37 protein-coding genes and 1 pseudogene are annotated in these 42,191 nt (G+C 42.6%); 20 read left to right on the top strand and 18 right to left on the bottom strand.

Annotation, left to right across the window (positions count from 1 at the left end):
* Window positions 1-128: 128 nt before the first annotated feature.
* From LHL20_RS17530 to LHL20_RS17540, 3 genes are all read right to left on the bottom strand, one after another.
* A complete protein-coding gene (locus LHL20_RS17530; RefSeq protein WP_226434229.1) occupies window positions 129-899 on the bottom strand; it encodes a cupin domain-containing protein in 771 nt (256 codons plus the stop codon).
* Window positions 892-1,503, bottom strand: a complete 612-nt coding sequence (locus tag LHL20_RS17535) for a sigma-70 family RNA polymerase sigma factor (protein WP_159626950.1) — start codon at window positions 1,501-1,503, stop codon at window positions 892-894. Before LHL20_RS17535 ends, LHL20_RS17530 begins: the two co-directional genes overlap by 8 nt.
* A gap of 119 nt (window positions 1,504-1,622) precedes the next feature.
* Window positions 1,623-2,198: an LON peptidase substrate-binding domain-containing protein gene (locus LHL20_RS17540; protein ID WP_226434230.1), complete on the bottom strand. Its 576-nt coding sequence runs from the start codon at window positions 2,196-2,198 to the stop codon at window positions 1,623-1,625.
* Between the two features lie 276 nt (window positions 2,199-2,474).
* Between LHL20_RS17540 and LHL20_RS17545 the strand changes: the two genes are divergently transcribed.
* The 5 genes from LHL20_RS17545 to LHL20_RS17565 are packed head-to-tail and all read left to right on the top strand — an operon-like array spanning window position 2,475 to window position 6,895.
* Window positions 2,475-2,906, top strand: coding sequence for a nuclear transport factor 2 family protein (locus LHL20_RS17545; RefSeq protein WP_202261968.1), 432 nt, complete (start codon window positions 2,475-2,477; stop codon window positions 2,904-2,906).
* Window positions 2,903-3,619, top strand: coding sequence for an SDR family NAD(P)-dependent oxidoreductase (locus LHL20_RS17550; RefSeq protein ID WP_226434231.1), 717 nt, complete (start codon window positions 2,903-2,905; stop codon window positions 3,617-3,619). Before LHL20_RS17545 ends, LHL20_RS17550 begins: the two co-directional genes overlap by 4 nt.
* Window positions 3,620-3,633: 14 nt before the next feature.
* Window positions 3,634-4,899: an NAD(P)/FAD-dependent oxidoreductase gene (locus LHL20_RS17555; RefSeq protein WP_226434232.1), complete on the top strand. Its 1,266-nt coding sequence runs from the start codon at window positions 3,634-3,636 to the stop codon at window positions 4,897-4,899.
* Window positions 4,896-5,639 carry a DUF1365 domain-containing protein gene (locus LHL20_RS17560; protein WP_226434233.1) on the top strand — a complete coding sequence of 248 codons (744 nt, stop codon included), beginning with the start codon at window positions 4,896-4,898 and terminating at the stop codon, window positions 5,637-5,639. The genes LHL20_RS17555 and LHL20_RS17560 overlap by 4 nt, the downstream gene beginning before the upstream one ends.
* 2 nt (window positions 5,640-5,641) lie before the next feature.
* Window positions 5,642-6,895, top strand: a complete 1,254-nt coding sequence (locus LHL20_RS17565) for an SAM-dependent methyltransferase (protein ID WP_226434234.1) — start codon at window positions 5,642-5,644, stop codon at window positions 6,893-6,895.
* A 76-nt stretch (window positions 6,896-6,971) separates the two neighbouring features.
* Here LHL20_RS17565 and LHL20_RS17570 read toward each other — a convergent pair whose 3' ends face one another.
* Both LHL20_RS17570 and pomA read right to left on the bottom strand, forming a co-directional pair.
* The gene (locus LHL20_RS17570; RefSeq protein ID WP_159626957.1) at window positions 6,972-7,901 is read right to left on the bottom strand and encodes a flagellar motor protein MotB; all 930 of its coding nucleotides are present in this window, start codon (window positions 7,899-7,901) and stop codon (window positions 6,972-6,974) included.
* Window positions 7,901-8,662: a flagellar motor protein PomA gene (gene pomA / locus LHL20_RS17575; RefSeq protein ID WP_159626958.1), complete on the bottom strand. Its 762-nt coding sequence runs from the start codon at window positions 8,660-8,662 to the stop codon at window positions 7,901-7,903. Before pomA ends, LHL20_RS17570 begins: the two co-directional genes overlap by 1 nt.
* Window positions 8,663-9,021: 359 nt before the next feature.
* Between pomA and LHL20_RS17580 the strand changes: the two genes are divergently transcribed.
* The 3 genes from LHL20_RS17580 to dxs are packed head-to-tail and all read left to right on the top strand — an operon-like array spanning window position 9,022 to window position 12,094.
* Complete coding sequence (locus tag LHL20_RS17580; protein ID WP_159626959.1) at window positions 9,022-9,264, top strand: exodeoxyribonuclease VII small subunit; 243 nt, start codon at window positions 9,022-9,024, stop codon at window positions 9,262-9,264.
* A gap of 29 nt (window positions 9,265-9,293) precedes the next feature.
* Window positions 9,294-10,184, top strand: a complete 891-nt coding sequence (locus LHL20_RS17585; RefSeq protein WP_226434235.1) for a farnesyl diphosphate synthase — start codon at window positions 9,294-9,296, stop codon at window positions 10,182-10,184.
* Window positions 10,185-10,216: 32 nt separating this feature from the next.
* The gene (dxs, locus tag LHL20_RS17590) at window positions 10,217-12,094 is read left to right on the top strand and encodes a 1-deoxy-D-xylulose-5-phosphate synthase (RefSeq protein ID WP_226434236.1); all 1,878 of its coding nucleotides are present in this window, start codon (window positions 10,217-10,219) and stop codon (window positions 12,092-12,094) included.
* Between the two features lie 104 nt (window positions 12,095-12,198).
* On the opposite strand, the gene LHL20_RS17595 is transcribed toward dxs, so the two are convergent.
* From LHL20_RS17595 to lpxD, 10 genes are all read right to left on the bottom strand, one after another.
* Window positions 12,199-12,699, bottom strand: coding sequence for a phosphatidylglycerophosphatase A family protein (locus LHL20_RS17595; RefSeq protein WP_159626962.1), 501 nt, complete (start codon window positions 12,697-12,699; stop codon window positions 12,199-12,201).
* 48 nt (window positions 12,700-12,747) lie between these two features.
* Entirely contained in the window at window positions 12,748-13,713 is a 966-nt protein-coding gene (gene thiL / locus LHL20_RS17600) for a thiamine-phosphate kinase (protein WP_226434237.1), read from the bottom strand.
* Between the two features lie 48 nt (window positions 13,714-13,761).
* The gene (gene nusB / locus LHL20_RS17605) at window positions 13,762-14,184 is read right to left on the bottom strand and encodes a transcription antitermination factor NusB (protein WP_014979773.1); all 423 of its coding nucleotides are present in this window, start codon (window positions 14,182-14,184) and stop codon (window positions 13,762-13,764) included.
* Window positions 14,185-14,196: 12 nt separating this feature from the next.
* Window positions 14,197-14,670 (bottom strand): 6,7-dimethyl-8-ribityllumazine synthase, encoded by a 474-nt coding sequence (gene ribH / locus LHL20_RS17610; protein ID WP_014950088.1) that lies wholly within the window; start codon window positions 14,668-14,670, stop codon window positions 14,197-14,199.
* 244 nt (window positions 14,671-14,914) lie between these two features.
* Window positions 14,915-16,015 carry a bifunctional 3,4-dihydroxy-2-butanone-4-phosphate synthase/GTP cyclohydrolase II gene (gene ribBA, locus LHL20_RS17615; protein WP_159626964.1) on the bottom strand — a complete coding sequence of 367 codons (1,101 nt, stop codon included), beginning with the start codon at window positions 16,013-16,015 and terminating at the stop codon, window positions 14,915-14,917.
* Between the two features lie 20 nt (window positions 16,016-16,035).
* Window positions 16,036-16,698: a riboflavin synthase gene (locus LHL20_RS17620; RefSeq protein ID WP_159626965.1), complete on the bottom strand. Its 663-nt coding sequence runs from the start codon at window positions 16,696-16,698 to the stop codon at window positions 16,036-16,038.
* A gap of 20 nt (window positions 16,699-16,718) precedes the next feature.
* Window positions 16,719-17,822 (bottom strand): bifunctional diaminohydroxyphosphoribosylaminopyrimidine deaminase/5-amino-6-(5-phosphoribosylamino)uracil reductase RibD, encoded by a 1,104-nt coding sequence (ribD, locus tag LHL20_RS17625; RefSeq protein ID WP_264180992.1) that lies wholly within the window; start codon window positions 17,820-17,822, stop codon window positions 16,719-16,721.
* Window positions 17,823-17,887: 65 nt separating this feature from the next.
* Window positions 17,888-18,337 (bottom strand): transcriptional regulator NrdR, encoded by a 450-nt coding sequence (gene nrdR, locus LHL20_RS17630; RefSeq protein ID WP_159626967.1) that lies wholly within the window; start codon window positions 18,335-18,337, stop codon window positions 17,888-17,890.
* Window positions 18,338-18,424: 87 nt separating this feature from the next.
* Window positions 18,425-19,681 carry a serine hydroxymethyltransferase gene (glyA, locus tag LHL20_RS17635; protein WP_159626968.1) on the bottom strand — a complete coding sequence of 419 codons (1,257 nt, stop codon included), beginning with the start codon at window positions 19,679-19,681 and terminating at the stop codon, window positions 18,425-18,427.
* Between the two features lie 214 nt (window positions 19,682-19,895).
* On the bottom strand, window positions 19,896-20,924 hold the full coding sequence (gene lpxD, locus LHL20_RS17640; RefSeq protein ID WP_226434239.1) for a UDP-3-O-(3-hydroxymyristoyl)glucosamine N-acyltransferase: 1,029 nt from the start codon (window positions 20,922-20,924) through the stop codon (window positions 19,896-19,898).
* A gap of 338 nt (window positions 20,925-21,262) precedes the next feature.
* Between lpxD and ettA the strand changes: the two genes are divergently transcribed.
* Window positions 21,263-22,930 carry an energy-dependent translational throttle protein EttA gene (gene ettA / locus LHL20_RS17645; protein ID WP_202261977.1) on the top strand — a complete coding sequence of 556 codons (1,668 nt, stop codon included), beginning with the start codon at window positions 21,263-21,265 and terminating at the stop codon, window positions 22,928-22,930.
* A 122-nt stretch (window positions 22,931-23,052) separates the two neighbouring features.
* The gene (locus LHL20_RS17650; RefSeq protein ID WP_202261978.1) at window positions 23,053-23,460 is read left to right on the top strand and encodes a PilZ domain-containing protein; all 408 of its coding nucleotides are present in this window, start codon (window positions 23,053-23,055) and stop codon (window positions 23,458-23,460) included.
* A 29-nt stretch (window positions 23,461-23,489) separates the two neighbouring features.
* On the opposite strand, the pseudogene LHL20_RS17655 reads toward LHL20_RS17650, so the two are convergent.
* Window positions 23,490-24,230, bottom strand: a pseudogene (locus tag LHL20_RS17655) (magnesium chelatase domain-containing protein); the annotation flags it as partial.
* A 568-nt stretch (window positions 24,231-24,798) separates the two neighbouring features.
* Here LHL20_RS17655 and LHL20_RS17660 point away from each other — a divergent pair.
* From LHL20_RS17660 to radA, 5 genes are all read left to right on the top strand, one after another.
* The gene (locus LHL20_RS17660; RefSeq protein WP_226434240.1) at window positions 24,799-26,850 is read left to right on the top strand and encodes a hypothetical protein; all 2,052 of its coding nucleotides are present in this window, start codon (window positions 24,799-24,801) and stop codon (window positions 26,848-26,850) included.
* A 12-nt stretch (window positions 26,851-26,862) separates the two neighbouring features.
* On the top strand, window positions 26,863-28,953 hold the full coding sequence (locus LHL20_RS17665; RefSeq protein WP_226434241.1) for a site-specific integrase: 2,091 nt from the start codon (window positions 26,863-26,865) through the stop codon (window positions 28,951-28,953).
* Complete coding sequence (locus LHL20_RS17670) at window positions 28,943-29,941, top strand: AAA family ATPase (protein ID WP_226434242.1); 999 nt, start codon at window positions 28,943-28,945, stop codon at window positions 29,939-29,941. The genes LHL20_RS17665 and LHL20_RS17670 overlap by 11 nt, the downstream gene beginning before the upstream one ends.
* A gap of 189 nt (window positions 29,942-30,130) precedes the next feature.
* Complete coding sequence (locus LHL20_RS17675; RefSeq protein WP_226434243.1) at window positions 30,131-31,591, top strand: site-specific integrase; 1,461 nt, start codon at window positions 30,131-30,133, stop codon at window positions 31,589-31,591.
* Between the two features lie 65 nt (window positions 31,592-31,656).
* A complete protein-coding gene (gene radA / locus LHL20_RS17680) occupies window positions 31,657-33,033 on the top strand; it encodes a DNA repair protein RadA (protein WP_226434244.1) in 1,377 nt (458 codons plus the stop codon).
* 194 nt (window positions 33,034-33,227) lie between these two features.
* On the opposite strand, the gene LHL20_RS17685 is transcribed toward radA, so the two are convergent.
* Window positions 33,228-33,560, bottom strand: coding sequence for a hypothetical protein (locus tag LHL20_RS17685; protein WP_226434245.1), 333 nt, complete (start codon window positions 33,558-33,560; stop codon window positions 33,228-33,230).
* Between the two features lie 125 nt (window positions 33,561-33,685).
* Window positions 33,686-34,978 (bottom strand): exonuclease domain-containing protein, encoded by a 1,293-nt coding sequence (locus LHL20_RS17690; RefSeq protein ID WP_226434246.1) that lies wholly within the window; start codon window positions 34,976-34,978, stop codon window positions 33,686-33,688.
* Between the two features lie 89 nt (window positions 34,979-35,067).
* On the opposite strand from LHL20_RS17690, the gene LHL20_RS17695 reads away from it, so the two are divergent.
* The 5 genes from LHL20_RS17695 to LHL20_RS17715 form a co-directional block, all read left to right on the top strand.
* Entirely contained in the window at window positions 35,068-35,940 is an 873-nt protein-coding gene (locus LHL20_RS17695) for a WYL domain-containing protein (RefSeq protein WP_226434247.1), read from the top strand.
* Window positions 35,941-35,954: 14 nt separating this feature from the next.
* Window positions 35,955-37,520, top strand: coding sequence for a type I restriction-modification system subunit M (locus tag LHL20_RS17700; protein WP_226434248.1), 1,566 nt, complete (start codon window positions 35,955-35,957; stop codon window positions 37,518-37,520).
* Window positions 37,521-38,741, top strand: a complete 1,221-nt coding sequence (locus LHL20_RS17705; protein ID WP_226434249.1) for a restriction endonuclease subunit S — start codon at window positions 37,521-37,523, stop codon at window positions 38,739-38,741. It begins immediately after the preceding gene.
* A gap of 24 nt (window positions 38,742-38,765) precedes the next feature.
* The gene (locus LHL20_RS17710; protein WP_226434250.1) at window positions 38,766-41,666 is read left to right on the top strand and encodes a type I restriction endonuclease subunit R; all 2,901 of its coding nucleotides are present in this window, start codon (window positions 38,766-38,768) and stop codon (window positions 41,664-41,666) included.
* A 56-nt stretch (window positions 41,667-41,722) separates the two neighbouring features.
* The coding region (locus LHL20_RS17715) for a hypothetical protein (protein WP_226434251.1) at window positions 41,723-42,191 on the top strand (469 nt) is incomplete at its 3' end.

The raw sequence follows: 42,191 nt of genomic DNA on the forward strand, positions 1-42,191 counted from the left end.
CCATAAAAAAATCCGATATCAGTTACCTGATACCGGATTTTGAAGCCTTGAAAAGATCGGTCAACCGATCATTAAATTCTTAACTGATCGGCATTACACTTAATAGTGCGTTTTTTTGTTTACCGAGGCTATCTAAAAAAGAGGTGGCTGAAAGGATTCAACAAACGCGCTAGACCCGATGTAAAATGAAGTGGCTGGTCTACAATGCTAAACACTAAACACCCTTCTTTTGCATCAGCTCTTGGTGTGTGCGTTTTATCACCGTCCATATAGATAAAATCCCCTGTGTCATAAGAATTAAGTCCATCACTGAATTCACCGTCAATAACAAGCGTGTACTCTGTACCTCTATGGGTGTGCTCAGGAACACTTCCCCCCTGCCCCATAAATATAAAGTTCGCAACGCCCTGATTACCTAAATCAACTGGAGCCTGCCACAATTTACCAACTAGGCTTGACCAATTTCCCGTTTTTGTCACGTAGCGTTGCAACGTACGCGGAAGTTTAAATGAGCGACCATCAAGCTCGATGGTGCTGGACTTTGATGTATTTTGAGTTTTAACTCGAGCGGGAATGCTCTCTCGGTAGGGACGAGTGCTGACAACAACATCTGTGTCGTCAAAGTCGCCGTCATAGAGCACATCATCTTGGCTGATTTGAGCGTCGTCAGACTCAGAAGTAATGGATGACAACATGTCACCAAACGCGGCACCAGCATCACCGAATGCATCTACATCTGACATCAACTGTGCGGCCAGTGCCTCTGTTTCCAACTCGACTTGAGATCTACATCTACTGCACATATCACAGTGGGCTGCGACCATGAGAGATATCGCTGGAGATAGACCGCCTTCGACAAATTCGCTAAGTTGTCGAGGTGTTGGGTGAAACTTAATCATTGTCGTGTAGCATTACCTTTAAACGCTGAAGCGCTAGACGAGTTCTTGATTTCACCGTACCTAGTGGTATCGATAACTCGTCTGCCACCTCTTGCTGTGACTTTCCATCGATATAAATCGCTTCCACCACCGCTTTTTGTTTAACAGGCAGTGATTCAAATAAGTAACCAATTTGCTCTAGTGTAACCTGCTCGTCAAGCGGAGCTTCATTTGCGTCGGCAGTCTGCTCGCACAGCACAGGCCATAAGTCATCAGAGCACACATCCTCTTTTCTGTTTTGTAACTTTCTGAGCATGTCAAATCGAATATTGCGCGCAATGGTGAAAATCCACGTAGAAGGCGAGCCCTTCTCTGCATTGAATAAGTGCGCCTTTTGCCACACATTCGACATAGTATCTTGAACCAACTCCATCGCCAAAGCTTCGTTACCCATCTGCTTTAATGCGTATGAACGTAAACGAGGTGCGAAGTAATTAAACACTCTTGCAAATGAACGCTTACATCTGTCGTCCGCAACCGCTACAAGGTAATCAGACATTTCTGTAGCACACTCTTTAGGTTTGATTGTGCTATTGCTTTGTTCCAATGGAATTCCAACTAACATATGATTCGTCCGCCTTTCCGTTTTGGTTCTGATATTCTACGGCGAATTGGCATAAAGTGATTGCACAATTTGAATTACGTTTTTGTAATGTACATTACCCGCAACATTTACATTCAACATTACGCGATGAGTGCAGACAGGTAATGTAAAAGCCCTGTACATTCTTTCTGCGCCAAAAAGTGCTGCTTCTGCGCTCCATCAACCGGAAGTAGCTCCAACCACCTATTAAGAACCCAGTTAGGGCAATCAAATTTTGGCGCATCGTATAATGATGCAAGTTCTTCGTAATCGCTAAAAATCTCTTTAAGCCGCTCGTCCATAGGCGCTATTTGTTGAGGTGCTAATGTACAGTCCCACTGCGACATTGGCTTGCATGTACCTGTGCGCAAACCATCTTTTTCGGTTTGAATATCCGACACCTCGACTAACTTAGAACCAGCAACCTTTATGCCAAGCAACCCATCATCCAACATATCGAAGTCAACAACGTGTGCCATTGTTCCTATTTTATGAATATGTTCATTGAGGTCTTTATCGCCGCTGGCATTGAGCATACACATTACAAAGCCTTTGTTTTCAGCGCATGCCTCTTTGACCATCCTCAAATATCGCGGCTCGAAAATACGCAGCGCCATACGTCCCTCAGGTAAGAGATGCGCAGACAATGGAAATAATGAAAATCGATCTTCACTCATAAATTACACTTCCGAAAACACGAAATTACCTACGCAAGTGGGTACGAATTGGATCGAATGTGAAAAATTTTCACACTTTCGCTTTAAAACGTGATCTCTTAGTAACTAGACTCTGTATTGTGAACAAAGAATAAAAAAATGAAATATCTAAATCAAAGACTTGCACCGCGTACAAAAAAACACCAACCTTAAAATTGCAAATACTTACATTTGTAATGCGGGTTAGACTTTAGGTTAAATTTTTAATGTAACACGCTCGTTAAGAGGGAAATCTGGATGGATGTCATAAGTCGTTTTTGTAAAATTTACACAGATATTTGTCAAATATCTCCCGATGACTTGGCGTCTATCTACTCAGACAACATTCTTTTCATCGACCCCATAACAACACATCAGGGTCTGACAGAAGTTAAGCAGTACTTTGCCAATTTACTTACCCAAGCAGAGAGCTGCAAATTCGACATCGCCCATATTTTAGAGTGCGCAGTCAACGACTCCTCGGTAACCCATATTGCCAATTGGACAATGACACTAACGCTTACAAAAGGTAAAAAAATAATCACTCTTGATGGCACTACTCAACTCGGCATTAAAGATGACATTATTGTATACCACAAAGATTATTACGATGTGGGCGAAATGGTGTATGAGCACGTACCTGTATTAGGTTTTGTTATCAAAAAGATAAAAGGCAGACTCGCATCGTGAAGACACTCCTTATTACAGGCGCGACATCAGGCATCGGCAAAGCGTTGGCAGAACACGCAGCGAATAGTGGCTACAACGTAATTGCTTGCGGACGCAATAAGAGCGTATTGGACAGTTTAAGTGAACATCCAAATATTCAAGCCTGCCAATTCGATGTCACATCACTAGAAGACACACGTGAAGCACTTCGTACTCAGACATTTGACGTTGCCATATTAAACGCAGGCACATGCGAATACGTCGATGTTGACGACTTTGAGCCTGACATGTTTAGGCGTGTATTTGAACCAAACTTCTTTGGTGTTGTTCACTGCGTCGATGCCATTTTGCCTATTCTTAAAAAAGGCAACAAGGTAGTTATCGTAGACAGCATGGCGCGACTGCTTCCCTTTACCCGCTCTCAAGCATACGGCGCAAGTAAAGCGGCTCTACATTATTTTACGAAGTCGCTTGAAGTTGATTTACACGACAAGGGTATTGACGTTCAAGCTGTATCCCCTGGATTTGTTGAAACGCCGTTGACTGACAAAAACGATTTTGAAATGCCAATGAAGATAACCGCCAGCGAAGCAGCTAAAGCGATGCTTAAGGGAATAGAAAGTAACAAGCAAACGATTTTCTTTCCTCGCTTGTTTGGGCTCATTTTACGATTTATGCACATTTTACCAACGCCAATTCAAAAAAGATTGTCTTTGGCAATGAGAGAAAAATAATAAGAGAATTACTGATGACTAAAGAAATAGCCATTATTGGTACTGGCATTTCGGGCTTAACCTGCGCCCACTTACTAAACAAACAGAACAACATAACGGTTTATGAAGCGAATGATTACATTGGTGGGCACACTGCCACCAAACAAATCACAGACGATGGCGAGGTTCACAACATAGACACTGGCTTCATCGTTTTCAATGATTGGACTTACCCCAATTTTATCAAGCTTATAACGTCATTGGGTGTAGACTACCAACCTACTGAAATGAGCTTCTCTGTCACTAGCGAAAAAGCTAACATTGAGTACAACGGTAACAATATAAATAGTTTGTTTGCACAACGGCGCAATATATTGCGCCCTCGTTTTTGGCGAATTGTGCGTGACATATTAAAGTTCAATAAAGCGTGTAAGCAAATGGTTGCTGATAAGCGAGATACGTCTTTATTAACACTTCAAGATATTATCGAAGAGCTTCAACTGAGTGATGATTTCGCACGTTACTATATCCTGCCAATGTGCGCGGCAATATGGTCGAGTAGTCTAGAGCAAACTCGACGTTTCCCTCTGACCTTCTTCCTGCAGTTTTTTAATAATCACGGGCTATTAAACATCACAGATCGCCCTCAGTGGTACACAATAAAGGGTGGTTCGAGTGAATATATCCCCCCCCTTGTCGCCGCTTTTAAAGATAAAATTAAGCTATCGACAGCCGTGGTATCAGTGTCAAAACACGAAGGCAAGTGGCGAGTGATTGATGCACAAAACAACAGCGCGTTGTTCGACGATGTAATCTTTGCGTGTCATAGCGACCAAGCATTGCGCATGATTGCTGAACCAAGTGATTGGCATAAACAAGTACTGGGCAATATTCCATACGCGAACAATGATGTAGTGATGCATAAAGACACTCGTCAACTCCCTAAACGAAAGCTTGCTTGGGCCAGCTGGAATTATCGTTTAAAGGAAGACAGTAGCGAAGAAATGCGTCCAGCTTCAGTGACCTATAATATGAACATTTTACAACGTCTCTCTGTGCCTTCGACTTACTGCGTGACACTCAACAACACATCAAGCATCGATAACGATACTATATTGGGCCAATATGACTATGCGCACCCTCAATACAGTAGCGAAATGGTCGACGCGCAGAAACAAAGAGGAAAGATTTGCGGCGTTGATAATCTTCATTTTTGCGGCGCTTATTGGTACAACGGATTCCATGAAGATGGTGTAAGAAGTGCACTAGATGTGTGTGAACGCTTTGGTGAAACACTGTGATAGAGAGCGCTATATATCGAGGAACAGTTTTCCATCAACGGTTTAAACCTACACAGCATAAATTCGACTACGACATTTATCTATTTTGGTTAAAACTTAGCGGCAATGAGCTTGAAACATTGGATAGTACCCTCTCACATTTTTCTACCTCCAAGAGAGCCCGAGCGCGTTTTAAGCGTTCAGATTACCTAGGAGATCAAGATGTGCCCCTTGCTCAAGCCGTACTGCAAAAAATGCAGTCTCTTAATAATAATGTTGCGCTAGAAGGTGATGTGTTCATGTTAGGACAAATTCGCATGTGGGGTTTGTACTTCAGTCCGGTCAATTTCTATTATCTTCGCGATGACCAAGGCACATTCACGCATCTTCTAGCCGAAGTTAGTAACACACCTTGGAATGAGCGCCATCACTATCTCGTAGATTTAAAGACACAAGCGCATACTGAAAAAGCTTTTCATGTCTCTCCTTTTAATCCGATGGATATGACCTATCACTGGCGAATTTCCCAACCTAGCCATACACTTTCTTTAGCGATGGACTGCGTGCGTGACGATAAAGAATTCAGTGCAGGTATAAACTTACAGAAATTTAAGCTTGATGAAGCGAATCTTTCTAATGCGATGAAACGTATTCCAAGTATGACCATTAAAACGATGGCGGGAATATACTGGCAAGCGCTTAAATTATTTTTAAAAAGAACGCCCTTGTATTCACACCCAGAAAAGAGTCAGGAACAATAATAATGTCTTTTGGTGAATCCGTACTACTCACAACTTCAGAGGTATCACTTGCTGATAAAGTGTGCCGAAATCTGTTTCTTCAATGCCTCAAGCAACTGCCTTTTGGTTGTCTTATTATTCAAGAATGCGGTGATGAGATCGCACGATTTGGCGACGACAATGATGAATTGCGCGCCACAGTGAATATTAAAGATATGAGTGCGTATAGGCGCTTGCTACTTGGTGGTAGTGTTGGTGCAGGCGAAGCGTTCATGGACGACCTTTGGGATAGTAACGATGTTACCGCGGTTGTGCGTATTTTCGCTCGAAACCTGCCCACATTAGATAAGTGGGAAAGTAAATTTAAATGGCTTTCTATGCCAATAAATAAACTACAGCATTTCGCTCGACGCAATACCCGCGACCAAGCTAAGAAGAACATCGAAGCGCATTACGACCTTGGCAACAAATTGTATACGCGTTTTTTGGACGACACCATGATGTATTCGTCGGCCATTTACCCCGACGCGAATACGTCACTCAATGCGGCACAAAATTATAAGCTGAAAACCATTTGTGACAAATTGCAGCTTAAAGAGAGCGACCACCTAATTGAGATTGGTACGGGCTGGGGCGGTCTTGCCGTCTATGCTGCTAAACACTATGGCTGCAAAGTAACCACAACCACTATTTCAGAAGAACAACATGCGTGGGCACAAGAATGGATCGCCCGTGAAGGCCTATCTGACCGCGTTACCTTGCTGAAAAAAGACTACCGATTATTAGAAGGCAAATACGACAAGCTTGTCTCTATTGAAATGATTGAAGCGGTAGGCAAACAATTCTTAGGTAACTTTTTCGAAAAATGCTCATCGCTTTTAAAAGATAATGGCCTGATGCTACTACAGTCTATTACCATTGATGATAGACGTTATGATAGCTATTCAAACAGCGTGGATTTTATTCAAAAGTACATTTTTCCAGGCGGCTTTTTACCATCGCAATATCAATTAAATGCCCATTTGAAAAAGCATACCGATATGATGATAAGAGATTTACATGATATTGGTATTGATTACGCAATGACATTGAATCATTGGTATGAAGCGTTTATATCAGCTAAAGACGAACTGCTAAAAGACGGTTATGACGAGCGCTTTATGCGTATGTGGACTTACTACTTGAAATATTGCGAAGGTGGGTTCCTTGAGCGCACGATAAGTACTGTACAACTTGTGGTGTCAAAACCACAGTTTAGAGCAACGCTCGCTCGCTAGTAAAAATCTATATTCTACACAAAAAACGGCGCTGAAAATGCGCCGTTTTTGATTGTGCTCAATGAATTACTACTGCTTATTCATCTACGACTGAGATGGGCTTTGAGAGCATGGGCTTGCCTTGATTGATATTGATTTCTACCCGCCTATTTTTGGCCCTATCTTGAGCTGTAGTTGCATTTTCGACAACGGGAGCAGTATCGGCTTTGCCCACTACAGACATTCGACTTTCATCAAAACCAGGCGCAGTGCGCATGGCCTCGGCCACTGCAACAGCACGCTGTGCTGACAAGTCCCAATTTGAACGATAAAGCTCATTGGCAATATGCTGCCCATCGCTATGTCCGGAAATTTCTATTTCGCCGGGTACATCGGCCAACAGTACACCAATCTTTCTTAAAACAGGTTGGAATTGTGGCTGTAAGAATGCAGAGCCTGCTGAGAAGGAACCATTTTCCTGAATACGTATGGTGATCTGCTGTCCCAACGACTCCATTTCTATAGAGCCATCCAAAATCTGCTTTTGAAGCTGCTGTGCAATTTTCTTCATCAATTCTGCAGTTTGTGTTTGTTCAGAGCTTTGTTCTGCCGACGATGCTGACTCATTGGCAGTTTGCTGAGATTGACCGCCACGTTGTTCACCGCGTTGCTTCTGACGACCACCTGCCGAGTCTTCATCGCCTGCTTGAAACTCTAACATCTGCTGTGTCATTTCAATGGTCTGCTGCTGAATAGATTCAATTGGCGTTGGGTCAGGTTTACCCGGTCTAAACTCCATGGCGATAACACTTGTTCCTTTCGGAATGTCTTTAACCTCAATTTTATTTTGCACACCAAAGGCGAACTTCATCGAGCCCGCAATCTGCTTAAACTTGAGGACATCCATTTCGGAGAATGACAGAAGTAACACGAAGAAGCACATCAACAGAGACATTAGGTCTGCAAATGTTCCCATCCAAGCGGGCAGCCCCTCGGGGGGACATTTGGGGCATTCTTCTTCGGCCATTATTCTTCCTCGGCGGCACCGCGTTTGCTAGCTGCAAGATAGTTCTTCAACACACCTTCAATTACGCGTGGATTTTGGCCATCAGCAATACCGACAATACCGTCTAATACAAGACTCTGGTTAAGCTTTTCCTCACCTGCGCGTACAGCAAGTTTAAATGCAATAGGTAAACACACTACGTTGGCAAAGAAGGCACCATATAGCGTAGTCAAAAGTGCAACCGCCATTGCAGGGCCGATAGCCTTGGGGTCATCCATGTTAGACAGCATGGCTACAAGACCAATTAGGGTACCTATCATCCCCATTGCTGGCGCTACGTCTCCCATACCTTTGAAGATAGACGCGCCAAAGTCATGCCGTTCGCTTGTCATTGCGATGTCTTTGGATAAGGTTGCACGAACCACTTCAATATCGTGTCCGTCAACTAGCATGTCTACGCCTTTTTGCATAAATTCATTCGATATCTCAGCTTCTTCGAGTGCAAGAAACCCACCTTTACGCGCCGCATCTGCCATTTCTACGATTTTTTCGATAAGCTCTTCTGGCGACTCAATTTTGAACATAAAGGCCTTACCCGCCACCTTACCTGCGCCAAAGAATTGGCCAAGGGTGAACTGAGATAAGACTACGAATAAGGTTCCACCGAAAACGATAAGTATAGATTGCACGTCTATGAACATGCTCATGCTGCCGCCTAATATCATAGCCATTACTATGAAACCGATGGCGCCCAACATACCTATGACGGTTGCTAAATCCACTCACTCTTCCTCATTTATGTGCAGACAGTGCTATTGATGTACATGTATTCTATCGGCAAAGTATTAAAATACTAAAACGACATTATTGAAAAATATCACATTTATTTCAGTGTGGTAGCAATTTGCAAAAGGAATGCAACGCTGATTGCGTAAAACAATGTTTCGCATTGCCACCTATTTTGAGGACTATAGCACATTTAATTTGGTACGCCCTTTTACCTTTCACTACCCACTGAGTTTACCGATTGTTCGATTTTTGCATCGTTATAGGCAATATACGGACAAACCATTTGACCCATGTGCACCCCTCAGTTAATGTGCGCGTACATGTAATTTGGCCACAAAATTGAGTGAATTTTATGACGACTGAAAAAGACGCAACTTCTTTTGAAGAAACCCTTGCGGAATTAGAAGCCATCGTGAACGATATGGAAAACGGTGACTTGCCACTCAATGTAGCATTGGAAAAGTTCGAACGCGGAATCGCATTATCTCGCCAAGGCCAAAAGTCGCTTGAAAATGCTGAGCAAAAAGTAAAAATACTGCTTAGCGAGCAAGGTAACGACACATTAGAAACGCTTCCTGAAAGTGAACAGCCTTAAATCGTTCATTTTTAACTAACAGGTAATCTATGAATTTTTCCGCTTTGCATCAGCAAGTGAAACAACAGACTGATGCATCTCTTCTTACACTAATTGACGAGTTACCCGATTACGCTCCGCGACTAAAAGACGCAATGCGTCACGCGTTGCTCGCCGGCGGTAAGCGCATGCGTCCGCTTCTTGTTCAGGTAGTGGGCAACACGCTAGACGTGCCAAAGAAAGACCAAATGGCGATTAGTATGGCCATCGAGTGTATTCATGCGTATTCCTTAGTGCACGATGATCTGCCAGCCATGGACGACGATGACCTGCGCCGCGGCATGCCTACCTGTCATATTGCCTTTGACGAAGCCACGGCAATTCTTGCTGGTGATGCGCTCCAGTCACTTGCTTTTAGTGTGCTAGCAGATGCGCCACTGAGCAATTATGCACAAACTAAGCGCAGTAACTTGCTTTCTATTCTTGCAAAAAGTGCTGGCTATTTGGGCATGTGTGGTGGCCAGGCGATAGACCTGGCAAGTACTGGCAAAACCATTTCACTCGAAGAATTAAAACAGCTGCACAAATTAAAAACAGGTGCGCTGTTGAAAGCGTGTATAGAAATGATAGCTATAGTGAGCGAAGACCTTACTGTTGAAGCTCAGGCCGATTTAATGGCTTACGCGGCTGATATAGGTCTAGCATTTCAAGTTCAAGACGATATTCTTGACGTTGAAGGCAGTAGTGAGCAGTTAGGAAAACCTGCTGGCTCAGATCAGGCACTAGGCAAGAACACGTTTCCCGCCAAGTTGGGCCTAGATGGCGCCAAGCAAGAGTTAGAAGTTCTTCATAATAATGCACTTCAAGCCTTGTCGCGTTTACCCTACAATACAGACAGTTTAATTGCGTTTAGCGAGCTTTTGGTAAAACGCGACCACTAGCCACGCGCCATGTTGAAAAAGATAATAAGTACATGAGTTTAGATCTCCAACATTACCCAACGCTTGCGCTTGCGCAAACACCAGAAAAGCTGAGACAGCTGCCTCAAGACAAGCTGCGCGAGTTAGCTGATGAGTTGCGTGAGTATTTACTTAATTGCGTAAGCCAAACAAGTGGCCATTTTGCCTCAGGCTTAGGTACAGTCGAATTAACGGTGGCGCTGCACTACGTGTATAACACACCATTCGACCGATTATTGTGGGATGTTGGGCACCAAGCCTACCCACATAAAATTCTCACCGGTCGTGCCGAGCGCATGAGCACAATCCGTCAAAAAGATGGATTGCATCCCTTCCCATGGCCTCCAGAGAGCGATTATGACACCTTTGCAGTGGGTCATTCGTCTACCTCAATTAGTGCAGCCCTGGGAATGGCGGTTGCCGCGGAAAAAGAAGGCAAAGACCGCAAAGTAGTTGCCGTTATTGGCGATGGCGCTATGACAGCAGGTATGGCATTTGAAGCACTGAACCACGCTGGCGATATCAAAAAAGACATGGTTGTGGTGCTTAATGACAACGAAATGTCGATTTCTGAGAATGTAGGTGCATTAAATAGTCATTTGGCTAGATTACTCACCGGTAATTTCTTTAACTCTATTCGTGATGGTGGCAAAAAGCTGCTAAGTAATGTGCCGCCTATTAAAGAGTTCGCCAGCCGTGCTGAAGAGCACTTAAAAGGCATGGTAGTACCTGGTACCATTTTTGAAGAATTAGGTTTTAACTATATCGGCCCAATTGACGGCCATGATGTTAACGCTGTTGTCGATACCTTGCGCAATATGCGTAAATTTGAAGGCCCTCAGTTGCTGCATGTAGTAACTAAAAAAGGAAAAGGCTATGCCGTAGCCGAACAGGATCCTATCAAGTTTCATGCTGTGCCTAAATTCAACCCTGCTGATAATGCGCTTCCTAAATCAAAACCTTCAGCCCCTACCTATTCGGCTATTTTTGGTAAGTGGTTATGCGATATGGCAGCCCAAGATCCTAAGTTGATGGCTGTTACTCCCGCGATGCGCGAAGGCTCAGGAATGGTTGAGTTCTCGCAGCAATTCCCAGACCAATACTTTGATGTTGCCATCGCAGAGCAGCACGCCGTCACGTTCGGTGCAGGATTAGCAAAAGATGGCATGAACGCGGTTGTAGCAATTTACTCTTCATTTTTACAACGCGCTTATGATCAGCTCATTCACGATGTCGCCATTCAAGATTTACCTGTGTTATTCGCGATTGATAGAGCGGGCATTGTTGGCGCTGACGGCCCAACCCACCAGGGCGCATTTGATATCGCCTTTTTGCGCTGTATCCCTAACATGGTGATTATGGCCCCTGCGGACGAAAATGAATGCAGACAAATGCTCTATACAGGCCACAAGCTTCAAAAACCAGCAGCGGTGCGTTATCCGCGTGGCGCTGGTATGGGCATTACACCAGATGAGGAAATGTCGGCACTTGAGATTGGTAAATCTCGTCTGATACGTTCATCAAGTGTGGATGATGGCAAGCGCGTCGCTATTTTAAATTTTGGTTGTTTATTACCTTATGCAATAGAAGCTGCTGAAGAATGCAATGCCACGGTTATTGATATGCGCTTTGTGAAGCCGTTAGACGGCGAAGCCGTAATGAATGCGGCCAGTGAACACGATGCACTCATAACGCTAGAAGACGGCTGCATCATGGGTGGAGCGGGCAGCGCAGTACTGGAACATTTGCAACAAAACGGCGTATTGAAGCCAGTGAAGATGTTAGGGCTGCCTGATAGCTTTATTTTGCAAGGTACACAGCAAGAAATGTATAACGTTCATGGTTTGGATACCAAGGGTATCGTTAGCGCAATACAGGAACTCACGAAATAAAGTGAGTTCACTAAGTTCCTATTCAAGCATATACAAATTTAAGCACATACAAAAAGCCCGCAAACGCGGGCTTTTTTATATTAGGTAAGTGTGGGGTCACACGCTTATATAAACTGCAGTGACGCAGGCCAAAACCACATTAATAGATGTAAACATCCGCAAGCCATAGCACCAGCGATTAAATCGTCTAACATGATACCTGTACCGCCGTGTAAGCGTTTATCAATGATACCTATTGGCCAAGGCTTTAAAATATCAAACAAACGAAATAAGACGAATCCAATCACTAAAGTAGACAGCGAGATTGGGACAAGCAGAAATGTCACAAACATGCCCGCTATTTCATCCCACACGATAGAACCATGATCGTGCACTTGCATATCATCTGCAGTTTTGCCGCAAAGATATATACCAACAATAGAAAATATAAGTGTGAGCGCGACGAACGAAATAATCGATACATTGGCACATAAAACAAGCAAAGGGATTGCTGCTAATGAGCCAAACGTACCTGGCATAAAAGGCACTAGACCACTACCAAAGCCAAGAGCCAGAAAATGTACCGGATTCTTCATACTGACTCTGGCGCGATACTCTGCTTGCATAATGGTTTCTCTTATTTAGCGTAGTACTTAAAGTTTACATCGTGCAGCCTAAAAGCTGTGCTCGTAACCTGAAGGATTGGTAGGCGTATATTTTACGTTGTCTTTAAGCAAACTAAGCGAACCAGACTGCCCCGTTAACTGTCCAATACAAGTAGCCTTTACATTGGTACTCGCCAAAGATGTTTCAAGACTGCCACGCTGCTCTTCACCAACAGTAAAAATCAGCTCATAGTCATCGCCAGCCGATAATGCGTACTCAATGGCTTGCTCTGGTGAAACTGCACTAGTAAGTGCTCTGGATAACGGTAACCTGTCGACATGCACATTTGCACCGCAATTTGACGCATTAAGAATATGGCCTAAATCAGAGATCAGCCCATCTGAGACATCAATGCACGATGTTGCAATACGACGGATAGCTGTACCTACAGCCACTCGTGGTGTGGGAAAGTAATGACGATTTATTAACACGTCTTTCGCTTCACCAGCCACCTCAATATTGTTCTGCAGAATGTCCAGACCTGCACCCGCATCACCCAAAGTCCCCGTTACGTAAACCCAGTCACCAGGCTTAGCACCACTTCGCGTTAACTCAGAGCCAGGCGGGATGAAGCCTTGGGCAGTAATGGTCATTGCCATAGGCCCTTTAACGGTGTCACCACCAATTAACTGAACTGAGTAGTATTGAGTAAGCTCATGTAACCCATTGACAAAGTCGTCAAGCCAAGGCTCATTCACTTCAGGTAATGACAACGACAGACTAATCCAAGCTGGTTCGGCGCCCATGGCAGCCAAATCACTTAAGTTTACGGCAACCGTTTTGTAAGCTACCGATTTGGCAGGTGCATCTTTTAAGAAGTGTACGCCAGCAACCAGCGTATCTGTGGTAACAGCGAGTTGTTGATTTTCTGGAACCGTTGTTACAGCACAATCATCACCAATACCAATAACAACATCTTTGCGTTTGTGGCCACTGTTTGAGAAATAGCGGCCGATAAGATCGAATTCTTTCACGGTAATTTTTAAACCCTTTTAGCGGCAATCCTTGCCGCCACGGTAAGGTTAGTCGCGCTCATCTTTGCGCAATGTGCGCACAGCTTTATCCAATGCGCCATTAATGAACTTATGGCTTTCTTCGGCACCAAAAGCCTTAGCAAGTTCAATCGCTTCATTAATAATTACGCGATAAGGCACATCGATGCGCTCTGTCAGCTCTAGTGTCGCAATGCGAAGAATGGCTTTTTCAATAGCGTCCAGTTCTTCAGGCAAACGGCCTAAGTAAGGCTTGATTGTCGCATCAAGATTGCTTGCATTGTGTGCTACACCACGCAACAAAGCTTGAAAATACGCCATATCCACCTTTTGCATGTCATTACTGGTTGCTAATGCCAGTTCAACTTGCTGGATATCGTTGTGACTCATTTGCCATGAATAGACGCCTTGTAGGGCTAATTCACGGGCTTTACGACGAGCTGAAACTTTCACTTAATGTTTACCTTAAAGCTTTTCAACAGCATCGATTACGTTAACCATTTCAAGCGCGCCTAGTGCAGCTTCTGCACCTTTGTTACCCGCTTTGGTCCCTGAACGTTCGATTGCTTGTTCAATTGAATCTGTTGTGATCACGCCAAATGATACTGGCACACCGTACTCTAGTGATACTTGCGCAAGACCTTTATTACATTCGCCAGCAACAAAATCGAAATGCGGCGTGCCGCCTCGAATAACTGCACCTAGCGCGATGATGGCATCAAATGACTTTTTCTCGGCGAGCTTCTTAGCCACTACAGGTAACTCGTAAGCACCAGGTACACGTACTAGCGTGATATCATCATCACTTACTTCACCGTGACGCTCTAGCGTGTCTAATGCACCTTCTAGTAAGCTTTCTACAACAAAGCTATTAAAGCGTGATACTACGATAGCAAACTTCTTACCGGTTGCTCTGATATTACCTTCAATTACCTGCATGGTTTCATTCCTCGAGAAAAAACGGCGCGAAGTATACCACAACTACGCCCAAACTAAATCGATTGTTTATTTAACTTTAACTATTCATCAAGTACTAGCTGCGCACACTTTGGTGTGGAGGGGGCATGTCCATCGCAAACCCTCCACCGCATGGATGCGGTGGCGGAGCGTACATGGATGTATTCACCGCGTGTTTGCGATGGATATGCCCCCTCCACGCTCTTAAATAGCGCGATCTGCGGTACTAGTCGTGAACGTACTCCACGACTTCAAGGCCGTAACCTGACAAGGCGTGATATTTAATGGGTTTGCTCAACAAGCGCATTTTGTGCACGCCCATCGATGCTAGAATTTGGCTACCAACGCCGATAGTGCGTGATGAGCCTTGCCAGTCTGCACCAGTAGGACGCTCACCTCTATCTTCAGCTGCAAAGCGACGTACTTGATGTTCAATATGTTCTTCCTTACCTAACAGTACCAACACACCGCCTTCTTCTGATATTTTGCGCATGCCATCAGCAAGCGTCATCGAGCGATGAATACCGCGGGTCGAGCCGAGAAGATCACTGAAGGTATTGTGAAGGTGAACACGTACTAACGTTGGCTCATCTTCTTTGATGTCACCTTTTTTCAATGCAAAATGCAGTTGGTTATCAATACTGTCTTTAAACGTGTGAAGTTCAAAGTCGCCGTATTCGGTTGGCATATTACATTGTGCCACTTTCTCGATAGTGGTTTCGTTTAAGTTTCTATATTCGATAAGATCGGCAATAGTACCAATTTTAAGATTGTGCTTTTCGGCGAACTTCTCCAGCTCAGGGCGGCGCGCCATGGTGCCATCTTCATTAAGAATTTCTACAATCACGCCTGCAGGCTCAAGCCCTGCTAATCGCGGTAAATCGACCCCTGCTTCAGTGTGGCCAGCGCGATTTAACACGCCACCATCTTTGGCAATAAGTGGGAAAATATGCCCAGGCTGAACAATGTCAGTAGCTTTAGCGTCTTTAGCAACCGCTGCAAGTATTGTCGTAGCGCGATCTGCCGCAGAAATACCAGTCGTTACCCCCGTAGCAGCTTCAATAGAAACCGTGAAATTAGTAGAGAACTGCGCTTCGTTTTTATCTACCATTAGCGGTAAATTCAGTGTTCGGCAGCGTTCTTGCGTCATTGGCAAACACACTAGGCCGCGTGCATGGGTAACCATAAAATTTATAGCTTCAGGGGTGACATGCTCAGCCGCCATAATCAGATCGCCTTCATTTTCACGATCTTCATCATCCATCAGAATAACCATCTTACCCTGACGAATGTCTTCGATAATTTCTTGTGTAGTGTTAAATGCCATAATTTGTGCTTCTTGTAGGGTTATCTTTTTAAAAATCCGTTCTCGGCTAGAAATGCCATATCAATGCCTTTGCTTTTCGGTTCAGCCGCTTTGTCACCTAGCATTAACCGCTCTAAGTATCGTGCGATAACATCTACTTCAAGGTTAACTGCTGTACCGACTTTATACGTGCCCATAATCGTTTCTTTTAATGTATGTGGAATGATCCACAACATAAATTCAGCGCCATTAACTTCATTAACCGTAAGGCTAATCCCATCAACGGTTATACTGCCCTTGTGCGCAATATACTTGGCAAGATCTTCGGGTGCTTTCACCCAAAATTCTATGTAGTCGGCGTGTTTAATGATTTGAGTTACTGTACCAACACCATCGACGTGACCAGAAACAATATGTCCACCAAATCTGTCAGTTGGACGCATTGCCTTTTCCAAATTAACAGTAGAACCCGATGAATAATGCGCAAACCCCGTCAATTTGATGGTTTCTGCTGAAACGTCTGCACAGTAGAAGTCTTTGCCCATATCTGTAACAGTTAGACACACACCGTTAGTGGCAATGCTGTCACCAAGCGCCACATCAGACATGTCTAAGGTAGGTGACGATACAGTAAGGCGAATGTCATTTCCGCGGTTATCCAACTTCTGGATAGTGCCTAGCGCCTGAATAATTCCGGTAAACATAGATTTCCTCTTAAGCGAAGTTAGCGTGCTGTGTTGCTAACATCTGGACGGAAGATAAGCTTAATATCGTTCCCCACCTGCCGATTTTCAATGAGCGTCAGTGAAATAGATTGATCAAGCGATGTAAAATCGGGCAAATTCACCATACTGATGCCTTTATCGCCTAATAATTTAGGCGCTTGATAACAAATAAGTTCATCAACTAAGCCTTCACTAAGTAATGCTCCAGCAAGTCCGGGCCCGGCTTCAACCCATACTTCATTGTATTGCTTGTCACCAAGCTCTTGCAAAAGCGCGCTAAGATCAACTTTTCCCTCTTGCTCATCTACGCAAATAAAGTGTTCACTGGCAGTATCTGGCTGGGCCTGCGTGGTAGCAATAAGTGTGGTGTGACCATCTTTCATCAGCTGGTAGTCTTGACCTAGCGCGTTCTTGCTATCCACGACTACTCTGGTAGGTTGCCTCACTTCCTCTAAAGGATAATCTGTAAAGCCCGCTTCATTTACTCTTACCAATAGACTTGGATCGTCGGCTTTGACGGTACCAGAGCCTGTCAGTACTGCGCAGCTTTTTGCGCGATAATGTTGCACATCGCGTCTCGCCTCAGCCCCTGTGATCCATTGGCTAACGCCATTGCCCAGCGCAATTTTACCATCCAAACTAATGCCGAGTTTTACTCGAACATAGGGTATACCCGTCAACATACGTTTGATAAAGCCAGGGTTCAGCGCTGCAGCTTCAGCAGCCATTACATCGCTAACCACTTCAATACCAGCATCTTGTAGAATGCGAATACCGTTTCCACTTACATTAGGATTGGGGTCAGTCATCGCTATTACTACGCGTGCAACCTGCGCTTTCACTAGCGCTTCAGCACAAGGCGGTGTTCTACCAAAATGGCTGCAAGGCTCTAACGTGACATAAGCCGTAGCCCCTTTCGCGCCCTGCTTTCTTGAAAGCGCGGCTTCTCTTAATGCGTGAACTTCCGCATGAGGAGTACCGGTTTGAATATGGAAGCCTTCGCCAATCAATTGATTACTTTCATCGACAATAACACAACCAACGCGAGGGTTAGGTGACGTGGTGTAAAGGCCTTTTTTGGCAAGTTGGATAGCTTTTGCCATCCAATGATAGTCTCTATTTATAATAGCGTGGTCCACAATTTATCCTGTGATAAGCGGGTTTCGCCTCAGTCGCCCAATCGAGCTATTTCTTCTCCAAACTCTCTAATATCTTCGAAGGAACGGTAGACCGATGCAAAGCGTACATAAGCAACTTTATCTAGCTCTTTAAGTGCTTTCATTATTAAGTTACCCAGCAGCTCACTTTCTACTTCTCGCTCACCTGTCGCGCGAAGCTCAGACTTAAGCGATAAAATACATTGCTCTACTTTTTCGGTACTGACGGGACGTTTTTCTAGCGCACGTTGTAGCCCTGCACGCAATTTATCTTCATTAAACGGCTCTCTAGAGCCATCGCGCTTGATTACGCGAGGCATAACCAATTCTGCGCTTTCAAATGTGGTAAAGCGTTCGTGGCAAACGATGCATTCGCGACGTCTGCGCACTTGATGCCCTTCCGCTACAAGGCGAGAATCAATCACTTTGGTTTCTTGCGCGGAGCAGAAAGGGCAAAACATAAAATATCCTTAACAATTGCGTACTTAGGTTCTCATCAGAGTTATCTCTGCATTACTACCAAAGTACGCAATAAAAGACAAACCTATTTACTTGTAAACAGGGAATTGCGCGCAAAGCGCTACAACTTCGCCTTGCACACGCTTGATAACAGACTCATCGCCCATGTTGTCAAGGATGTCACAGATCCAGCTTGCAACTTGCTTTGCTTCTTCTTCTTTAAAGCCACGACGAGTAATTGCTGGACTACCGATACGCAGACCACTGGTTACAAACGGTGAACGCGGATCATTTGGCACCGAGTTTTTATTAACCGTGATGTTCGCTGCACCTAATGCTGCATCAGCATCTTTACCTGTGATGTCTTTGTCAATGAGGTCGAGAAGGAACAAGTGGTTATCAGTACCACCAGAAACAATCTTGTAACCACGCTCAATCATTACTGCAACCATGGCTTTCGCATTTGCAACAACCTGCTGCTGATACGCTTTGAACTCTGGCTGAAGTGCTTCTTTGAACGCCACCGCTTTAGCCGCAATAACGTGGCAAAGTGGACCGCCTTGGTTGCCTGGAAATACCGAGCTATTTAGCTTTTTGTAGATAGTCTCATCACCACAAGCAGAAAGGATCAAACCACTGCGAGGGCCTGCAAGGGTTTTATGAGTCGTCGTTGTCACTACATGCGCGTGAGGAAGCGGGTTAGGGTAAACACCAGCTGCAACTAGTCCAGCAACGTGGGCCATGTCAACTAATAGAAACGCGCCAACGCTGTCAGCAATTTCACGGAACTTAGCCCAATCTACAACGCCAGAATACGCAGAGAAACCACCAATAATCATTTTCGGTTTGTGCTCTTTCGCAAGCGCTTCTACTTGAGCGTAGTCAATTTCACCCGTTTCTTTGTTTAGACCGTACTGAACCGCATTGTAGGTTTTACCAGAGAAGTTTACGTGAGAGCCGTGAGTAAGGTGGCCACCTTCAGATAAGCTCATACCTAATACAGTATCGCCAGCATCTAGCAATGCCATAAATACCGCAGAGTTAGCTTGAGAACCTGCGTGTGGCTGTACATTTGCGTATTCCGCACCGAAAAGTTCTTTCGCACGATCGATTGCTAACTGCTCAACAACGTCAACGTGCTCACAACCACCGTAGTAGCGCTTGCCCGGGTAACCTTCTGCATACTTATTAGTAAGTTGTGAACCCTGCGCTTCCATCACGCGTGGGCTACAGTAGTTTTCAGAGGCTATTAGCTCAATATGATGTTCTTGACGCTCAACCTCTTTTGCCATTGCATCGGCTAATTCTGGGTCAAAGTCAGCTATGTTCATTTCGCGAGAAAACATGGGGGCTCCTTAACTGCGGTTTTAATGTGGCGTAAAATAATACCAATCTGCATAAGTGACTGCGGTATTGCCAATAGCCTATGCAGGTTAGTATCTGCGCCGATAGCTCAATTTGAGGCCATATTCTAGTCATTTTCAGCCTCGTGTATACCGCTTTATTACGAAATTAATACAAATGGCGTAGGTTTAACGATATACCTACGCCGATATTCAATTAGCGCTGTTTTTCGAGCATTTTAACGCGGTCAAAAAGGCTTCCAATTTTCTGCAGGCGAACTGTATTTTTTCGCCATTCACGATTAGTTTGCGCAGGTTGTCCTGAAGAATAAACACCCGGTTCAGTGATATCTTGAACAATCATGGTATAGCCAGTGACCTGTACGTTGTCACAAATACTAATGTGTCCATTAATACCCACACCACCGCCAATGATGACGTGTTTACCAATATGGCAACTACCTGCAATTCCAGTAGCACCGCATATGCAAGAGTGATCCCCTATTATGCAATTGTGACCAATCTGGACTTGATTATCGATTATGACGTTGGTGCCAAGAATTGTGTCTTCCATAGCACCTCTATCAATACTGCTACTTGCACCAATTTGGCTGTCATCACCAATGCGGACTGACCCTGTTTGAGGGATAGGTAGCCACACTCCTTTATCATTTGCGTAACCAAAACCAGCGGCGCCAATCACCGTTTGGCTATGGACAGTAACCCGCTTGCCTATCACCACATCGTGATAAATAGTCACATTTGGATGAATAACTGACGCTTCCCCGATGTGCGTGCCTTTACGAATAACCGAGTTGGCACCAATGGTTACGCGATCACCCAGTACAACATTATCTTCAATGATCACATTGTGTCCCAGTGACACATCACTACCTATACGCGCTGACGGCGCAATGACTGCTGATTCTGAAATTCCGTTTGCTACAACAGGTGTGGTATCAAAAAGCTGAGCTATGCGAGCAAAAGCCGCGTGAGGATTAGCAACAACTAACGCTGGTACCGGACTATCATCTTTTAAACTTTCATGAAGAATAACAGCCCCTGCTTTTGTATCTTTTAATTGCGGCTTATATTTAGGGTTAGTAAGAAAAGAAATCTGATGTTCAGCAGACCCAGCAAGGGTGCCAACCGCAGAGATGACAACACTGCCCTCTCCCTGAACTGCACCGCCAACGTGATTAGCGAGTTCTTCCAAACTATATGTGCGTTTATTCATAGCAGTCATGCGATGTACCTGTTCGGATGTTTAATGACTATATGGCGCATATCCTATTGCCTTACAATGCAATAGTGGCAAACATGCACCAACTTTATTGTTGACTAAGTTTACATTAAATCGCCACACGCTTTGATATTTTAATCGCACATTTCTCGGTAAGTGCTCAAAATTACAGCAAGAATAGGAGTAAATGACGATAGCCTCTGGCACAATCTATCCTGTTACGAGTAGAATACGACACCATCTATTTCAGTTTGTATACGCTCTAATCAAGTCGTTTTGTAAAGGGTGTTATCAAATTTGACTAATTCTTTTGTTTTACCGCTTTCTAGCGAGGATCGAGCATGGCTCAATACGTATACAGTATGCATCGCGTGGGCAAAATTGTTCCACCGAATAGACACATTTTAAAAAATATCTCTCTTAGTTTTTTCCCCGGCGCAAAAATTGGTGTGCTTGGTTTGAACGGTGCTGGTAAGTCGACACTACTGCGCATAATGGCGGGTATTGACACAGACATCGAAGGCGAAGCCCGTCCTCAGCCAGGTCTTAAAGTCGGTTATCTACCCCAGGAACCCCAATTAGACGAATCTAAAGACGTTCGAGGCAACATTGAAGAAGCCGTTGCTGATGTTAAACATGCGCTGACTCGTCTTGACGAAGTGTATGCTGCATATGCTGACCCAGATGCCGATTTTGACGCGCTGGCAAAAGAGCAAGGCGAGCTAGAAGCAATTATCCAGTCGAAAGATGGTCACAACCTAGACAACGCATTAGAGCGCGCAGCAGATGCACTTCGTCTACCGCCTTGGGACGCTGATGTAAGCAAATTATCAGGGGGTGAACGCCGTCGTGTTGCGCTGTGTAGACTATTACTTGAAAAGCCTGAAATGCTGCTGCTAGACGAACCCACTAACCACTTAGATGCTGAATCAGTGGCATGGTTAGAACGTTTCTTACACGACTATGAGGGTACCGTAGTCGCGATTACCCACGATAGATACTTCTTAGATAACGTTGCTGGCTGGATATTAGAACTTGACCGTGGTGAAGGTATTCCATGGGAAGGCAATTATTCATCATGGCTAGAGCAAAAAGAAAACCGCTTGCAACAGGAAGAGCGTGCAGAAACAGCCCGTATGAAGAGCATGAAACAAGAGCTTGAATGGGTACGTTCAAACCCGAAAGGCCGTCATGCAAAAAGCAAAGCCCGTATGGCGCGCTTTGAAGAGCTATCGACTAGCGATTATCAAAAGCGTAATGAAACAAATGAGCTTTTCATTCCACCAGGCGAGCGCCTAGGTGACAAAGTTATCGAAGTCACTAACCTTAAGAAGTCTTATGGCGATCGCGTACTTATTGACGACCTTTCATTCAAAGTACCTAAAGGTGCGATTGTCGGTATTGTCGGTCCTAACGGCGCAGGTAAGTCAACACTGTTTAGAATGCTAACCGGTGCTGAGCAACCAGACTCAGGTAACATCGATTTAGGTGAAACGGTGCACATTGCTGCGGTAGAACAGTTCCGCGACCACATGAACGAAAACAACACCGTTTGGAAAGAGATTTCTGACGACCAAGACATTATCCGAATCGGTAACTTTGAAATAAACAGCCGTGCATATTGTAGCCGTTTTAACTTTAAAGGTACTGACCAACAGAAGTTCATTAAAGACCTATCCGGTGGTGAGCGAAACCGTGTTCACCTTGCCAAGCTATTGAAAGCGGGCGGCAACGTATTGCTTCTGGATGAGCCAACTAACGACTTGGACGTTGAAACACTACGAGCACTTGAAAATGCGCTATTGGAATTCCCAGGCTGCGCAATGGTTATCTCGCACGACCGCTGGTTCCTTGACCGTGTGGCAACACACATTATGGATTACCGTGACGAAGGTAATATTAATTTCTTTGAAGGCAACTACTCAGATTATGAGAGCTGGTTGAAGCAAGAGTTTGGACAAGATGTGGTTGAGCCACATCGTCTTAAATACAAGCGAATGGCCAAATAACGCGATAGTCGAACGCTGTCCACATGTGTTGCCAAAAGCCCTCATTATCGAGGGCTTTTTTATTGCCATGCGCCCTGAATTGTCCAATACTGAGCATAAGAAAAGGCAGAAGGTAGTGTGGCATGACAGATAAGCGCCAGTTTCAGCGAGTATCATTAGACGTAAATGGGATACTGTCTCATAGTAATACCGATATAGAGGTAATGGTCAGTGACGTATCACTACAAGGAATAAAGCTTCAAGCTATGGAATCAGCGCTTGCTCATCTGCCTTTTGACAGTCATGAACCTTACATTGCGAAGTTTCAAGCTAACGATGACAGCCCACTTATTACCTTGTATATCTCCCAGCTCTATCGACATTCAGATAGCCGCAAAGATATGGTTTCACTGGGTTGCAAGGTTGAACGAATGGACGTAGACAGTGTAAGTGCGCTTCGCAGATTAATAGCACTAAATAGCGCAGATATGGATATTGAGGAAAAAGACTTAAATGCACTGGTTAATGCGGTTTACCAAACACCTCGATAAACCACATCATAGTGTTACAAGTTAACGCTCTACTCGAGAGCGTCAAGTGCTTCTGATAGACGCGAAACAGGTACAATTTTCATTCCATTGATAGGCTGTTTTGGCGCATTGGCTTTGGGTACGATTGCTCGCTTAAAACCGTGTTTAGCAGCTTCAATTATACGCTCGGTTCCATTTGGTACAGGCCGTATTTCACCTGCCAAACCAACCTCTCCAAATACAATCAAATCACGGGGCAACGCGCGATTTCGAAAACTTGAAATCATGGCTAGCAACAACGCTAAGTCTGCACTTGTCTCGGAAACTCTTACGCCCCCTACTACATTCACAAATACATCTTGGTCGTTCATTTGCACATTGCCATGACGATGCAAGACTGCCAAAAGCATCGATAAACGATTTTGATCTAGCCCCACTGCAATTCGTCTAGGATTCGACATTTGGGAATAATCAACCAGCGCTTGAATTTCAACAAGTAGCGGTCGCGTCCCCTCCCAGATAACCATCACACTTGACCCTGGCGTTTCATTCTCACCGCGACTGAGAAAAATAGCCGAAGGATTGCTCACTTCCTTTAATCCTTTCTCTGTCATCGCAAAAACGCCCAATTCATTTACCGCGCCAAAACGGTTTTTGTGACTGCGCAATGTGCGATAACGCCCGTCACTTTCTCCCTCTAGCATCATTGAACTATCAATACAGTGCTCAAGCACTTTAGGGCCCGCGAGATTGCCATCTTTTGTGACATGACCCACAATAAACATAAATATGAATTTCTTTAGTTCAGATTACATTTTCATATTATTTTTCTGCGAGAATTAGCCTCCATATAATTGCGAATTATTAAAAATGGGTTACATATGGCTCATCTATATAGAAGTGAATCAATTCCACTACAAAAACTATCATTTCAGGAGAGCACAGACGGTAATTTTATGAATGCAAAAATTAATTATTAGCCCTTGCCCCCCCCCCACAACATAAATGTTGCTATTTCGATTTTGAAATAAAGTTTTTTAGCCGCCTAACTTACTGAGAAATTAACAAAAACACTACTATTCCTATTTATTTCAAATAGTTAACGACCTTCTAAGAGTCCATTCTCATCCTTGTTTTGCTATAATTTGATAATGCTAAAAAGGCTAAGTATTCGATATGAATATTTCGAATGCCGTAGAGCTTCAGTGATAGAGTAATAATTTATAACACTTAAAAGGTGACCCGAATAACTCACTTAGACCTGTAAAGAACGTTTGGGTATCGAAATGACACCTAATAAGAGAAATTGAAAATAATTCACTTTCAACTCAGTTTGAGTTTTTAACAAATGATTTAGATATGGCAAAGAAAAAGAGTAAGCGAGTTGTTTCAACACAAGGGAAAACCCAAAGCTCGACAGTAGTTAACATAACAGTCGGTGATGGCAAAGGTTTATCCGTTTACACGCCATATATATCTACGCCAAACTTCACATTCTTTTTCGAGCGTCCTTCTACCGAATTTGATAGGTCTTCACTTCAATTACCCCATATGTTCGCACTAAAGAACGGATTTTCTTTGGTTACCGATGGCAGTAAGTTGGTTGGTATTGAGTTCGCTAAGCAAATTTCACAACTGTTTATAAATTACCTTAATGCCGAGAGCATTAGTAAACACACCTGTCGTAAAATTGCTATAGGTGCTCAACATTTTATTAAGTTCATCGCAGAAAAACATCCACCATGTCAACGTGTTGAAAACTTGCAATTTCATATGCTGCATGAGGCAGTGATGGCTCAAACTCACGAAATTAGCACGCAAATAAAATCATTTCTTGTCAAAGTGCTCTCAAGGCATCCCTTCACAAAAACGCTCGGTGGTAAAGCATCGGATATACCACTACCACTGAAACAAAAATTGAGTGTTGAAAACGAGGACTTTGATTCCCTAACAAATGAAAAAAGCTACAGCGACAGAGAGATGTGTCAAATTTTGACCTACTGCGTTTACGAAATTGAAAGAATGAGATCGCATTTAAATGCGATCAACTCTGTCACAAAGGAAAGTCTTGGCGACGATTTTGTTGGATTCGAAAAAACGGTAAGGGGCATTAAGGGTGTAACAGCCAAGGTTAACCAGTTTTTTGAAAATGAAAACTACGAAGCTATATATCAAAATATGCTGTATTCAGCACAATGTGAACGTGCAGGTATGACAGTAGAAAACCCACCGATACCATTCAGAATCGCTGCGTTTGTCGGAAACAAAGTTCGAAATGAAGGGATAGATTTAAGCGAGCAATATGAAGCATTTAAATCGCATGTCTGTCGTCATTACGAACCTCCGGGGCACTTCCCGAATTGGATCTCTCACTTCAAACTCATGGACAAACAGCCGACCGCTTTAGTTGCACTCTACACAATGACTGTCACTGGTAAAAATGGAGAAACTATTTTCTCTATCCAACGAAATTACGACGGCGTACCATGGTATGAGCATTATGACAAATATCTAGGTGTTTCTAACGAGACACATCTCACACAAAAAGTGGTGAGATTGATTGGTAAAAAGCAAAAAGGAAAAGTAGTAAAAAACATCAGCATCCGCGTGCCAATGAATTCCTCATTGTTTGTTTATCTAAAACTACTTGACGATATTATTAATGATCCTTCTAGAGATCTATTCTTTAATGGTGCGACAACAAGTAAAATTTTTTTCTATCTAAAAGAATTTTTTTTAAAATCGTACCCTGTACTTTCCGATGACGGTAAAGTCATTGAGAGTATAAATACCCGAAAAATTCGTAAAACATTCGTGGGTAATCTGTTGCTTAAAGCAATTGATGAGGTTAGTGATGGCGAATCGTTAGTGACTAAAATGCAACAGGCACTAAATCACAACAGTTTTGATACCACGTTCCACAGCTATATCATGAAAACTGGCACAGCCAGTCACATTATCGACGCGTCCCTGGTTGCTCTCACAACTGACATGCTCAACAAAGCACTACATTTCCAAGGCCGTATTTGCGAAGACGCTGAGCAAAAAACATCGAGTAAATCGGTTTATCTTTGTGATTGCACCGATGACACGAAACCAACGCATGGCATCCCCATTGCTGAACGTTGCAAAAAATACGACATGTGTTTGGGTTGCGAACGAGCAGAAGTCTATTCTCACCACATTAAAAATATTTGGTATCGAACCATGCAATACGATGCTATTGCTGCTGAAAATCCGCTTATCTCCTCAGGGTTATTAGCCGACAGACGCCAGATTGCACACGATACTATCGCCCGCTTTCGGTGCGAACACCCAGATGGAGAATGGCTTGCAGACACAGCATTTGAAGAAGCTGTTCAAGCATACACCAAGGGCGACATGCTTGTGCCCCCTGTGATGCAATTTTAAATAGAGGTGGCAATGATAACTAGTATTCAAGTCACCAATTCACAGCATTCAGCTTTTGAATTGGGCCGCAAGCAATGGGCGATTTTAAAGGATATTGAACAGCGCTATAAAACCATGGATGTGTCGTCTTTTCTTCATAATTCGAGTATTTTCGATAACGAGTGGGATATTAAAGGTCGGTATAAAATCAAGTTTGAGGATTACCTGCCGGCACCAGAGCACAAACCACTTCGGTTGCTGTTACAGGTAGCAACTTATGAAATGATCCATACACTACATTTGTCAGTTTCGACCGTCTACACATATCTTATTAACTTCTTAGTTGAGTTTGTACCTATTTTAATTGTTCGAGGGGTATTAATAGCGCCCCCCAACGAGCCATTTTCATCGTTTTCTTTACTTGAAAACCACGAAATAACCAATCACGTTCAATTAGCATTGGTAAAGCGCAAGACAATTCCCGTGGCAGCTCTGAGTTTTATGAGTAAACTGTCAGCACTACCCCAACAAGAATTAAAATCGCTTATCGGCTTGCCGCCCGCCCCGTGGCTTGCTGAAGGTGTTAGTGTCCAGAAATGGTCTGAACAACAAAGAGAGATTGCTGGTATCGAGGTAGAAAATAAGTTTTACCCACCACTGCCTTTTGAAACTGTCTCCAAGATTGTGAATCACAGTCTCCCAATTCTTGGTTCACATGAAGCTCTAGGGGGCTTTACGGCAGCTATTCGCAAAGCGCGTAATGCTAACAGCGTTAATGACGCCTCAAAAGCTCTTTCGGTCGCAAAGGAATGTGCACCAGTAAGAGACTACGCTCTGAAGCATAGTGACGTATTCGATAAAATGATTCCTATAGAAATTAAATCTAGAGATACACACAAAAATGGAAAGGTGCACCCGTTTAAATATCTCACCGTTTCATGGACAAATGACACTCTTCGTCTTGCACAATCAGCCTGCGCGTGGATTATTTTATTGACGACCGGGTTACGCAACGTAGACATGCGTAATCTGCGTGTGGGTTGCTGCCAACCGTCTAAAAAGCATAAAGACATCTACTGGCTTGTATCGGATGTGAAGAAAACAAAAAATCGTATTGTGCTGCCCGTTGGTAAAACAACCTATCAAGCTGTTAAGCTGCTAGAGCAGCTGCGCTACGACGATAACACCTTTCTATTGACTGAACTTAAGAAGCCAAACACATACAACGCCCCTGTATCTAGGCGCAAGTTTGACAGAGACGAACTCGGAAAAATGAAAGACAGCAATACCTTAAATAAACTTCTTAAGTGTCTTTCTAAACACTATGGTTTTGAGTTGAATACAACTCTAGATGAGGAAGCTACAGCACACTGTGTCCGCGCCACACTGGCTGGCTATATTGCAGAACATTCGCACGTAGCCATATTACTGCTTAAACGCCTATTTGGACACACAAATGCCTTGATGCCCGATGAGTATATTCGCAGAAACCCGTTGGTTATAAAGAAGCGTGATGAAATGCTGAAAGAAACACATGGCGCTATGGCAAAAGACTTAGCGAAAGCAATTGTTAACCAGGAAGTGAGCGGGCGTTACAGCGTCTCCTTAGAAAAAGGCGCAGAAGTGCTGAAAAACGAAATAAACGAAGAATTTAAGCTTGCAAACAAAAGTTTGACAGAAATGGATATGCTGCAAACGATGGAGGAGCGATTAACCCAATTGTTGCTTGATGATATCGAGGATAGTGAAACATACGCCCTAATCACTCCGCTTGGCGTTGTGTGCATGCGCCCAACAGCTGATGGAACTGATAGCCCATGCTCTGCTCACCTTAATCATTCGAAACGCCAAGACTCGAAATTATCAAGAGCCATCACTGACGCACTGATGACACTGCCCAATCCTTCCCAATGTGTAGGGATTAGTTGTCCGACAGCGCTATTGGGTAAAAAATGGTCTCGCAAACTATTGGAAACATTTGACTTCTATATCAAGTACAGAGCGGGAATTAACCCTAACTTCGATGTTGATGAAGAAGCATCTGCTTTCGTGAAAATGTACGCTGAACCACTTAAAAAGATCTACTCAGGCGAACGCAATCACGGTTATTTCGATGTCCGCTAAAACTAAGAAGGTATACGACAAACGTAGTCACGACGAGCGTATAAATGATCTATGCATTGCGTTTGAAACACTCAAAACTGAGGCTATGGCAGCAAATAAGAAAACGTTAGCCTCAGCAGCAAACGTATTGGCCAAAGCCAACGTCAACAAAACGTATTTTTATGCCAGTGGCGGTAAAATAAAAGATCCCCTTATTCAGGCACAGTACCATAAGGTTAAGGACAAAATTAAAGCATTTCTCAATGATTTTGACGCTCTCATGCAATCGAACAGCGCGCTGTCAAAGGCACAAACAATAGCAAACAAAGAAAAGGAACGTGCGCTCAACGCTGAAAGTTCACTGCTACAAAGCCGAGAAAAAATTGCGGAACTAGAAAACCGAATACAGAGCATAAAAGACAAGCACAATGATATGGAAGTAAACCTTATAGATTCCACTTATAACACAGCCATACTCAAGCAAGCTGCACGAGGCAGCGTTGTCAGTATTACTTCAGCTAACGTGATCTCACCTGATTTGCATCTAACTATCAATGGCAAATATTCATTTGATGATGACGCGTTGCGCGAACGCGCTTGGGAGCTTTGTGAGAGAGAGCTTGAGGCGCTTCTCAAGCGTCCACTTCCTATGCGTATTTATCTGCTTGTCGGCCCTCCTAACGCTGGTAAAAGCTACTGGTGTCGAGAGCAGCAATTTCTAAACAGTGACAGGCATCCCGTAATTATTGATGCCACAAATCTAACACAAAGCGACAGATTGAAGTGGATGTTAATCATTCAGCAATACGTGCGTACCGCAAATATAAAAACTCGTGCTGTTGTATTTCAAACGCCGGAAGAAGTATTGATTGCGCGCAACAACCTGCGTGAACTATCAAAAAAAATAGACAATCGAACCATCTTAAATAAAGCAAGTAAAATGACTTGGCCGGATATGAAAAAGGAAAAGTTTGATGAAATGGAGGTAATTAGGTATGTCGACAATTAATGCAATGCAAACGCTCTTGGAAAAGTTGTACACGGCTATTAGATTCGTTGATGCCAGTATGTGTAGCCCGGTCTATAAGGGGGTCATGAAAACCCAAAAACAAGTTGTGTTTTGGACGAAAGGCGGAGCAATTGAAAATACATTAAACCGAATATTTGGATTTGAAAGAGTATATATTGGGTTTTGATTATGGCGATCGAGTTAGAATACAGAGGAGGATTAAGAGACTTTCCGTTTCCCTATGATGTTGGAACCAATGAACCAAATCTTCACATCATTGACTATGCAATTTGCCGACAAAAATATCCTAAGAGGATACATCCGCAGTATCGAAAAGCTAGTGCTAAAACCATAAGAGATAGCATTTCACGAATAGTATTCTTTATCAACCGGTTAGCAGAACAGAAAATTGAAGATCCAGAAACCGGTGAAAGTACCATTGGTGTGCATTATCTCCGCGCCACGTTTAATGACAATATGGAGCCAATTATTAATGCACTTCGAAATGGCAATGGCGATCCTGATGCTGCATGGAAAGAAGCATCAATAGAGCAGTATGTTAAAGCCTGGCGTTCATTCTATCGTTTTCTCACGCTGACGCATGTTGAACACATGATGCATATGCCAGACACGATCTCATTTGAAGGGAAAAATGATATAGATAATAACTTCTTATCTCATACCGCTGTATCACATACCTATAGAGGCGAAATTGAAACGGCGATTGATTCAAATAATAAAGAATTTTCAGATGACTATTGTGACAGCGTGTTATCAATGGATGATTTTTGGTCACTCTACGCCTTTTTGTATGAAGACGATCCTGTATATTCGGCGATGTTATTCGCGCAAACCACAACCCTCTTAAGAGCTTCAGCTCTGATTAACGATTTCACACTTACACCAACAGCACTGAACAAAAATTTCTTAACCTATCCGCAAGTGGAAAGAAATGAAGAGCTTTATAAACAACCTATTTTCTATGTGAAAAAAGGTGGAAAAAAAGGGAAAACCTTTCTTTCACGCGAGGTACATGCATTATTACACCATGAATACATCGCTCCAAAAATCGACAAGGGAATTGGTATTACACCAATGAGCTATGCCGAGCGATTAAAGAGATATAAGGAAAAGTGTCAAAAACACAAAAAGTGGGGGGCAGACAAAGATCCTACCGCGAAGCCTACATGGATAAAGCAAACAGGCACACCTGTTAGCTACCGTGAATACCAATACGCACTTGAAAGAGCATCTGATGCTCTAGGAATTAAAATTCATTCGCACATGTGTCGGCACACTGGTGCAACACAGATACTTTGGCGTTACCTTAAAATGCATAACAAAACCGCATGTCATACAAATGATTTAATGGTTAATGATGCTCACAAGATACTACAGGAAATTCTAGGACACAAGAACGTTGAAACCACGAAGCGCTATGTATTAACTATCGAGCGGATGATACTCGAAAATCAAATGGACGACATGTTGAACTATACCTTTGCTAAATCGAAAGAGCACTACAGTGAACTTACTAAGAAAAACCCTAATTTTGCACATTGTGTCAACGCATTAGAAAGTGCTTCTCAACGTTTAGACGGTTTCATGCTTGGTAGAGAATTGACACAAAAAACACGATATAATCAGTAAGCAACAGCGGATGCGATAGAGTAATGGTAGTTATCCGTCGGATTGACCAAGAGGAAAAGCAATAGGTGGCAAAAAACAAGATAAAATTTGTTTGTACTGAGTGCGGTGCGGAATCGTTTAGATGGGCAGGCCAATGCTCACAATGTAAAGAATGGAACACCATTACCGAATTTAAAGAGCCAAAGTTGGGAACTGGTAAAAATGTTACGAGTATTTCAGGCTACGCTGGTGCTAAGGAGTCAGTTCGAAAACTCTCTCAAGTTAAACTGGAAGACGTGCCTCGAATCAATACTGGTAACGCCGAATTTAATCGAGTTTTGGGCGGAGGAATTGTGCCAGGGAGTGTTGTTCTTCTCGCTGGAACACCTGGCGCCGGTAAATCTACACTTACGCTTCAAACTTTGTGTGAAGTCAGTGAACAGATCGATTCGCTTGTGGTATCAGCAGAAGAGTCAATTTCTCAAATTGGATTGCGTGCTTCTCGGCTTCAATTACCTACAGAGCATCTAAATATTGCATCTGAAAATGATGTTTTAGCCATCTTAACCATGATCACAGAATTACAGGTCAAACTGGTTGTGATCGATTCCTTACAAGCAATGTACCATCCTGACGTTCAAGGTTCACCTGGTGGTGTGAGTCAACTTCGTGAATGCATGCAGACATTAACTCAATATGCAAAGCAGAATAATGTTGGAATGTTCATCATTTGTCATACTACCAAAGACGGTTCAGTTGCTGGTCCACGCGTCGTAGAACACATTGGTGACGCTATGCTGATGATCGAAGTGATGGAGGGGTCGAGATTTAGAGAATTAAGAGCCCAAAAAAATAGGTTCGGCTCGACTAATGAGTTGGGACTTTTAGCTATGATGCCAGACAATGGTTATTTAAAGGCTGTTACAAATCCAGCGGCTATTTTTCTTAATCGTAGCAGAGAGCCAAAACCGGGTTCAATGGTTGCGTCACTTTGGGAAGGGAGTCGTTCTGTTTTGGTTGAGATTCAAACTTTGGTTGTTGATTCTCAGCAAGGAAATCCACGCAGACTAGCCGTAGGGCTAGATCAAAATCGTTTGAATATGCTGGTCGCGATATTGATGCGCCATGCAAACCTTGCACTTTTTGACCAAGAATTGTACGTAAATTTGGTTGGGGGATTAAGATCATCAGACCCCAGCACTGACTTACCATTGGTGCTTTCAATGGTTTCTTCATACCGTAGTAAGGCAATAAAGCACGAGATAATGGCTTTCGGTGAAATTGGATTGTCGGGTGAAATTAGAGCTGTTCCAAGTGGCCTAGAGCGAATTCGACAAGCAGCACAGCAAGGCTTCAAAGTTTGTATTTGCCCCAAAGGAAACGTCCCCAAAAAAGTTCCAGATGGTATGACTATTCACGCTGTCGATTCATTATCAGAAGCCATCGAAAAACTCGATTTTTAATCGGCGTGTAATCACATGTAGTTTCATTTGTAATAGTCATATCTTATCTTACAGTTTTGATGAATAGGTTTAAATTTCATCTGACAGGCGGTTGTGAGCGAACAAGAGACATTCACAATAATGATGTGCTATTAGCTCAATTTTATAAAGCGAACATTACTCCAACCCATTTATGCCCCAATGTATGTTTCGCTCTATAAGTTGTTTAAGCATGCTGAACACATACTCTGTTCTTTGATGTGACTTTCAAAGACCAAAATATCGTCTAGCCAACGCACATTTGTGAATGAAAGATTTGTTTGTTGAATTTTTGCTAGCAATTCGTTTTGAGGCTCACCAAATGTGCTTATTAAAAGCACCTCATAATCCGCATGAAATCTGTCTCTATTGCTTCTGCTCTCTCTTATTACCCACTCGCTGCCTTTCCAAAGCACGGTATGAATCATTTGAAAAAACCTTGCATCGGAAAGATTTTCGTAGCTTCCGTCGTGTAAATCGGTTTGTGAGTTATACACATCCCAAGTCATAATTTTTATACCCTCTTAATGAATTTTTGATATTTTCATTAACCATCCTAATCACCGATATTAAAATAAAGCTTAATCCTGATCTTAATACTGAATTGAAGCCTTGACTCTAAACACCTGCAATCTTACTTATGCGAATTATCAAATTTGCTTTGTGCACGTAACCAGAAATCGCAAGGCATTCCGGTTAACACCTCAAGCCTTTTAGAAAAAGTAACTGTTACGCTTATTTTCTCTTTAAGAAAATCATTGAATTGCTCGTCTGACAAATCTAGCTGCTTACTGAGGACTTTATTATCTAGCCCCTGAGCTTTTAGCTTTTGTAAAAACAAATCCTCGAAATATCGAGCTGGGTGCAGAGTCTCTTTGGTATCTGGCATATCGACAATGTAACCACCTTCAATTTCAGCAATGCTTCTAAGCTTTTGTCGGCTTCGAATTCTAGAAGTCGAAACATCGACTCCGGGGTTACCCAGATTATTAAGCTTGAATGGGTTTAGATTTCGCTCTTGGCTTGTCTGCCAACGGTCACTCGAAGCCTGGATTACTTTTGCACTCGGGATAACATTCATTACCTCGGCAACAACTGATTCAACCAAATCCGCGAAGCTAATGGCCTCTCGACTTAATTCGATAGCAATTCTTCCATCGCCTGAATGGCTGACAATCGCGTCATCAAACCCAACATCAAAAAGACTGTCGTCAATTTCATCCATCGTTAATGAATCATCATTTATTTCAAATTTAATGGTGGCTTCATAAATTCCTGGCCGCTCTTTATCATTAAAAATCAACGGCAAAAGCTTCGCCGTATTTTTAGCATCATCCAAAGCTCGGTGATGATTTCCCTTGTATGAAATATTTGAAATTTCCAAGGCTTTCTTTAATCCCACTTTCTTTCTCAGGTTACGAGACACTTTAAATGCCTCTTTCAAATTCAAGTTGAGTGACGGGGAAAATGCTGGCATCCCGTGCGATGCACAATCGATATTAAGTTGCACTAAGTCGTAAGCCCCCCAAGTAGCAAAAATATATTCAGCATCGCTAGGTAACCAGTCGATGAAATTCGCGAACAGCTTTGGAAATGGCTCTGCAACATCTAGCTCAGACTGTGTGATCCCTGTTAACTCTGTGCAGAATTTGCTTAACTTCGGATGGATAACTGGGCGAATCAAACAACTAAACTCATCAATTATCTGTAATGAACAAGTATCAATAAGTACAGCACCGATTTCTATTGTCTCCCGCTCCTCAGGTGGGAGCGAACCGTCTATAGCGCATGTATGTTCAATGTCTACGACTACTATATGCCTATAATCATTGATTAGTGAGTTGAGGTTGCCTGAATTATATTCTGGTTCCATCAATGTTCTGAGCTCTGTTGTATCAATTATTAAATAGCCTACACCATCAACCACAAAATAATCAAAATGATTACATCAATTTGATTGCTCCTTTTCACAGTTTAAGCTAATGTACTTTGATTAAAACTTGGTTTTATTAAAGTATGAAGCTCGAAAATCTGAACCATGCACAACGCGAACGCCTGGCTTTTGTTGATTTTAGCCTTGAATTCTTTGGTCAAATAGCAAGAGCAGACTTGATCCAAAAATTTGGAACTGGTTTGGCTTCGTGTACTCGCGACCTTTCTCTTTATAGGGAGTTGGCACCAGGCAATGCTGTGCTTATGCATGAGAATAAACGGTATGTGCGCTCAGAAGCATTTAGAGCCATTTTCGAGCACAACCCTGAGGAAGCCCTGAAAACATTAGCAAGGGGCTTTGGAGATGGCTTCTCGTTGCCACAAGAGAAGTCATCGGCATGCTTTGATGCGATTCGGCTGGTTTATCCAAGCGCTGAAATCATTTCGGCCATCATGAGAGCCATTTACTCTAACTCAGTAATCCGATGCGAATATGAGTCACTCAGTAGCGGCACGACCAAGAGAGAGCTAGTACCACATGCCATTGTTAATAACGGTCATCGTTGGCATGTGCGAGCTTATGACCGTAAGAGCAAAGAGTTTAGGGATTTTGTTTGCACGCGATTTAAGCGTATCGAACTGCAAGAAACTGAGCCTAAAAATAATGAACTGGCCGACATGGATACTGCTTGGAATACGCTTTGTGAATTGCAGCTAGTACCTCATCCGAGCCTTAGCCATAGCAAGGCCATAGAAATGGATTACGGCATGACAAAGGGCATACTTGAACTTGAGGTTCGAGCCGCTTTAGCAAATTACTTACTCCGCCAATGGAATGTTGATTGTACCGACAATGCAACGCTAACTGGCGATGAGTACCAATTATATTTGAAGAATAAAAACAGCCTGCTCGATTTAATCGACTTCTCAATAGCACCAGGCCAACAACTTAACTAGGAACAGTTACCAAGATGGTTGAACAACACAAAAAAGCACTCGAAAAGCAGTTATGGAATATTGCCAACGCCTTACGTGGCAACATGAGTGCCGATGAATTTCGTGATTACATTTTAGGCTTTATCTTCTACAAATATTTGTCTGAGCGTATGGATTTATACGCTGATGAGCTTTTAAAAGAAGACGGTATTAAGTTTGACGCTATCGACGAAAACACTGATGAAGGCAAAGAATATCTAGAGGCTATTCAAGAAGAAGCCATTGACCACTTAGGTTACTTCTTAAAGCCAAGTGAGCTTTTCCATGTACTTGCTCAAAAAGGTGAAAACGGTGAGTTTATCTTGGAAGCATTATCTGAAGTGCTTAACCATATTGAACAAAGCACTATGGGAACGGCATCAGAAGATGACTTCAATGGTCTTTTCGATGATTTAGATTTAACCTCAAACAAGTTGGGCAAAACCGAAAAAGCCAAGAACGAGCTGATTTCAAAGATCCTAGTTCACCTTGATGATATCGACTTTCTGCACCACGAAACAGAAATCGATGTACTAGGTGATGCATACGAATACCTAATCGGCCAGTTCGCTTCTGGTGCAGGAAAAAAAGCCGGTGAATTCTATACCCCACCCATGGTTTCAAAATTGCTAGCAAAGCTAGTGACTATGGGCAAAGACAAGCTGCGAAGTGTTTACGACCCAACCTGTGGTTCAGGCTCATTGTTACTGCGGGTAGCCAAAGAAGTAAAAGAGGTCGGCAACTATTACGGGCAAGAATCTAACCCAAGTACCTATAATCTTGCTCGAATGAATATGATCTTACACGGTGTGCATTATCGTCAGTTTGATATTCAACAAGACGATACATTGGAGCAACCACATCACACAGAAAAACGCTTTGAAGCTGTGGTAGCAAACCCTCCGTTTTCAGCAAAATGGAGTGCATCGGCTGGCTTTTTAACCGATGAGCGTTTTCAGGATTACGGTAAGCTCGCTCCAGCCTCAAAAGCCGATTTTGCCTTCGTGCAACATATGGTTCATCAACTAGATGACGATGGCACTATGGCAGTGGTGCTGCCTCATGGCGTGCTATTCCGAGGTGCTGCTGAAGGCCATATTCGTAAGCATTTGATCAAAGATAAAAACTATCTAGATGCGGTGATAGGTTTGCCAGCAAACATATTTTACGGCACAACAATACCTACCTGTATTTTAGTACTTAAGAAAAATCGCCAACATAGCGATAATATTCTGTTTATTGATGCGAGCCAAAGCTTTGGGAAAGCAACCAATCAAAATTATCTTCGAGATGAAGATTTAGAAGCAATTTTACAAGCTGTAGAAAACCGAAAGTTTGCTGACAAATTTGCTTATGTTGCATCTTTAGCCGAAATAGAAAATGAGAACGACTTTAACCTCAATATTCCAAGATATGTGGATACTTTTGAGGAAGATGAGAACGTTGATTTGGAAAGAGTTCACTTAGATTTGATTTCAACGCAAAATGAATTGGAAGAGTTAAATTCGCAGCTCAGTTTGCATTGCAAAGAGCTTGGTATACCAAATCTAGGAGAAATTTAGATGACTTCTCCTAATATTAGATTTTCAGCATATTCTGATAAATGGGAAAAAGAAACTGTTGGTGATGTCAGCAAAGTCACTTCTGGTGGGACTCCAAATAGAGCTAACCCTGCTTATTGGGGAGGTAGCATTCCGTGGGTGACTACCTCTCTAATAGATTTTAATAAGATCGTTAGTGCAGACGAATTTATTACCGACGAGGGTTTAAAAGGTTCTTCAGCAAAGCTTTTTCCTAAAGGTACATTACTTATTGCTTTGTATGGGCAGGGTGTTACTAGAGGTAAAGTAGCTTTACTAGATATAGATGCTACAACAAATCAGGCATGTGCTGCGATGATGTTTGATAAAAATAAAGTTTATCAAGATTTCGCCTTTTTTCAGCTAATGTCAAAATACGAAGGTATAAGAAATTTAGCCAATGATGGAGGACAGAAAAATTTATCAGGGGGATTAATTAAATCTCTTGAGTTGACTCTACCTTCTATCAAAGAGCAAAGACAAATAGCTGATTTCCTTTCCTCTGTAGATAAAAAAATCAGCCTATTAAAAGAAAAACATGCCTTACTCAAACAATACAAAAAAGGCGTGATGCAAAAGCTGTTTAAGCAAGAAATCCGCTTTAAAGATGACAATGGCAATGACTTTCCTGACAGGCAAGAGCTGAGATTTGAGCAAGTTTTTGAGCGGGTTACTCGTAAAAACAAAGAAGACAATCAGAATGTGTTAACCATCTCTGCCCAACGAGGACTGATTAACCAAGAAAAGTATTTTAATAAGTCTGTATCTGCGAAGAATGTTACTGGTTACTACTTGTTAGAAAAAGGTGACTTTGCTTATAACAAAAGCTATTCAAAGGGCTACCCGATGGGCGCAATTAAACGCCTAAATAATTATGATAAAGGCGTCGTATCGACACTTTATATCTGTTTTAAGTCTCACGGAGAACAGCATGATGAGTTCTGGGAGCAATACTTTGAAGCTGGTAACTTAAATAGAGAAATAAACAAAATTGCTCAAGAAGGTGCTAGAAACCACGGTTTGTTGAACGTCAGTGTTACAGAGTTTTTTCATGATGTAAAAGTTGTCGCTCCATGTGCTGAAGAACAGCAGAAAATAGCAGATTTTCTGCGCGTTCTTGATATAAAACTCGATGCTGTAAATCAGCAAATTGAACTAACTCAAACCTTTAAAAAAGGCTTGTTGCAGCAGATGTTTGTATAAGGATTAGAAGTACAAGGAATTAATGTGGCCTATCAATCAGAACAAGAATTAGAAAATAACTTAGTAGCACAGCTTGTTAAAGGTGGCTTTGATAAAGCCGTCATTACCGATGTTAAATCCCTTAGAACTAACCTTAAAAAGCAGCTTTCAAAGCTGAATGGCTTTGATATTAGTGATAATGAGCTTAAGCAAATTCGTAATGCTTTATCAAAAGGCAACGTGTTTGATAAAGCGAAAACGCTACGTGATAGGCTACAAATCAACAAGGACGATGGCACGGTTGGTTATGTTCGATTTCTTGATGATGACTTTAGTAAGAATCACTTCCAAGTAACTCAGCAAGTAACGGTAGAAGGCCATTATAAAAACCGTTATGACGTTACCATACTGGTAAATGGCTTGCCGCTGGTTCAAATTGAACTTAAGCGCAGAGGGTTAGAGCTTAAAGAAGCGTTTAACCAAATTAACCGTTATCAACGCCACTCCTACTGGGCGGAAGATGGCTTATTTCAGTATGTTCAAGTATTTGTTATTTCTAATGGCGTAAACACTAAATATTACGCCAATAATCGCAAACAAAGCTTTAAACAAACCTTCTATTGGGCCGATGTTAAAAATGAGCGTTATACCGAATTAACTAAGTTTACCGACGAGTTTTTAACGCCTCAACACCTAACAGATATGATCATTAAGTATGTGGTGTTGAATGAAACTGACCGCATTCTTATGGTGATGCGCCCATATCAAATCTATGCCACAGAAGCGATTATTGAACGAGTTGCAGAGCGTGAACAGTTAAAAGCTCAGAATCAAGCAACTGATGAGCTCAACGGTTACATTTGGCATACCACAGGCTCTGGTAAGACACTAACCTCGTTTAAAACAGCTCAACTTCTTACCGGCGATAGCAACATCCATAAAGTGGTCTTTGTGGTTGATCGTAAAGATCTCGACTATCAAACTAGTAAAGAATTTAATGGCTTTGCCAAAGGTTGTGTTGATAGCACGGATAACACTAAGTTGTTAGTAGACCAGTTTACTGACGCGCCAATTCCAGCGGACAAAGTTAACGAAAAACGTAATACCAAACTGATTGTTACTACCATACAAAAGCTCAATAACGCCATTAGCCATAAACGCTATTCCAAACGCATGGAACCGGTGCAAGATAAAAACATGGTGTTTATCTTTGATGAATGCCATCGCAGTCAATTTGGCGATACCCATAAGAAAATCACTCAGTTCTTTTCTAATCATCAAATGTTTGGTTTTACCGGTACACCTATTCTTGAAAAGAATGCAGTGTCAAAATCATCTCGTAAATACACTACGACAGACTTATTCCACAAGCCACTTCATAAATACACCATTGTTGATGCGATTAAGGACGAGAACGTGCTCAAATTCAATATTGAGTACGTTGGCCGCTATAAGAAGAAAGACAGCGCTAATGAGGTGGATATTGAGGTTGAAGGCATTGATACCAAAGAGCTGATGGAATCTGATGTTAGGTTGGAAAAGATCACTGATTACATTATTGCTCAGCATAAACGCAAAACACACAACAAAGAATTTACCGGCATGTTTTGTGTGTCGAGCGTACCTGCCTTAATTAAGTATTATGAGCTATTTGCCAAGAAAAAGGCGGAAGGTAAACACAACCTCAGAATTGCGACGATATTCTCTTATGCTGCCAATGAAGAAGATCCAGACGCTGATGGCTTAGATGAGGCCGTATTGGATAAGGTTGCCGAGCCTCAGGCCGCGTATAGCCATAGCCGAGATAAGCTAGAACAGTTCATTGGCGATTACAACGAGATGTTCAGCTGTAGCTATACCACGAAAGACAGCGAATCGTTTTATAACTACTACAACGATATTTCTAAGAAAGTACGGGAACGCAAGATCGACATTCTGCTGGTCGTGAACATGTTCCTTACCGGCTTTGATAGCAAAACACTTAATACTTTGTACGTTGATAAAAACCTTAAATATCACGGGCTGATTCAGGCGTACTCACGCACTAACCGCATTCTGAATGAGCAAAAGTCTCAGGGTAATATTGTTTGTTTCCGTAACCTTAAAAAGCGTACAGACGAAGCCTTAGCACTGTTCTCAAATAAAGACGCCAGAGATACGGTGATAATGCCGCCGTATGAAGAATTCCTTAAGCTGTTTAACCAGACTTTAGAGCAGCTTAAAAAGATTGCGCCAGAAGTAGATAGTGTTGATTCATTGCAAGATGAGCATATGGAGCTGGAATACGTTAAAGCCTTTAGGGAATTAATGCGATTGCGTAACGTGCTTTCAACCTTTGCCGACTTTGAGTTTAATGACGTAGACATCAGTGAACAAGAGTTTGAAGACTATAAGAGCAAGTACCTTGATCTTTATGACAAAGTTAAGACTAATACGGCACCTGAAAAAGAATCTATTCTCGAAGAAGTCGACTTTGAACTAGAGTTACTGGCAATGGATGAAGTAAACGTTGCCTACATCTTAAAACTGCTTAGCAAGCTCAAAGAGACAGACACTGAAGAAGAATACCAGTATCAATATAAAGCACTTATGCAGGTTATTGGTGGTGATCCTTCCCTTCGCAGCAAACAAGAATTAATTGATAAATTCATCCAAGAAAACTTACCAGAAGTGAAGTCAGCTGAAGAAGTGGATGACGCGTTTGCAGTTTACTGGGAAGTAGAAAAAGAAAAAGCCACTCAGCAAATGGCTGAGGAAGAAAATCTTATTCCAGAAAACGTAAAAGAACTAGTCGAACGCATGATCTTCAACAACCAAGAACCACTGCGTGAAGACATAGTTGCTACAATGGAAAAGCCCCCGAGTGTATTACAACGCAAGAAAGTAATACCAAGGCTTGCTGAGAAGTTTAAGGGCTTTGTTAATACGTTTTATGGTGGGATGTAGCACTTCACTATAACCACGAGGCTTTAACAAAATTATAAGAATGTAGGATAGATAAAATGGAACCTGTCTCAATAGCTGTTGGCGGAGTAGCTTATTACGTTGCTACAAAATTCGTAGACCAATTCATAACACAAGAGGGATATGGCTATATTCGCAACCTGCTTTTTCCAAAGCAAAAGTATGTAGACAGGCTCTATCAGCTTATTGAGGAAACAACTTCAGAGTTTGAAACTGAATACCCAAAAGATTCAGACAAGGTTCCGTTCTATCAATCTCAGCCGTTATTTGATGTCCTGAATGAATATGTATTGTTTAGCGAGTTACCTGACAAATCGGAATTGGTTAATAAGTTTAATGAATATCCAAATGTATTACCCCCAACGCAGCAGCAACTTGAGCGTTTTTATGCGATTTTAACGCTTAAGATAAACAACTGTGAAAAGTTGAAAAAACTCCATTTTGAAGAAACTTATAAAGAAAAAATATTCGATATCAGTAATGAAATATTACAGATAAAGCTCATAC

This window comes from Alteromonas sp. McT4-15 (assembly GCF_020515205.1).
Lineage (GTDB): Bacteria > Pseudomonadota > Gammaproteobacteria > Enterobacterales > Alteromonadaceae > Alteromonas.

What these genes read in the sequence shown, in the direction of transcription:
- LHL20_RS17545 (WP_202261968.1), top strand. Translation starts at nt 2,475, where the DNA reads ATGGATGTCATAAGTCGTTTTTGTAAAATTTACACAGATATTTGTCAA.
- LHL20_RS17570 (WP_159626957.1), bottom strand. Translation starts at nt 7,901, where the DNA reads ATGGCCGAAGAAGAATGCCCCAAATGTCCCCCCGAGGGGCTGCCCGCT.
- LHL20_RS17595 (WP_159626962.1), bottom strand. Translation starts at nt 12,699, where the DNA reads ATGCAAGCAGAGTATCGCGCCAGAGTCAGTATGAAGAATCCGGTACAT.
- dxs (WP_226434236.1), top strand. Translation starts at nt 10,217, where the DNA reads ATGAGTTTAGATCTCCAACATTACCCAACGCTTGCGCTTGCGCAAACA.
- LHL20_RS17685 (WP_226434245.1), bottom strand. Translation starts at nt 33,560, where the DNA reads ATGACTTGGGATGTGTATAACTCACAAACCGATTTACACGACGGAAGC.
- LHL20_RS17565 (WP_226434234.1), top strand. Translation starts at nt 5,642, where the DNA reads ATGTCTTTTGGTGAATCCGTACTACTCACAACTTCAGAGGTATCACTT.
- LHL20_RS17650 (WP_202261978.1), top strand. Translation starts at nt 23,053, where the DNA reads ATGACAGATAAGCGCCAGTTTCAGCGAGTATCATTAGACGTAAATGGG.
- lpxD (WP_226434239.1), bottom strand. Translation starts at nt 20,924, where the DNA reads ATGACTGCTATGAATAAACGCACATATAGTTTGGAAGAACTCGCTAAT.
- LHL20_RS17620 (WP_159626965.1), bottom strand. Translation starts at nt 16,698, where the DNA reads ATGTTTACCGGAATTATTCAGGCGCTAGGCACTATCCAGAAGTTGGAT.
- LHL20_RS17695 (WP_226434247.1), top strand. Translation starts at nt 35,068, where the DNA reads ATGAAGCTCGAAAATCTGAACCATGCACAACGCGAACGCCTGGCTTTT.
- ribD (WP_264180992.1), bottom strand. Translation starts at nt 17,822, where the DNA reads ATGGCAAAAGCTATCCAACTTGCCAAAAAAGGCCTTTACACCACGTCA.
- LHL20_RS17665 (WP_226434241.1), top strand. Translation starts at nt 26,863, where the DNA reads ATGATAACTAGTATTCAAGTCACCAATTCACAGCATTCAGCTTTTGAA.
- LHL20_RS17580 (WP_159626959.1), top strand. Translation starts at nt 9,022, where the DNA reads ATGACGACTGAAAAAGACGCAACTTCTTTTGAAGAAACCCTTGCGGAA.
- LHL20_RS17555 (WP_226434232.1), top strand. Translation starts at nt 3,634, where the DNA reads ATGACTAAAGAAATAGCCATTATTGGTACTGGCATTTCGGGCTTAACC.
- LHL20_RS17660 (WP_226434240.1), top strand. Translation starts at nt 24,799, where the DNA reads ATGGCAAAGAAAAAGAGTAAGCGAGTTGTTTCAACACAAGGGAAAACC.
- ribH (WP_014950088.1), bottom strand. Translation starts at nt 14,670, where the DNA reads ATGCAGGTAATTGAAGGTAATATCAGAGCAACCGGTAAGAAGTTTGCT.
- ribBA (WP_159626964.1), bottom strand. Translation starts at nt 16,015, where the DNA reads ATGGCATTTAACACTACACAAGAAATTATCGAAGACATTCGTCAGGGT.
- LHL20_RS17700 (WP_226434248.1), top strand. Translation starts at nt 35,955, where the DNA reads ATGGTTGAACAACACAAAAAAGCACTCGAAAAGCAGTTATGGAATATT.
- LHL20_RS17585 (WP_226434235.1), top strand. Translation starts at nt 9,294, where the DNA reads ATGAATTTTTCCGCTTTGCATCAGCAAGTGAAACAACAGACTGATGCA.
- LHL20_RS17675 (WP_226434243.1), top strand. Translation starts at nt 30,131, where the DNA reads ATGGCGATCGAGTTAGAATACAGAGGAGGATTAAGAGACTTTCCGTTT.
- LHL20_RS17530 (WP_226434229.1), bottom strand. Translation starts at nt 899, where the DNA reads ATGATTAAGTTTCACCCAACACCTCGACAACTTAGCGAATTTGTCGAA.
- LHL20_RS17670 (WP_226434242.1), top strand. Translation starts at nt 28,943, where the DNA reads ATGTCCGCTAAAACTAAGAAGGTATACGACAAACGTAGTCACGACGAG.
- glyA (WP_159626968.1), bottom strand. Translation starts at nt 19,681, where the DNA reads ATGTTTTCTCGCGAAATGAACATAGCTGACTTTGACCCAGAATTAGCC.
- ettA (WP_202261977.1), top strand. Translation starts at nt 21,263, where the DNA reads ATGGCTCAATACGTATACAGTATGCATCGCGTGGGCAAAATTGTTCCA.
- LHL20_RS17535 (WP_159626950.1), bottom strand. Translation starts at nt 1,503, where the DNA reads ATGTTAGTTGGAATTCCATTGGAACAAAGCAATAGCACAATCAAACCT.
- LHL20_RS17705 (WP_226434249.1), top strand. Translation starts at nt 37,521, where the DNA reads ATGACTTCTCCTAATATTAGATTTTCAGCATATTCTGATAAATGGGAA.
- LHL20_RS17540 (WP_226434230.1), bottom strand. Translation starts at nt 2,198, where the DNA reads ATGAGTGAAGATCGATTTTCATTATTTCCATTGTCTGCGCATCTCTTA.
- nrdR (WP_159626967.1), bottom strand. Translation starts at nt 18,337, where the DNA reads ATGTTTTGCCCTTTCTGCTCCGCGCAAGAAACCAAAGTGATTGATTCT.